At 44.9% G+C, this 57,671-nt stretch carries 50 protein-coding genes and 1 pseudogene (1 of these 51 running past the window's edge); 24 read left to right on the top strand and 27 right to left on the bottom strand.

Going from position 1 to position 57,671, the window contains the following annotated elements:
* The 7 genes from hpsN to NDI42_RS12640 all read right to left on the bottom strand — a co-directional run.
* Nucleotides 1-175 carry the 5' end (the start) of a hormogonium polysaccharide biosynthesis glycosyltransferase HpsN gene (gene hpsN / locus NDI42_RS12670; protein ID WP_190456431.1) on the bottom strand. The gene continues 860 nt to the left of window position 1, outside the view, so 175 of the gene's 1,035 nt are visible here — the first part of the coding sequence; the start codon lies at nt 173-175; the stop codon falls past the left edge of the window.
* 105 nt (nt 176-280) lie between these two features.
* Nucleotides 281-1,975: a hormogonium polysaccharide biosynthesis protein HpsL gene (gene hpsL, locus NDI42_RS12665; protein WP_190456429.1), complete on the bottom strand. Its 1,695-nt coding sequence runs from the start codon at nt 1,973-1,975 to the stop codon at nt 281-283.
* Between the two features lie 33 nt (nt 1,976-2,008).
* Complete coding sequence (locus NDI42_RS12660) at nt 2,009-2,311, bottom strand: hypothetical protein (RefSeq protein ID WP_190456427.1); 303 nt, start codon at nt 2,309-2,311, stop codon at nt 2,009-2,011.
* Nucleotides 2,312-2,483: 172 nt separating this feature from the next.
* Nucleotides 2,484-3,971 carry a phosphoglucosamine mutase gene (gene glmM, locus NDI42_RS12655; protein ID WP_190456425.1) on the bottom strand — a complete coding sequence of 496 codons (1,488 nt, stop codon included), beginning with the start codon at nt 3,969-3,971 and terminating at the stop codon, nt 2,484-2,486.
* Nucleotides 3,972-4,275: 304 nt separating this feature from the next.
* A complete protein-coding gene (locus NDI42_RS12650; RefSeq protein WP_190456423.1) occupies nt 4,276-6,201 on the bottom strand; it encodes a HAMP domain-containing sensor histidine kinase in 1,926 nt (641 codons plus the stop codon).
* Between the two features lie 95 nt (nt 6,202-6,296).
* Nucleotides 6,297-6,596, bottom strand: coding sequence for a DUF7734 family protein (locus NDI42_RS12645; protein ID WP_190418175.1), 300 nt, complete (start codon nt 6,594-6,596; stop codon nt 6,297-6,299).
* A gap of 379 nt (nt 6,597-6,975) precedes the next feature.
* Nucleotides 6,976-8,415, bottom strand: coding sequence for an NCS2 family permease (locus NDI42_RS12640; RefSeq protein WP_190456421.1), 1,440 nt, complete (start codon nt 8,413-8,415; stop codon nt 6,976-6,978).
* A gap of 243 nt (nt 8,416-8,658) precedes the next feature.
* Here NDI42_RS12640 and NDI42_RS12635 point away from each other — a divergent pair, with 243 nt between their 5' ends.
* Nucleotides 8,659-10,179 carry a dolichyl-phosphate-mannose--protein mannosyltransferase gene (locus NDI42_RS12635; protein ID WP_190456419.1) on the top strand — a complete coding sequence of 507 codons (1,521 nt, stop codon included), beginning with the start codon at nt 8,659-8,661 and terminating at the stop codon, nt 10,177-10,179.
* A gap of 53 nt (nt 10,180-10,232) precedes the next feature.
* On the opposite strand, the gene trmB is transcribed toward NDI42_RS12635, so the two are convergent.
* Complete coding sequence (trmB, locus tag NDI42_RS12630) at nt 10,233-10,865, bottom strand: tRNA (guanosine(46)-N7)-methyltransferase TrmB (protein ID WP_190456417.1); 633 nt, start codon at nt 10,863-10,865, stop codon at nt 10,233-10,235.
* A gap of 325 nt (nt 10,866-11,190) precedes the next feature.
* Here trmB and NDI42_RS12625 point away from each other — a divergent pair, with 325 nt between their 5' ends.
* From NDI42_RS12625 to NDI42_RS12610, 4 genes are all read left to right on the top strand, one after another.
* Complete coding sequence (locus NDI42_RS12625; RefSeq protein ID WP_190456414.1) at nt 11,191-12,294, top strand: metallophosphoesterase family protein; 1,104 nt, start codon at nt 11,191-11,193, stop codon at nt 12,292-12,294.
* A 135-nt stretch (nt 12,295-12,429) separates the two neighbouring features.
* The gene (locus tag NDI42_RS12620) at nt 12,430-12,561 is read left to right on the top strand and encodes a hypothetical protein (RefSeq protein WP_277876851.1); all 132 of its coding nucleotides are present in this window, start codon (nt 12,430-12,432) and stop codon (nt 12,559-12,561) included.
* Between the two features lie 337 nt (nt 12,562-12,898).
* Nucleotides 12,899-13,627 carry an acyltransferase gene (locus tag NDI42_RS12615; protein WP_277876850.1) on the top strand — a complete coding sequence of 243 codons (729 nt, stop codon included), beginning with the start codon at nt 12,899-12,901 and terminating at the stop codon, nt 13,625-13,627.
* A 174-nt stretch (nt 13,628-13,801) separates the two neighbouring features.
* Nucleotides 13,802-14,515 (top strand): acyltransferase, encoded by a 714-nt coding sequence (locus NDI42_RS12610; RefSeq protein WP_190456412.1) that lies wholly within the window; start codon nt 13,802-13,804, stop codon nt 14,513-14,515.
* Nucleotides 14,516-14,553: 38 nt separating this feature from the next.
* Here NDI42_RS12610 and NDI42_RS12605 read toward each other — a convergent pair whose 3' ends face one another.
* Nucleotides 14,554-15,825: an FIST signal transduction protein gene (locus NDI42_RS12605; RefSeq protein ID WP_190456410.1), complete on the bottom strand. Its 1,272-nt coding sequence runs from the start codon at nt 15,823-15,825 to the stop codon at nt 14,554-14,556.
* A 405-nt stretch (nt 15,826-16,230) separates the two neighbouring features.
* Between NDI42_RS12605 and NDI42_RS12600 the strand changes: the two genes are divergently transcribed.
* Both NDI42_RS12600 and NDI42_RS12595 read left to right on the top strand, forming a co-directional pair.
* Nucleotides 16,231-16,452 carry a Calvin cycle protein CP12 gene (locus tag NDI42_RS12600; protein ID WP_190418163.1) on the top strand — a complete coding sequence of 74 codons (222 nt, stop codon included), beginning with the start codon at nt 16,231-16,233 and terminating at the stop codon, nt 16,450-16,452.
* A 207-nt stretch (nt 16,453-16,659) separates the two neighbouring features.
* Entirely contained in the window at nt 16,660-17,262 is a 603-nt protein-coding gene (locus NDI42_RS12595) for a DUF3177 family protein (RefSeq protein WP_190456408.1), read from the top strand.
* A 600-nt stretch (nt 17,263-17,862) separates the two neighbouring features.
* Here the strand turns inward: NDI42_RS12595 and rppA are convergent.
* Complete coding sequence (rppA, locus tag NDI42_RS12590) at nt 17,863-18,555, bottom strand: two-component system response regulator RppA (protein WP_190456406.1); 693 nt, start codon at nt 18,553-18,555, stop codon at nt 17,863-17,865.
* Nucleotides 18,556-18,986: 431 nt separating this feature from the next.
* On the opposite strand from rppA, the gene NDI42_RS12585 reads away from it, so the two are divergent.
* The 4 genes from NDI42_RS12585 (at nt 18,987) to NDI42_RS12570 (ending at nt 24,093) form a co-directional block, all read left to right on the top strand.
* The gene (locus NDI42_RS12585; protein ID WP_190456405.1) at nt 18,987-21,044 is read left to right on the top strand and encodes a 5'-nucleotidase C-terminal domain-containing protein; all 2,058 of its coding nucleotides are present in this window, start codon (nt 18,987-18,989) and stop codon (nt 21,042-21,044) included.
* Nucleotides 21,045-21,303: 259 nt separating this feature from the next.
* Nucleotides 21,304-21,945 (top strand): ATP phosphoribosyltransferase, encoded by a 642-nt coding sequence (gene hisG / locus NDI42_RS12580; protein WP_190456402.1) that lies wholly within the window; start codon nt 21,304-21,306, stop codon nt 21,943-21,945.
* A gap of 14 nt (nt 21,946-21,959) precedes the next feature.
* Nucleotides 21,960-22,193, top strand: a complete 234-nt coding sequence (locus tag NDI42_RS12575) for a hypothetical protein (RefSeq protein ID WP_190456400.1) — start codon at nt 21,960-21,962, stop codon at nt 22,191-22,193.
* Between the two features lie 64 nt (nt 22,194-22,257).
* Nucleotides 22,258-24,093: an ABC transporter ATP-binding protein gene (locus NDI42_RS12570; RefSeq protein WP_190456398.1), complete on the top strand. Its 1,836-nt coding sequence runs from the start codon at nt 22,258-22,260 to the stop codon at nt 24,091-24,093.
* 322 nt (nt 24,094-24,415) lie between these two features.
* Here NDI42_RS12570 and NDI42_RS12565 read toward each other — a convergent pair whose 3' ends face one another.
* Nucleotides 24,416-24,883 carry a hypothetical protein gene (locus tag NDI42_RS12565; RefSeq protein WP_190456396.1) on the bottom strand — a complete coding sequence of 156 codons (468 nt, stop codon included), beginning with the start codon at nt 24,881-24,883 and terminating at the stop codon, nt 24,416-24,418.
* A gap of 222 nt (nt 24,884-25,105) precedes the next feature.
* Between NDI42_RS12565 and NDI42_RS12560 the strand changes: the two genes are divergently transcribed.
* Nucleotides 25,106-25,267 (top strand): hypothetical protein, encoded by a 162-nt coding sequence (locus tag NDI42_RS12560; RefSeq protein ID WP_190456394.1) that lies wholly within the window; start codon nt 25,106-25,108, stop codon nt 25,265-25,267.
* Between the two features lie 65 nt (nt 25,268-25,332).
* On the opposite strand, the gene NDI42_RS12555 is transcribed toward NDI42_RS12560, so the two are convergent.
* The 5 genes from NDI42_RS12555 to NDI42_RS12535 form a co-directional block, all read right to left on the bottom strand.
* Nucleotides 25,333-26,055, bottom strand: a complete 723-nt coding sequence (locus NDI42_RS12555; protein ID WP_190456393.1) for an alternative oxidase — start codon at nt 26,053-26,055, stop codon at nt 25,333-25,335.
* Between the two features lie 205 nt (nt 26,056-26,260).
* Nucleotides 26,261-29,290, bottom strand: a complete 3,030-nt coding sequence (gene sbcC, locus NDI42_RS12550; RefSeq protein WP_190456390.1) for an exonuclease subunit SbcC — start codon at nt 29,288-29,290, stop codon at nt 26,261-26,263.
* A gap of 185 nt (nt 29,291-29,475) precedes the next feature.
* Nucleotides 29,476-29,817, bottom strand: coding sequence for a type II toxin-antitoxin system PemK/MazF family toxin (locus tag NDI42_RS12545; protein ID WP_190456389.1), 342 nt, complete (start codon nt 29,815-29,817; stop codon nt 29,476-29,478).
* A complete protein-coding gene (locus NDI42_RS12540) occupies nt 29,810-30,289 on the bottom strand; it encodes a hypothetical protein (protein ID WP_199311220.1) in 480 nt (159 codons plus the stop codon). The genes NDI42_RS12545 and NDI42_RS12540 overlap by 8 nt, the downstream gene beginning before the upstream one ends.
* Nucleotides 30,279-30,482: a hypothetical protein gene (locus NDI42_RS12535; protein WP_199311219.1), complete on the bottom strand. Its 204-nt coding sequence runs from the start codon at nt 30,480-30,482 to the stop codon at nt 30,279-30,281. Before NDI42_RS12535 ends, NDI42_RS12540 begins: the two co-directional genes overlap by 11 nt.
* A gap of 152 nt (nt 30,483-30,634) precedes the next feature.
* Between NDI42_RS12535 and NDI42_RS12530 the strand changes: the two genes are divergently transcribed.
* Together NDI42_RS12530 and NDI42_RS12525 are read left to right on the top strand one after the other, a co-directional pair.
* Nucleotides 30,635-33,001 carry an NACHT domain-containing protein gene (locus tag NDI42_RS12530; protein WP_190456387.1) on the top strand — a complete coding sequence of 789 codons (2,367 nt, stop codon included), beginning with the start codon at nt 30,635-30,637 and terminating at the stop codon, nt 32,999-33,001.
* A gap of 347 nt (nt 33,002-33,348) precedes the next feature.
* Complete coding sequence (locus tag NDI42_RS12525) at nt 33,349-33,996, top strand: hypothetical protein (RefSeq protein WP_190456385.1); 648 nt, start codon at nt 33,349-33,351, stop codon at nt 33,994-33,996.
* 176 nt (nt 33,997-34,172) lie between these two features.
* On the opposite strand, the gene psb35 is transcribed toward NDI42_RS12525, so the two are convergent.
* Both psb35 and NDI42_RS12515 read right to left on the bottom strand, forming a co-directional pair.
* Nucleotides 34,173-34,385 carry a photosystem II assembly protein Psb35 gene (gene psb35, locus NDI42_RS12520; protein WP_190456382.1) on the bottom strand — a complete coding sequence of 71 codons (213 nt, stop codon included), beginning with the start codon at nt 34,383-34,385 and terminating at the stop codon, nt 34,173-34,175.
* Nucleotides 34,386-34,642: 257 nt separating this feature from the next.
* Entirely contained in the window at nt 34,643-37,294 is a 2,652-nt protein-coding gene (locus NDI42_RS12515; protein WP_313931201.1) for a transglycosylase domain-containing protein, read from the bottom strand.
* A 912-nt stretch (nt 37,295-38,206) separates the two neighbouring features.
* On the opposite strand from NDI42_RS12515, the gene NDI42_RS12510 reads away from it, so the two are divergent.
* Complete coding sequence (locus NDI42_RS12510; protein WP_190456380.1) at nt 38,207-38,461, top strand: SemiSWEET transporter; 255 nt, start codon at nt 38,207-38,209, stop codon at nt 38,459-38,461.
* A 30-nt stretch (nt 38,462-38,491) separates the two neighbouring features.
* Nucleotides 38,492-40,105 carry a B12-binding domain-containing radical SAM protein gene (locus NDI42_RS12505; RefSeq protein ID WP_199311218.1) on the top strand — a complete coding sequence of 538 codons (1,614 nt, stop codon included), beginning with the start codon at nt 38,492-38,494 and terminating at the stop codon, nt 40,103-40,105.
* 142 nt (nt 40,106-40,247) lie between these two features.
* On the opposite strand, the gene NDI42_RS12500 is transcribed toward NDI42_RS12505, so the two are convergent.
* A complete protein-coding gene (locus NDI42_RS12500) occupies nt 40,248-41,546 on the bottom strand; it encodes an RNA-guided endonuclease InsQ/TnpB family protein (protein ID WP_348231406.1) in 1,299 nt (432 codons plus the stop codon).
* Nucleotides 41,547-41,828: 282 nt separating this feature from the next.
* On the opposite strand from NDI42_RS12500, the gene NDI42_RS12495 reads away from it, so the two are divergent.
* Nucleotides 41,829-42,359: a hypothetical protein gene (locus NDI42_RS12495; RefSeq protein WP_190456377.1), complete on the top strand. Its 531-nt coding sequence runs from the start codon at nt 41,829-41,831 to the stop codon at nt 42,357-42,359.
* A 57-nt stretch (nt 42,360-42,416) separates the two neighbouring features.
* Nucleotides 42,417-42,605, top strand: coding sequence for a CPXCG motif-containing cysteine-rich protein (locus tag NDI42_RS12490; RefSeq protein ID WP_190456375.1), 189 nt, complete (start codon nt 42,417-42,419; stop codon nt 42,603-42,605).
* A gap of 231 nt (nt 42,606-42,836) precedes the next feature.
* On the opposite strand, the gene NDI42_RS12485 is transcribed toward NDI42_RS12490, so the two are convergent.
* The 5 genes from NDI42_RS12485 to NDI42_RS12465 form a co-directional block, all read right to left on the bottom strand.
* Nucleotides 42,837-43,547, bottom strand: a complete 711-nt coding sequence (locus NDI42_RS12485) for a DUF2834 domain-containing protein (RefSeq protein ID WP_190456373.1) — start codon at nt 43,545-43,547, stop codon at nt 42,837-42,839.
* A gap of 156 nt (nt 43,548-43,703) precedes the next feature.
* Nucleotides 43,704-44,357, bottom strand: a complete 654-nt coding sequence (locus NDI42_RS12480; protein WP_190456474.1) for a hypothetical protein — start codon at nt 44,355-44,357, stop codon at nt 43,704-43,706.
* A 139-nt stretch (nt 44,358-44,496) separates the two neighbouring features.
* A complete protein-coding gene (locus NDI42_RS12475) occupies nt 44,497-45,183 on the bottom strand; it encodes a DUF2834 domain-containing protein (protein ID WP_190456371.1) in 687 nt (228 codons plus the stop codon).
* Between the two features lie 97 nt (nt 45,184-45,280).
* Nucleotides 45,281-46,393, bottom strand: coding sequence for a heat-inducible transcriptional repressor HrcA (gene hrcA / locus NDI42_RS12470; RefSeq protein WP_190456369.1), 1,113 nt, complete (start codon nt 46,391-46,393; stop codon nt 45,281-45,283).
* Between the two features lie 366 nt (nt 46,394-46,759).
* Nucleotides 46,760-47,119 (bottom strand): rhodanese-like domain-containing protein, encoded by a 360-nt coding sequence (locus NDI42_RS12465; protein WP_190456367.1) that lies wholly within the window; start codon nt 47,117-47,119, stop codon nt 46,760-46,762.
* Between the two features lie 127 nt (nt 47,120-47,246).
* Here NDI42_RS12465 and NDI42_RS12460 point away from each other — a divergent pair, with 127 nt between their 5' ends.
* The 5 genes from NDI42_RS12460 to bioF all read left to right on the top strand — a co-directional run bounded on the left by NDI42_RS12460 (nt 47,247) and on the right by bioF (nt 53,319).
* Nucleotides 47,247-48,929, top strand: coding sequence for a DUF3352 domain-containing protein (locus NDI42_RS12460; protein WP_190456365.1), 1,683 nt, complete (start codon nt 47,247-47,249; stop codon nt 48,927-48,929).
* Between the two features lie 448 nt (nt 48,930-49,377).
* Nucleotides 49,378-50,898, top strand: a complete 1,521-nt coding sequence (locus NDI42_RS12455) for an ATP-binding protein (RefSeq protein WP_190456363.1) — start codon at nt 49,378-49,380, stop codon at nt 50,896-50,898.
* Nucleotides 50,899-50,974: 76 nt separating this feature from the next.
* Nucleotides 50,975-51,337 (top strand): DUF1823 family protein, encoded by a 363-nt coding sequence (locus NDI42_RS12450; protein ID WP_190428296.1) that lies wholly within the window; start codon nt 50,975-50,977, stop codon nt 51,335-51,337.
* Between the two features lie 117 nt (nt 51,338-51,454).
* Nucleotides 51,455-52,135 carry a Uma2 family endonuclease gene (locus tag NDI42_RS12445; RefSeq protein ID WP_190456361.1) on the top strand — a complete coding sequence of 227 codons (681 nt, stop codon included), beginning with the start codon at nt 51,455-51,457 and terminating at the stop codon, nt 52,133-52,135.
* A 26-nt stretch (nt 52,136-52,161) separates the two neighbouring features.
* Complete coding sequence (gene bioF / locus NDI42_RS12440; protein WP_190456359.1) at nt 52,162-53,319, top strand: 8-amino-7-oxononanoate synthase; 1,158 nt, start codon at nt 52,162-52,164, stop codon at nt 53,317-53,319.
* 154 nt (nt 53,320-53,473) lie between these two features.
* Here the strand turns inward: bioF and NDI42_RS12435 are convergent, their stop codons facing one another.
* Nucleotides 53,474-53,941 carry a BON domain-containing protein gene (locus NDI42_RS12435; RefSeq protein ID WP_190456357.1) on the bottom strand — a complete coding sequence of 156 codons (468 nt, stop codon included), beginning with the start codon at nt 53,939-53,941 and terminating at the stop codon, nt 53,474-53,476.
* Nucleotides 53,942-54,060: 119 nt separating this feature from the next.
* Nucleotides 54,061-55,410: a general stress protein gene (locus NDI42_RS12430; RefSeq protein ID WP_190456355.1), complete on the bottom strand. Its 1,350-nt coding sequence runs from the start codon at nt 55,408-55,410 to the stop codon at nt 54,061-54,063.
* 286 nt (nt 55,411-55,696) lie between these two features.
* Here NDI42_RS12430 and NDI42_RS12425 point away from each other — a divergent pair, with 286 nt between their 5' ends.
* Nucleotides 55,697-57,244, top strand: coding sequence for a sensor histidine kinase (locus NDI42_RS12425; RefSeq protein ID WP_190456353.1), 1,548 nt, complete (start codon nt 55,697-55,699; stop codon nt 57,242-57,244).
* 269 nt (nt 57,245-57,513) lie between these two features.
* Here the strand turns inward: NDI42_RS12425 and NDI42_RS12420 are convergent.
* Nucleotides 57,514-57,671: pseudogene (locus NDI42_RS12420) on the bottom strand (IS5/IS1182 family transposase); the annotation flags it as partial.

Here is a 57,671-nt window from a genome sequence, read left to right as displayed (position 1 = left end):
ACTCTGCTAGCTCTTCTAGATAAGCTTGAATTTCCGGCTTATGCGTAGCGGTTTGGTCAACTACCAGCACTTCAAAAGCTGGGTAATCTTGCTTTAAAACATCCTTTAGCGTATCTTGCAAAGGCTCCTCACGTCCGTAGGTGGGAATAATCACCGAAATCAAAGGCCAGTTCATATTTTACGGCTCCTTGCAAAAGTTATGAGTTGTAGAGGCGGGGTTGATGATAGTGCTGGCATCTCACAGATAATATACATAAACCTGCTCGCTGCGAGTTTTGAATTATGAGGGTTGAATCTTAACTTCTGGTTCATGACTCATAACTCTTGATTTATTGAGGTTTCTTTTCTTTTTAGGTTCAGGCTCATTTTCCAGAGCAGCTTTTAGCTTCTCCTGTTCTTGCTGCTCTATTTCTGGCAATTTTAAAATAACTCCAGCCAAAAACCAGTAATAAATGGCTACCGGGTCTGTATCAAGTGGATACCAATAGGTGTTGTAGCTGATAATTAAAATGAAAACCCAGAAACTGGCTCCAAAACTTCGTAAATTCTGCTCTTTAACAGAACGGTAAATTTTGAAGGTAATCACCGTGAGTGTGGTAACAAGCGCTAAAAAACCGATTGTTCCCACAGGCCCAATTTCATAGAGCAATTTTGGATAGTATGTCTCTATCAGCTTAACTTTGCCAAAGGAACGGGTAGAGTTTGTAGCTCGACCCAAGCCATTACCAAAAATTCCTTCTTGACCTTTAGATGTAAATTCAGCTTGAGAGGCAATAAATTCTGTGGGTGGCGAAGCATTCCAACGTGCAACAGCGCTATCTAACCGCTCTTGTACTATGCCAGGAAACATGGCCATGCCGATTGCTATAACTACAGCTAATCCTACTGCAATTGGTATAAATCTTTTCAGGTTAGCTATTTGACCTGTGAGTATTAGCAGGATTATTATGACAATGGGAACTAAGATCAAGGCTATTCTTTGTCCGCATATCACGGCATTGACAAACACGATTGCCATACCAGCTAAACCTCCCAGCCGCCAGAAAATGTTAGGGTCGCTGAAGGCAGTGGCATAAGTTAAACAGGCATTAGATATTAGGAACCATGCCCAGTGCCAGGGAGAAACGAACGTACCAGGCAAGCGGATTACTCCCTGCGACGTACTATACAGTAGAGAGCCACCGACTAAACACTTTGCCTCTAGACTGGCTTTAAATAAATCTGCTCCTTCGACAGCAAAAGCTTCTGTACTCTTACAGATGCCAGTGAGTAGCATATTGTACTGCGCCAATCCCAGCACACAACAGATAATAGCGAGAACTACGTGTAATCGAGTTAGGAAAAGTAACTCTCGCTTGCTACGAATTAGATAGTAAGCGCAAGCGATCAGGGGAAGGTATCCCAGCAGAACTTTCAAACCTAAAAGCCCCATTGCAATCGGCTGTTCGCCTGGTCTTTTGCTTATAAACTGCTGAGAACCATTTACTAACAGCAAGGTGACTATACAGAACCCCAACAAAATGTTTAAGGGTGTCTTCAGCCCTTTAGGAAGCAAGAAGGGCAAGCGTTTCTTTTTACATTCTTGATACAGGGCGATCGCTGCTGGAATATAAAAAGCATCTTTAGCTACCTGAAGTAGGGCATTTCCGCCAGCCAACATATATACTACCGTTCCTCCGAATGGCATATATATCAGGAATAACCAAAGAGCTTTACGGGGATATTTGTAGGAAAGAGCTATAGAAACTATTGCTCCAACTGCTCCCCCGGCTATTTTCGGGCCGCCAAATGGAAATAGGAATAAACCCAGAAAAAGAGAGCCAAATAAGGTGGCGCTGGTAAACCCTATGAATTCTTCGCGCTCCTGAGTAGCCTTACGCTTTAGTGCTGATTGTTCCTTCTTACTAAGAGCTGGAGCTTCAGGAGTTGGCTGCTTTTTAGATTTACTTTTCGATTTTGATTTTGTACGTGGCATGGTGGAGTAAAAATTATAAAATACTCCGTCTGATTACTTGGTTACTTCTATACAGATAGCATCCCCATGTCTATCTTTACTTTCGACAGTTCCAATGGGATTTGACCAATTGCCATACTCGCAGCGTCGTATATTTTTAAAACCATGCTTTATCGAAGCCTCTGTAAGTGATGGTTCATCCCACATCCATTGATGTCTTGAATTAGAGAATAATTCTTTAAGCCGCTCTTTAATAGTAATTCTACTTCCTGTGTTTCCCAATCCTTCAGCTACATCTATCCAAGACCCAATATTTAAACGAATGCCATTTTTATTCATCTCCATCGCCTGATTCATCGTTGTTTTTTCTCAATTAAAGTTGATGTTAGCCTAAAAGAGCAGATATGGGCTGGGCAAGATGCCCATTCCAAGATAGCTGCCTCAGGTTTATATTGGCAAATAAAATAATTAGGAGGACAGGCTTTTCCTATCCTCCCAGTAAGATTTAATTGAGTGGATTGCTGATGTCTCAGGAGACGGCTAGGTGTTGCTCAACCGCTAGTACCAGCTGTTCTGTCCAGTGGTACGTGAGTTCGGCGCTTTGGGCTTCTACCATAACGCGGATGAGGGGTTCGGTGCCAGAGGCGCGAACTAAAATTCGTCCAGAGTCTCCCATTGCGGCTTCGGCTTTAGCGATCGCATTCATCAATGGATCGCACTCTTGCCATCGCCGACGGCGATCGCGATCTTCCACTCTCACGTTCCGCAACACCTGCGGATATGTCTGGAAGCTTTTATCTACCAATTGTGATAGGGATTCTCCGGTGCTACGCACACGAGCCGCCAAATGTAAAGCGGTCAGCAGTCCATCTCCGGTGAGGCTGTAATGGTGACAAAGGATATGCCCTGATTGTTCGCCGCCCAGTTTTCCCCCTGTCCGCAGCATTTCTGCCTGGACGTATTGATCGCCTACAGAAGTCCTAACAAATTTGCCGCCTAGCTGTTTCCAAGCCAGCTCAAAACCTAAATTTGCCATCACCGTCGCGACAATCAAATCCCCAGGCAACTGCCCCGATGTTTTGAGGGTTGTTCCCCAGAAATAAAGGATATAATCGCCGTCAACGACGCGACCTTGGGAATCAACTGCCATCACTCGATCAGCATCCCCATCAAAGGCAAAACCTATATCTGCACCGTGCTGCTTTACGGCTGACTGGAGGAAGGCCAGGTGAGTGGAACCGCAATTAACGTTAATCCGATCGCCATCAGGAAGATCGTGCAAGCAAATAACCTCTGCTCCCATAGCTTTAAATACCGCAGGTGCCAGATGCACAGCAGCACCCCAAGCGAGATCCAGCACAACCCGCAAACCTTGTAATTTTATCGATGGTTGCAAACTTTGCTGAAGCGAGTCAACATAATTTCTCACCAATTCCGGTCGATGATAGTGCTGTCCCCAACTTTTATTTAAAATTGCAAAATTCCCATTTCCTCTCAACCCCGCTTCAATCTCCTGCTGCATCGCCGGGAGCAGTTTCGTACCATCTGAGCCAAAAAACTTAATCCCATTATCTTCTGGCGGATTGTGGCTGGCAGAGATCATCACTCCTCCCACCGCATCCGTTGCGCTCACCAGATGAGCAACGCAGGGAGTTGGGCATAGCCCCAAATTCCAAACTTCAAGCCCTGCCGAGGTCAGACCATCAGCAAGCGCCATCGCCAACATATCGCTAGAGTTTCTCGAATCCTGCCCAATAATCACTGGCCCGGCTGTTTTTGCCGATGCTCGCAGCACTTGTCCTGCCCAGAAGCCCACTTGCAAGGCGAGCGTTTCACTCAGCAGTTCTCCGAATTTTCCACGAATCCCATCTGTGCCAAACAGTGGTGTGGCTGGTAATGCTAGGGGACTCGAACCAGCTCTAAGATTAAGGTTTTTTACAGCTGGTGCCGCATCAGCCAAAGACAAGGTAGATTCAGACAGGCCAGAGGGCTGAGTCCGAATAGGGGATGAAACCATATTTTATAATCACTCCACACAACACACTTACAGTGGAGAATAGCACTTTCAGGATTGACACTCTACTGCTATAGGCACAGATATTTAGCCGCTTGGCAGTTACACTAGGTATGGTGGGACGATTTTGAAGGCAGGTTGCTTTCTTGTCCTGCCTCTGGGTTCACCCCATATAGCTTTTTATATATTTTCTTTCAATTGCCGAATATTAAGTATTTAAACCCAGATTCAGAATCTGAGCCAGCTTTGTGCGTTTGGTTCCACATTCGCCCACAGCATGGGAAAAGAGAATGAATGGATTTCTATTTTAAGAATGTTGAATAGGTAATGCGATCGCAAACTCGGTTCCTTGTCCAACCTGCGAAATTACCTCAATTCTACCGCCATGCTTTTCAACAATCTGGTAACAAATGGCCAACCCTAGCCCGGTGCCTTTTCCTACTGGCTTCGTCGTGAAAAACGCTTCAAATAGTTTACCTCGGATTTCTGGAGGAACGCCGGGGCCGTTGTCACAAATCCGCACCAGTACAGATGGGATATTATTTTCTGGAGTTACAGTTTCTGTATGAATCTCTATCTGTTTGACTGGTTGCTCTACTTGTTCTAGCAGAGCATCAATCGCATTGCTCAATATATTCATAAATACCTGATTTAGTTGAGCTGGATAACACTCAACCAAAGGCAAATCTCCATATTTCTTAGTAATTTCAATTACCTGCTTGAGACGACTATTGAGAATCAATAGCGTACTATCAATTCCTTCGTGAATATCGACAGATTTCATAGCAGCTTCGTCGAGACGAGAAAAGTTCCGCAAGCTAAGAACAATCTGGCGGATGCGGTCAGTTCCCATCTTCATCGAAGAAAGCATTTTCGGTAAATCTTCACCCAAAAAGTCTAGTTCAATGGCTTCTATGTAGTCTTGGAGTTCTTGGTCAGGATTAGGATAGCGTTGTTGGTAAAAGTCGATTAAAGTTAATAAATTTTGAGTATATTCATTGACGTATGACAGGTTGCCATAGATGAAGTTGACTGGGTTATTAATTTCATGTGCTACACCTGCTACCATCTGCCCCAGGCTGGACATCTTTTCTGTTTGAATCAGCTGTGCCTGGGTCTCTCGGAGATTTTGCAGAGCTTGATTGAGATCGTCAGCCTGAGATATTAATTCCATATTTAGCTGTTGCAAATCTTCGTGAGCTTCCTCTAGCTGCTCATGTTTGCGCCAAAGTTCGACGGTGCGTTCTTTTACTCGTCTTTCTAATGTCATGCGAGATAGCTCTAATTTTTCGGTATAGTCTTTTACTCGGTGAATTAGATTGTTGAAAGCGATCGCTAATACGCCTACTTCATCTTTGGTGGTGACAGGAGCTTGCAAATCAAAATTAGCTTCCTCCGTCGCTTTTTGCGCTACTCTGGTGACAGCTTCAATAGGACGAGCGATCGCGCGACTGGTAGAAATGGCGATAACTGTAGCGATCGCGATCGACAGTAGCATTACGATAATTGCCACCTTTGTTCCTAAAGTCTCTGCCTCCTGTAGGGCAAGATAGGCTTCATCTTCTGCCTTGCGAGCGATCGCAATCAAGTTTTCTATATTTTCAGAAAATTCATCGAAATCGGTAGCCACGCTGTCGTTTGTAAAAGCGATCAGTGCCTGTTGTGCGGCTGGAATTTCTTCGGGTTTTAAATTAGACCAGTTAATTTGCTTTAAAAGGGCTTCTACTTGCTGAAAGTAGCCTTCTACTTGCTTGTGCTGATTTTGGAGAAATTGCTGCAAATCCTGGCGATTTGTGCTATCTGCTAAAGTTTTTATTTCAGACAGCAGATGCACAACTTCATCTGAATGCTCAATATAGTGGGAATAGTGTTTTTTAAATTCCTCTGGTTGAGATATAAAAGATATAAATTGTTGCTGGTGGTTTCGTGCCTCTAATACGTTAAATCTCAATTCATGGAAAATAAGTGTTTCTTTACGGGCAACCTCTAGCTTTTCCTTAGCATGAATTTCATATAAATAACTTCCTACTATACGCCCAATGTTAGTTCCTGCAATGGCTACAGAAAGGGCAAGGACATAGCCGAAGCCAATTTTTTTTCTAATACTGGAATGATGGATAAGTTTGCTTACCCACTGGGATGAAGGTTGTGAGAGCCTAGGTTGACTCTCTAGCTCAGGATTATCAGCTACAACTTTGCTTCTTGGGGAAAAACCAGGGTCTTGAGGTGGCATAGTCAAGGGTTAAGTGAAATACTTAAATACTATTCTTAACCTGTCACTACTTAAATTTACACTCTTCTTTTACTATCAGCCTAACTTAGTTTTGCTCAAACTCCCACCTCAGACAAGAGCGGTTGCAGTGTCTCCCACGTTAACCCTTGCTGTATATAATGGGGAGAAGAGGGATTATAGGGTGCAAATAGCCTATCAATAGAGATAATTTTTGCATTGTCTGGCAGCACCGGAATATCGGGATCAAAAGCTGTGGGGCGCATCAAAGAACTAGAGTATCCTTTAAAAATGGCAATTTGATCTTCTTCCTCAGCAACTAAAACGGTGACAAGTAAAACCTCTTGCGATCGCTTGACGGTGTACTGTTCCAGACGCTGTGCTACAGAATTGCTCATATAAATTGTTAGTGGTAAATATATAGTAATAAATTATTGCACAACTAGCGAGCTAGTTTAATGATAGATAAAATACCAGATAGTTCCCATGCAGTTTTCTAAATTTGTAGAAAAAGGCATGGTTTTTTATTACCTTATCAATAAATTATTTGAGGCATCGTATTACTAAACTTCTTAATATGATGGGCTTGTCCAAGTTTTTACCTCTGCAATGTGTTGTTTATGGGAAAGAACTTATGTGTAATATAAAGCCTTTTAAGCAGAAAGCAATTTTAGCGGATTACAGAGGACGATATACATTAAAAATTTAGTGAAAGAAGAAGACAAATTGTAGGAAGTAGGAAGCGATCGCGTTTATGAAAAAATGCGATCGCATTCTTCAACTACCCGCTCTTACAGCCATCAACACAAATCTCAGCACGAAAATCCCAGCCAAAATCCACACTGCTAAACTGATTTCATGGGCTTTCCCTTGAAACGATTTAATCAGCGGATAAGTGATAAAGCCAATCGCTAGACCTTCGGCAATTGAGTAAGTTAAAGGCATTAGTAAAATTGTCAAAAACGAGGGAATAGATTCGGCTGGGTCGTCCCAATGAATCATCCGCACATTTCCCGCCATTAATACACCAACAATTAATAATGCTGGTGCTGTGGCGAAAGCAGGGACTGCTGAAAGGAGGGGAATAAAAAATATCGATAGGGTGAATAAAATGGCAGTGACAACAGCAGTAAAACCAGTGCGTCCTCCTTCTGAAACTCCAGCGGCAGATTCAATGTAAGTGGTGACGGTGGAAGTTCCCAAAACTGCACCTACTGTAGTTCCTATCGCATCTGCCATCAGCGCTTCGCTGGCGCGGGGAAGTTCGCCATTTTCATCAATGTAGCCTGCTTGCGTTCCGACACCTGCGAGGGTACCAATGGTGTCGAATAAGTCTATGAATAGAAAGACAAAGATAACGGCGACTAAATCCCAGATATTAGTTCTACCAATTTGACTCAAACCCACGACAGCTTGCCCAAATAAATCTCCAGGCCACTGGGGTAATGCGACAATACCAGAAGGCGCAGGTGCGATGCGAAGAATCCATCCGAGTAAGGCAGTTGCGAGAATTCCCCACAGTAGCGCCCCTTTGATCCGGCGGGCGACAAAAGCGGCGGTGATGAGAATACCTGCGATCGCTACCAAAGTCGTTGGTTGAGCAAAATTACCCAAAGCGGTTTTCGTGGCGGGGTTTGCCACAATTATTCCCGCGCCGCCAGTCTTGGGATCGCCCGCCAAACCGATGTAAGCAATAAATAACCCAATTCCCGCTGCTGTGGCTTGTTTGAGACATTCGGGGATTGCTTTAATAATTTGGCTGCGAATATTTGATAGGGTAAGGGCAATGAAAATTAGCCCTTCGATTAAGACAGCGCTTAAAGCCACCCGCCAATCGATTTTTAGCGCCAAAACTACGGAGAAAGCAAAAAAGGCATTTAGCCCCATCCCCGGCGCAAGGGCAAAGGGATAATTTGCCGTTAAGCCCATTACCAAGGTAGCGATCGCGCTGGAAAGTGCCGTCGCTATTACCAACTCGCCAAACAAATCCTGCGGCTGGGAGAGAAAAATGGCATTTGACAAAATCCCCGGATTGACTGCCAAAATATATGCCATTGTCATAAAGGTGGTGACACCAGCCAACACCTCAGTGCGAAAGTTAGTGTTGAATTCGTCAAACTTAAAGAATCGCGCGATCGCGCCTTCCCAGCCAGACGGCGGCGGAGAAGATCCGCGACTAGCAACGACTTCGCGATCGGTCAAATCATCGTGTTTCATGGTTGTACCCAGCAGCTACTGCACTCAGGATAAACTCTTATTGAATAACTTTTGGGATGATGCTACACAGTTTTGAGGAGGTGAATCCTGAGAGTAGGCGACACCCTCAACGGTGTGGCTACTTGAACAAAAACTGTGTTGGCAGCCTTTAAGCATTAGCTTTTTGTTAGCCTGCTCTTGTCAAGCTTCGTTTGTCTAGCCGCACTGTAATAGGAATATCAGGAATATTTTTAACGTAATTTTATGTCCTCATCGAACAACTTTTCTATCAGGCACCACTGGTTCTGGCTTGGCATGACTGGCGTATTTCTAGTTTCGCTTGCCCTGAGATTTTGGGGTTTGGAACGATTTAACACTCTGGTATTTGATGAAGTTTACTATGCTAAATTTGCCAACAACTATCTAACTCAAACTCGTTTTTTTGATGGACATCCGCCTCTGAGTAAATACATCATCGCCGTGGGGATGTGGATAGGCGATCGCTTCCCTGTGGGCGATGGGATGAATGGATTATCGGGTTCTTTGCGATCGCCTTGGAGTTACCGCTGGCTGAACGGACTCACCGGCTCTTTTATTCCCTTAGTTGTGGGAGCGATCGCTTATCAACTGAGTTACCGCCGCAGCTATGCCTTAATCGCCGCCATATTTGCCGCCGCTGATGGTTTATTCCTGGTAGAGTCCCGCTATGCCCTCAATAACGTTTACCTAGTTATTTTTGGGCTGCTAGGACAATATTTTTTCCTGTTGGCATTAGCTAGCCAATCAACACGACGTTGGTTAACTCTTGCTCTTTCTGGGATGTTTTTCGGCGCATCAGTTGCTATAAAATGGAATGGCTTATGGTTTCTATTAGGAGTATATTTTATCTGGAGCTTTGCCTGGATACTACAATTAGTTAATAATAAAATATTTAAAAATAAAGCTAAAGAGAATCTTTCGGCTGTTACCGATAATTTATCCCCTCTTATTCCCAGAATACCGCTACAAAATTTAACGCAAATAAAGTTAATTCACATTTTAATAAATCTAGCAATAATCCCTTTCCTGTTTTACTCCGTCATCTGGATTCCTCACTTAAAACTAAACCCAGAATTTGGATTTTGGGAGGTGCAAAAGAAAATTTTGACTTACCACCAAGGGGTAGGTGATGGGCCTAAAGTTCATCCTTACTGCTCCCGATGGTACACTTGGCTGTTGATGCTGCGCCCAGTTGCTTACTTTTACCAAACCGCTCAAAATACTGCTGAAACTGTACCAAATTTACCACCTTTGCCTGTAGGTACAGCAAAAGTAATTTATGATGTTCATGCAATGGGGAATCCTATTTTGTGGTGGCTGTCAACAGCGGCAATTATTCTACTGCTGTTGCTAGTAACTCAACGGTTTTTAACTAAAAAAAGTTGGAAATATACACCAAGTGCGTCAACCTGGATAGCCCTGTATTTAGTTTTTAACTGGTTAGCAAACTTGTTGCCTTGGGTGAGAGTGACACGCTGCACTTTTTTGTATCATTACATGGGAGCATGTGTGTTTGCTGCATTGGCCCTAGCTTGGATTGTCGATCGATGGCTATTTAGTCCGACACCTGAGTTTCGCGCGATCGCTATCACAATAATTGTGGCAATTTTGTTAGCTTTTATATTTTGGATGCCGATTTATCTAGGTTTACCTTTATCACCGGAAGCTTATAATTGGAGAATGCCGCGCTTTAATGGTAAATATGTGCCGTTTTGGTTGCGCCAATGGTTGCCAAATTGGGTTTAGAAAAATTATTGCTCGTTCTCCAAGCTTATGCCTAGAGAACGAGAGAAACCTGTTTATTGCTTTTTAAATATGGCGCGATAAACAGGTTCACCAGAAGAAATAGTAGATACTTCGCGCTCAGTCGGGACTGGTAATGGGTTAGGATCTAACCAGGTGTCACCTTGCCTTTGAAAAGCTGGGTGAGATGAGAAGCGATCGCGCATTTCTACTGCTACAACCTTAATATCTGACTGGAAAAATACAACTCCTCCACTAACAAGATATTTTGCTAAAACTTCCACCATCTCTGGCTGCACGACCCGACGTTTAGCATGGCGATTTTTAAACCACGGATCGGGAAATTGAATTGTCACGCGCTGCAAGGTGCCATCTGGCAAAGAACCTAAAAGAGGATTTAACGAATTATTCACATTGCAAAATATGTAGTGGAGATTTTGCAATACAGCGCTTACTTTCCGTTCATTTGCATCTTCTACCAACGGTTCTCGAATCTCTAAACCTAGAAAATTCCAATCAGGTTCCACAGTTGCCATATTCAACAAAAATCGCCCTTTGGCGCATCCAATATCCAAATGCAGCGGTTGTGTCGGATCGGCATAAATTTTCTCCCAGTCGGGAGGATTCACTGGTTCAAGATACTTCTGTGAAAGTGGGTTAACGTGTTGGCGAACTCGGACAGATCCCAAAATTTAAACTCCTTTTTCAAATATTCAACGACTAAAGTCAAGGGGGAACATGCTAAGCCTGAAGGCAGCAAGCTATATAACAATCCTAAATCAGTTGTAACCCTCTCTCTTTTATTTATCTGCGCCCTCTGCGCTTGGAGTGGTTCGTTTTTTACGAATCAAATAGGACTGCTATAGATAATAAGCCTACTCTCCTCCGGCTTAATTTGTGTAGCGCCAGACTGAAGCTCTGCGCCAGCTTTTGTCGTAAGGTAATGTAGCAAAGGTTATGATCTACAGGGATCAGTTATTATTACATCCCCCGATCTTTCTTGGCATTATCTCTATGAGTCTGAATTTTCGCTTTGCTGTAGTCAGCGACTTACACATCGCGCTTCCTCACACTATTTCCGATCATCCCAGCCGATTTCATCTGGTGGAAGTAAGTATCCCAGCACTAGAGATTGTACTAGAAAATCTAGAAAAGCTCGACCTAGATTTTCTGTTGTTACCCGGAGATTTAACCCAAGATGGGGAACCAGATAATCACGCTTGGCTTGCTAAGCGTCTGTTCAAGCTACCTTTCCCAGTCTACGTCGTTCCGGGGAATCATGATGTACTGAGTTTAGTATCAACTGGGCAAAATATTGGGCTAAAAGATTTTCCCTACTACTATCAGCAGTTCGGTTATAAAAATCCAGAGCAGCTGTATTATACTTGTGAAATTTTGCCTGGAGTACGGCTAATTGGGCTGAATTCTAATCAGTTTGATGATCAGGGAAAACAGATAGGATGTTTAGATGAGCAACAGTTAGCTTGGCTGCGACAGGTGTTAGCAGATATTGATGATAATGAGTTGGTGCTGGTGATGGTGCATCACAATGTTGTCGAGCATTTGCCTGGACAATCGCAACATCAGCTAGGACGTAGGTATATGCTGAAAAATGCGCCTTTACTGTTGCAAATACTCCGCGATTCTGGAGTAAATCTGGTATTTACAGGGCATTTACACGTTCAGGATATCGCTTGCGATCGCAATGTATTTGATATTACCACGGGTTCTCTAGTTAGCTATCCTCATCCCTACCGGATATTGGATTTTCGCACCGACAATGAAGGCAGAAAATCCTTACAGATTGATTCACCACGGGTAGAATCTGTGCCAAATTACCCAATGCTATCGCAGAAATCGAGAGAGTGGATGGGCGATCGATCTGTTCCCTTTATGCTCAAACTGCTAACCGATGCGCCTTTAAATCTGCCAATAGCAGAAGCAGAAAAATTAGTCCCAAATTTGCGCTATTTTTGGGCAGATATTGCTAATGGCGACGCTTTATTTGACTTTTCGGAATTTCCTCCCGCAGTAAAGCGATATTTCGAGTCATTTGGCGCGATCGCTACCGATGGCACTCCTAAGCTTATCGACAACTCCACAATTTTATTCATTTAATTTACGATCCCTACTCCTAATATCTACCATTAGGGGGATGGTGTTGAATATCTGCCTTGACTAGATTAAGTCTTAAAACATATAACTTTAGTTGTAGTCTGTCTGTACTCAATTTATAAATTCACTCTCTACATCGTGAAGTCACTAACAGTAGAAGAAAAAAATTGGTTGCAGGAAAGTCGCTATAGCCGTCGTGGAAGTCCTTTATTATTTGCACCGATGGTAAATTTCAACGTGATGGCTGAAGTTGGAGATAATCCACCCTAATTTGGGTCACAGCTATTAAGACACATCTGTGGGAAGTAACTGCGTAGGTTTAAATTACTTCTCCATAAATACCTTACAGATACTACTAAAAACTATACCAGTTTCTAGTAAGTACGTTTTTTGGCTGGAAAGAAATTAATAGCAACCTCAAAGAAGTCTGCCTGATGTATTAACTTCTTTGAGAGATTTTCCCTAAATAATTGCAAGCGATCGCTACTTTAGACTGACTTCATTCAGTCGAAAAAGCTATCCAACAAACTGCAAAATTTGCTACCACAAAAGTTGGTTTTTAAAAACCAACTTTGATTTTACGTAACAACCAGGGAGTGTATTTGCCATGAGTCTTGTTATCAATAATGAAAAATCTCAATTTCCTTCACCAGAACATCATTCTCTTACACGTTTGTCGCGTGTGAAAGAAGCTGTATTGACTATATTATTAGGACAAATTCGGCGGCCCGTAGGCACTATAATGCGGAAACTACTATACCCTAAAATGTTTGGTTGGGTAGGTAAGTCTGTATATATTCAGACTGGGTGTGAATTTATTGGTGCTAGTTGTATTGAGGTTGGGAATAACGTCAAAATTCTCCGTGACGTTCGCTTAAATGCTTGCGAAGAAAATAGTAAGATCCGTATTGGATCTAATGTCTGCCTCGATCGAGGTGTTGATATCAACGTTGTTCCTCACGAAGGTAACTGCCATATTGAAATTGGTGAAGGTACGCACATTTCCCCCTACACCTGTTTAGCTGGCCCCGGTAATATCAAAATTGGTAAAAAGTGTTTAATTGCATCATACGTTGGGATTTATGCAAACAATCATAACTTTGCAGATCCCTCTCGTTATATATGGAACCAAGGAGTCACCCGCAAAGGAATTGTGATCGAGGATGACTGTTGGTTAGGGGCTGGAGTAAAGGTACTTGATGGAGTCACAATTGGTCAAGGTAGCGTCATTGGCGCAGGTGCCGTTGTCACCAAAGATATTCCACCTTACTCAGTTGCAGTTGGCGTGCCTGCAAAGGTAATTCAAAAGCGAAATATTCCTGAACAAGCAGCATAATAGAGAGATTTTAATTAACAAGCTTCCTATTATTCTGCTCCTGTTTATAGCGGTTCTCGGTTGCGTGAGGTACAGTCTCAAAACTGGGAAGCTTGATAATACTAGATTTTGGTGTACCTCACTCGTATAAGAACCGCTATAGTCTAAACAATTCAACCTTGTTGAGGAATAGCAATGACCATTGAAAATACATTACCTTTTCTTTCACAGTGGGCGCGTCGGAAAGAATCTGTAGCAATTGCATCCCTGGGATGGATTCCCTTGTCGCCTGGCTTAAAGTTGCGAAAGCTGCTGTACCCTAATATTTTTTCTCGGATGGGCAACGCTGTTTACATTGAACCTGGAGTTAAATTTAACCATACAAATTGTATTGAAATTGGGGATAAAGTAAATATTCACAGCGGCGTTTACTTAAATGGTCGTGGTAACAACAGTAAGATTTGTATTAAAGAGCAAGTCAAAATTAACCGTGGCGCTGATATCAAAGTTGAAATCAACGGCTATATCGAGATTGGCGAACGTACAAGCATTGGTAGTTACACCTGTCTGGCTGGCAAGTACCTTAAAATTGGCAAATCCTGTTTAATTGCATCGCATACAACCATCTATGCCAGCAATCACATTTTTGCAGATCCTACACGCAAAATTATGGATCAGGGCGTTACCTTTGAGGGAATTACAATTGAGGATGACTGTTGGCTAGGCACTGGAGTAAAGGTACTTGATGGAGTCACAATTGGCCAGGGGAGCGTCATTGGCGCAGGCGCAGTTGTCACAAAAGATATTCTACCTTACTCAGTTGCAGTTGGAGTTCCTGCAAAGGTAATTCAAAAGCGAAATAGTAATTCAGACAACTCAGAAAAAATTACTGCTTTTGTAAGCTCTTAATTTTCTGATTGCCAGCCTCGGCTGGCAATCAGAAAAAATCAGCACTCAGCACTTTTATATTGGCGACATATGCCAAAAACCGAGGTGTAGCCGTGTAGAAAGGTACTACCTGCCACTGGGCCGATTTCGCCATTACAGAAGAAACCTGCCACAGGAATATTTTTCAGATAGCGACGGAACAACTGGGAGTCAAAGTTAGGCTGTTGATAAAGTCGTTCTCCGCGCCCCAGACAGGAGAACATCAAGGCACCTGCTTCTTGGGCGGTGGGTGTCTCGCCTGTGGCTGCTTTTTGATAATGCTGGAGTAGCAGTTCCAGGTCTTCGGCGGAGGTGTGAGCATCTCGGAGGTGGAATTGGATGCGCTGACCGGGGCGGACGCGATCGCCAATAGCGATCGCCCCCACTCTTGGATCTACCCCCAGTAAGTTGCGGATGAGAAAGTCTCCCGGTTCTAGCTGCTGCTTAAACTCATCCCGTACAATGCCCACAAACAGCGAATCCTGCGCCAACTGCCTATCTATCTCGCTTAGGTTCTCAATTAGCTCCTGTAGCGCTTCCAGGGGTGTCTGAGATTGCCCATCGCTGCTGCTGACATCAGCATTATCCTGCTGGGAAACAGACAGCACAATATTCCGCTCCCCTTGAATTACCCGATAAGGCGCACCAATAGGACGACAACCCTGCGCCACAATCGTTTCTAGAACAATATTCCCGCTCAAGGCAACCCCGACAACGCCCTCATCGTATAACTGGTAGTTACAAAACAAACCAGCATTGCCTCCAATGTTGCGACCGCTAGCCAACCCTCCCACCTTTACCGATCCCGGATAAGCAAAATCTAGCCCCTGGAGCAGGTCGTTAATCTTGGAAGAAAAAGGATCACCTAACAAGATGAACTGCGGTTCATCAGCAGGCGATACGCCAACCAGTTCCACCCATTCATCAGGAGGGCTATCCAAATCAGGTAGAGCATTGCCAGCAATATCAAAAGCGTGAACCTTAACCCCAGGCAGATGAGCCAAGGTGAGGCTTAAAGCTGGTTTTCCCTCAACTTCCTCAACTTCGCCAGACGAGTTCATCCCAATAATGCCGCCGCCACCACAGCCGATCAAGGCTTTCGTTTTTAGCCGCTCCTCCAGCAATGGCATCAACCGCGTATACTCACTTGCATAAGCAGAGGAGATAAACACCAAACCCAAGTCAGCAGTTGCTTCTAACGATTTAGTGGCGCGTTCGACCACTTCCTCGACTGCCGCTTCCAAAGAGGGACGGGTTGATAAGGCGTTTGCCCACTTGATCTGGTTAGTCATAGGGATTACACAAAACTCTCACCTAGAAATCCGATGCCTTTGGGTAGATTGGCAGGATGTCAAAGCTTTATCATAAGCCTAACACCAGCACGGGTTAGCTTGGTTATACTACCAGGGCAATATCTCTATGGGGGAACCAAGTTAGTGTAATGGTGTATTAACATTAGTTAATATGAACCTAGATGCGCCAGATGTTGTGTATACTGGCACATCGGTGAGGGAGAAATGACCAAATCTTAAAAGATAAAGATCAATCCAGTGCTGGTACTGCATATTCAGATATGACAAATAAGGAATCATTGAAATAACTGAGTAAGTTAAGTAGTACACCTGACTGGATGGCGCCAAAGGTCGGTATTCACCAGGTTTCCTGAACTGAAAGAAGAAACGGGGACTAATAAAGTCATGAGCAATATCCAAGAACAAATCGAACAAGAACGCGATCAAGCCCGGGCTGTTTGTGATGCCAAGGGTGACACTTCCGGTGAGTGCGCTGCTGCGTGGGATGCTGTTGAAGAACTGCAAGCCGAAGCGTCTCATAAGCGTCAACAAAAACCGAAAAACTCTCTTGAGCTATACTGCGACGATAATCCGGACGCTGCTGAGTGCCGCATTTACGAAGAATAGATTTAACGTGGTGCTAAACGCCGCTATTCCGGCATAGTTCTGAGAACATGAGCAAGGAGAATGTCTAACAAGGGCGTTCTCCTTGCTTGTTTTTTGGGTGCGTTATGCTGTAGCGCGATCGCATAGAGACGCTATGGGCATGGTGCAAGGTGTTAATGGCAGGTAGAATAAATTGGTAAAAATCGCCATTTCTGCCATACACCGCCCATGCAAAATGACATCTGGTTTCGACCGCTAGTTTGGATGGACTACCGACTGGGAGTGTTGTTTACTGTTATCATTCCCCTGATTCTGCTCATTTGGGCTTTTGTCCAGAGAGCTGATGCCATTGTCCGCTTGTTAATTATCTACTGGCGCGTCTCTAGTTTGATGGCAATCGCACTTTACCTGATGATTCCTGCATGGCCTATTGCTTTTGTAGCTTCTTTCGGATCTCGCCTTCTGGTTCCCATCTCTCTCTGGTTTTGGGAAGATATCAACGATGACATTGACGACCGGCCCCTGCGTCCTTTGAAACTAGCGCTAACAGCATGGCGTTGGGCTGTGACTGTTTACCTAACCTTGGGCGCTTTAGCTTTTCTGCCTTTCCTGTCTTGTGCGTTTTCCCCTGGATCGATTAAATCTCCATTTTGCGATGTCTGGTTGGAAGCCCCCAGACTTTACAAACAGTTTTTCCACGCCGGTTCCACAACTTCACCCCAATTTTTAGGTTTTCTGGGAATGGTAGGATTGATAATTTATGTATTGTACTTAAGCTATTTTGTCCTGATTCGACTAGGCAAGCAAGGACGCTCGGCTATGGAGCAGTAATCAAAGAAGTAAAAATTAAAAATTAAAAATTTAATATATTTTTTAATTTTTAATTTTGTCAATGTTGGGTGAGGTTCCTCAAACGCCAAGCCCTTCAACGCTGGGAACACAGCGGAGAGGGTGGCTCCCCAACCTATATCAACTGTTTAGTTTGAATAGTTTTACACTAAGCTAACTATTCAAGTTTCAAGCTGAAAAAACCAAAACCATGATCGTTCTGCGTAACTAATAATAATAGAATTATTAAGCCAGCAGTAACTAGCGTAGTCCACATAGCATAGGGATTTTTTCGAGTGAGCCGGCCCAGAAGCAATGCTAAACCGATAAACAGAATACTCGTAAAAATGATATCTAAATTTCTCAAGTTCCAAGCTATCAATGGATCTTTAAAATCTTCAGGCATATCAACTCTGTTTTTTGTAATTTAATTTTGAGCTATTTTCATTGTAGTCAAGATAAATAGACAACTCAACAGTTAACTCCATTTCCTAGTAGAGCATTATTTATATTATATTTTTATAAAAATTTATACTAAATTACAACTTCAATACAGCGAGCGCAATCCCGTAGGAAGAATTGAACAAGCGCGATCGCTATTGTTCAACTACCATCGCCAAAACGATAACCTTTGCCATAAACAGTATGAATTAGTGGTGTTTCCCCAGATGCTTCAATTTTGCGCCGCAACAGGCGAATTAAAGCTGCTAAAACGTTGCTGCTCGGCTGTTCTCCGGAATCCCACAAATGGTGATAAATTTGGTTATGAGTTAGCAACTGCCCAGCATGACGCATAAAATAGGCAAGCAGTTGGCTTTCCTTTTCCGATAGCTCAATGGTGCGTCCTCGACGATATGCCAGCTGGTTGTCGCAGTCAAGCTCTAAATCTGTTACGTGAAGTATATTTGATGCTGATGGTGCTATAGACGCATCAGCAGCCGAACGCCGCAACAAGGCGCGAACTCTTGCTAATAACTCCCGCAGTTCAAACGGCTTCACCAGATAATCATCAGCACCCGCGTCCAACCCCAGAACTCGGTCGTCTAGAGTATCTTTGGCAGTGAGAAACAGAACTGGTGTGGTAAGTTTGAGCGATCGCATCTGCTGACAAATCTCCAACCCAGTCATTTGCGGTAGCATCCAATCCAAAATCAGCAAATCGTAACCGCCTTGCATTGCCATCTGGCTGCCATCTGCGCCATTATTAGCCACATCAACACTGTACCCCTCACGCTTAAGTAAGCGAGAAAGCGGTTCAGCAAGCTCAATTTCATCATCTACCAAAAGAATCCGCATAACTAGCTATGGCAATTTCTTTATGAATCATAAAATTTTCTTCTTCCGAGACGTATATAACGCCTCGAAAAAAGGACAGACTCGCCACAACCTATAAAGGAACTGCTTATCAGCTTTTAGCTACTTTTTTCGACCCATTGAGTATAAAAACTGACAATCCGTTTAATGTATAAAGCTTTTGTGAAGCCATCGGCTGTTTATATGAAGATTAAGTAAATATTAAGTTTATTAATCTCTTCTTTACTAGAAGTTTATCAGATATTCAGAACTAACTCGTACAAATACGTATAGGGTAGTTACTTAATCTTTATTAATCTAACCCCGAAAAAGTGGGGAGAAATTGGAGCAACCCATAGGGCGCGATCGCTACCTATTAGCGACCCAACCTTCCCACTTGCAGAAACCTAAGTAATTGAAGGGAAATAAATAAAATGTTTCAGCAACTTTCTGGTGGCAAGCGCTGGTTGCTAGTATCCAGCTTGAGTTTAACCAGTGCCTTAGTATCCACCACAACACACGCCCTAACACTCAACCTGCTGCACTTCAGCGATGCCGAATCCTCCCTGCTAACCCGGACTGGCACTGTTTCCCCAACGACCACGCCACCGACCACATTTGAGTATAGTGGCGTTGGCTTGTTTGCGGATTTAATCGATAGGCAACGCAACGCCAGCAGCACAGATTTTGACCTACTGGTGACAGCTGGAGATAACTACTTATCAGGGCCGCAATTCCAGGCAAGCCTGAGCCTCCCAGAAGGGCAGCAATTCTACGATGCAAAAGCACTAGAACTATTTAACATTGATGTCGGTGGCATCGGCAACCACGAATTTGACTTTGGCCCAGATGTGCTGGCTAGATTCATCGACCCGGAAAGCGATGGTACTGGTTTCCGTCCCTTCGTCTCCTCCAACCTGATTATTCCAGACAACAATCCCCTCAAAGGATTGATTCAGCCCAGTACCATTGTCACCAAGACCGTTAATGGAGTGCAAGAGCGACTTGGTGTTGTAGGCGTGACAACCCCATTACTGCGCTCAATTTCCAGCCCCGAAGATGTGGGGACAATCGGTGACGTGGTAGGTACTCCTGGTTTTGCCGCCTTAGCCAACCAGGTGCAGACCGAAGTTGACAAACTAACTCAGCAAGGCATCAATAAAGTTGTACTGGTTTCTCACCTCCAGAACATCAACGAAGAAAAAGCTCTAGCAGGTCTACTCAAAGACGTAGACATCATCGTTGCAGCTGGCAGCGATACTCGTCTAGCAAATCCAGATGACTCTTTGCTGCCCCTTACGGGAGAAACGCCAGTTCCCTCTTACCCCCTGATCTATGACTCCAGCACTGGCACACAGGTCAACAGTCTGGCTGCGGTGACGGGCGAACCCGTGCTGATTGTTTCCACAGATGGCGAATACAAATATCTGGGCAACTTGCAGGTAGAGTTCGCTGATGGTAGGGTTACAAGCATTCTAGAACCAGAAAGTGGCCCCAAGCGCAACACAAGTCTAGATGGGCTGACTCCTCGTCAAGATTTGGTAGAGCAAGTTCAGAACCCAGTTGCCGCATTTGTTGATAGGCTGAAACAAACACCAGTTGGAGTAACGAATGTAGCTCTGGACAGCATTCGTACCAATGTTCGTGCCAAAAGTACGCTTGCTGGTAGTTTGATTGCTGATGCTGTGCGTGATGCTGCCCGCGATGGTGCAGAAAGTGTAGGTTTAGATCCAGAAAATATTTTAGTAGGCATTCAGAACGGAGGTGGCATTCGCAACGATCGCCGTTTCTTGCCCGGTGATACGATCTCAGAGTTTGACACTTTCGATGTTCTGCCCTTCTCGAATTTTGTCTCAGTAGTTACAGACATCACAGCGTCAGAACTGCTGGAAATCTTAGAAAGAGCCGTTTCTGGGCAAAGTGCACCCGATGTGGGTGGTGGCGGTCAATTCCTCCAGCTATCCGGGTTAGAGGTTGTTTATGATGTTACCAGCCCTGCTCAGGTGGTGACTGCGGATGGCATCATTACTACTCCTGGCTCGCGCATTCAGAGTATCTTCCTCGATCCTGACAATGACCGGACGGGACAATTCCTCTATGATGTGGCTCAGGGTGGCTTCCTGCTAAACTCTGACCAAGGACTCTTCGATCTGGCAACAATTAACTTTACCGCCAACGGTGGGGACAACTTCGCAACTCTGGCGAATATTCCTCAAAATCGCAAGTTCACGCTCTCAGGTGTTAGCTACCAGCAAGCTCTGGAACAGTATATCCGCGAAAATCTGGGAGGCACAATTGATGAGAGCGATATTAAGAGCGGTGAAGGCATTCGTGTCCGCGATGTCTCATCCTTGGTTGCTCCTGCAACTGGGGGTCAGGTAATTGTACCTGGTGATGGCAATGGTGTTTCCGTGCCAGAACCGACTACGCTACTAGGTTTAGTGGCAGTTGGTCTAGGGCTTACTCGCCTGAAGCGTCGTAGGGGTAACTGAGTAACAATGCCCTTCACCCCCTTCTCCCATCATCAGAGAAGGGGAGCCAGAATAACATTTTAGAGTTTTCTTTTTACCTTCTTCCGGCAAGAGCCGAAGGCTTAGGGGCGAGAAATCCAACTAAAATAAGGGAGAGGATAGGTAGCGCGATCGCGCTACCTATCCTCTAAGTCTTAAATCAGTGCCATTCTTCTTCAGAGTGACGGTGCAAAGTGTCAGCTTTCAGCTACCATTTTGCAGGACGTTTACTGCACTATTCATGATTACTGTTGCATTGCCCAAAGGCGCACTCTTATCTGATAGCATTCGGCTGTTGCAAGCTGTCGGACTAGATTTTAGCGCCTTTCAAGATTCTGCCAACCGCCAACTCCAGATTGAAGATCCCACAGGTACAGCTAAAGCGCTACTGGTACGGGCGCAAGATGTCCCTGTTTACGTTGAATATGGGCAAGCGCATTTGGGAATAGTCGGCTATGACGTGCTGCGGGAAAAAAATCCCCTGGTAGCTAATTTAGCCGATCTTCAGTTTGGAGGCTGTCGGATGTCCGTGGCAGTACGTGCCGAAAGTCCATACCGTTCTGTGCTGGAATTGCCGCCTCATGGTCGAGTCGCATCTAAGTATGTTCACTGCGCCCACGAATACTTTGATAGCTTAGATTTACCTGTAGAAATCGTGCCTTTGTATGGTTCAGTGGAACTAGGGCCGATTACGGGAATGTCCGAGGCGATTGTCGATTTGGTTTCCACAGGTCGCACTCTACGAGAAAACGGCTTAGTAGAAATTGATACACTATTTGAGAGTACGGCGCGGCTGATTGCCCATCCTCTCTCATATCGTCTGAACGGTGGCGATATTCATAAATGGGTGGAACAGTTGCGAAGCGCAACGTTGAATTGTTAGGAGTAGGCAACTAGATGGAAGAAACTATTAAAATTCGTGCAGTTGACAAAAGTGATTGGAGTTCAGTTGTCGAAGGTTTTGACATCGAGACGATTCAGGACGTACTAGAGGTAGTTGGTGCTGATGGGCAAAAAATAGGACTCCTCTGCGAAGGCGAAGACGGCAATTCGTACATCAACGGACAACCAGAAACTGCCTACATATCTCTCCAGGCAGCTGCCACTGCACTCCTGAAGGGGAAAGAATAAGGTTAGTCATTAGTCGTTAGCGATTAGTTAAGGGCTAATGACTGAAGACTAAAGACTAAGGATCATGACTCAATCCCCGCTTGTTTCGGATAATTTGGCAAAACCGCGTCGGCGCGAAAGCGACTGGCGGCTTTTCCTACGACTAGCACCCTATGCGCGTCGCAGTCGTGGTCTACTAATAATTTCTCTCATATTGTTGCTGCCGCTATCCGTAGCAGGAGCTATTCAACCAATCATAATCGGGCAAGCAATCTCGTTGATTCGCTCCGAACAAGTTTGGCCTTTTCTCCGGGGTAAACCTTTATTAGATGGGATCAATATTCTCTCGCTTTTACTGCTGGTAACAATGGTAGTAAGGCTGGTGTTTACAGCAATCCAAGGTTACACGGTGCAGAAGGTTGGGCAGCAAATTACCGCAGAAATTCGTACCGATTTATTTAACCATGTAACCTCTCTGGCAGTGCGGTTTTTTGACCGGACACCAGTGGGGAGATTGATTACGCGCCTCACCAGCGATGTAGAAGCCTTGGGGGATGTCTTTTCTACGGGTGCTGTTGGGATTGTCAGCGATTTAGTCTCGATTTTGGTAATTGCTATCACCATGTTTGCCTTGCAATGGCAACTGGGATTGATGCTGGTGCTGTTGTTGGTACCAGTAACAGGTTTGATTATTTACTTCCAGCAGGAGTACCGCAAAGCTAATTACAAAGCTAGGGACGAACTTTCTGCGCTTAACTCGACGCTGCAAGAAAATATCGTTGGTGTGAACGTGGTGCAGTTGTTCCGGCGGGAGAAATTCAACGCCGAACTGTTTCGCACTACCAACCAGCGATACGTCCGTGAAGTTGATAAAACCATTTTTCACGACTCAGCGGTATCGGCGACCCTGGAGTGGGTTGCCTTGGTAGCGATCGCTGGCGTACTCTGGTTAGGCGGCATCCTGATTATGGGGAATTCCATAAATTTTGGCACCCTATCAGCTTTTATCCTGTATGCCCAGCGTCTATTCGATCCCTTGCGTCAATTTGCCGAAAAGTTCACCGCGCTGCAATCTGGTTTCACCGCTGTCGAGCGCATCACTGATATTCTAAGTGAGCCGATTGAAATCCGCGATTCAGAGTCGTCATTGGCAACGCTCAACGGACAACGGACAACGGACGACGGACGAAAAGGTGAAATTCGCTTTGAAAATGTCTCTTTCGCCTACAAAAATGATGAATACGTCCTCAAAAACCTAAACTTCACCATCAAGCCTGGTGAAAAAGTTGCTCTAGTTGGCCCCACAGGTGCCGGAAAAAGTTCTATTATCCGTCTGCTGTGCCGCCTTTACGACACCACCCAAGGTCGTATCTTCCTTGATGGGATAAACATCCGGGACTTACCGCAACAAGAACTGCGGGAACACATGGGCGTTATTCTTCAGGATGGTTTTCTCTTCGCTGGCGATGTCAAGAGCAATATCACGCTGGGAGACACCTATTCATTCGAGGAAGTTAAGGCAGCAGCTCAAAAAACCAATGTTGATAGTTTCATTGAACAGCTGCCTCAAAGCTACGACACCCAGCTCAGAGAACGAGGCACTAATATTTCTAGCGGACAAAAGCAGTTGTTAGCTTTCGCCCGTGCTGCTATCCGCAATCCCCGTGTCTTAGTGTTAGATGAGGCAACGGCAAGTCTGGATGTTGCTACAGAAGCTTTAATTCAGGATGCTTTAGATAAGTTGCTAGAAGGACGCACAGCTATTATCATCGCTCACCGACTTTCTACTATCCGCAATGTGGATCGGATTTTGGTGTTGAAGCGTGGGCAATTGGTGGAGTCGGGCAGCCACGAAGAATTATTGCAGCAAGGCGGCCTTTATGCGAGTTTGTACAAGTTGCAAATGCTGGGAAATGATTAAGGTATAAGGAGATTTCTCGAACCCCCTCTTAAAAAGCTACGGCGTACACACAAGTGGCAGACCTAACCCCCAGCCCCTTCCCTGCCAGGGAAGGGGAGCCGGAGGGAGCCATTTTGAAAGTTCCTTTGGGTGTTGGAGAGGGGTTTGGGGAGAGGTCTGCTGACTTGTGTGTACGCGGCTTAAAAAAGGGGCTTTTCTTGTTCTCAGTCCCCCGTCTGGAAATGGCGCTACTGTGAGGCTCACGTATTCTCAGCTTTCGCGAGGCTTGTGGGAGGCACCTTTAAGAGTTGCGTTTCAGTCGGAAACTGGGAAGGAGGAAGACTTATTCTTGTACGGAAATGGTGTAATTTCGCCGTTTCCCAGCGTCTATAGAACCCACCCAAATGCGATATCTACCAGCTTTCCAACCTGTATCTTCGACGCTGGCATCCTTACGGGAGCCAGTATCGTCGCCACAGCGAATAACGTTGGATTGTCCTCTGATTAGTAGAGTTGTGTCTTGTCCTCCGCTGTCTACTTGTATTTTTAGGCGGGGATAATCTTTCTGCAAGACTAAAATATGATCGGGATTTGGCGAACCATAACCGATACAAGGGTTTCCAGAGCGATCGCGATTTGCAATTGATGTCAGGGAAAAAGAGCCGCCAGTGTAACCTGTGGCAACCCTTCTGGCATTTCTCCGCTCGGCTGACATAATTAAATTATCAAAATTTGCTTCTTTCGCTAAAACGGCTGTAGCGCTTAAGGCTGAGATTAAAGCTAAACTACCAATAACTCTGAATCGCTGCATTGCAGGTACCCTCCTTTTCAACCACGGATTTAATTTTCTACCCGCAGGTGAGTACGAGTACAGATAAGACTACTTACCGTTTTAATCAAGTTTATGCAATTTGTGCTTAGCACAAGTGACACCTATTTGTCTGCCACATTTACAAAGTGTTTCGTCGAAAAAATGCTCAGTGAACCAGAAAGAGAAAGTAATTTTTATATCGCTTTAGTTTAGGAGAGTTTTATGCCACTGGTTATCTTGACTGTGCTAATGTTAACCGCCAGCTGGATATTTTCGCAAATTCTAGTTTTGTGGCCTTTGAGTATCGTGCATTTGGTATCTATACCTAACTGGTTGATTCTTACAACTTTGGTGGTGTTATTCGTCTGGTGCTTTGGGGAATAATATTTTTTAGCCTCTCATCCCCTTCTCAGTGCAAACGGAGAAGGAGATGAATGCTGGAGAATCAGTTAACTTTTAGCAGTGGCTAACTGATACTCAACCTCGGCACCTGATAGTTGAGGCAGGAGAACCTTCTGTTCGGTGTAAGGTAGGGAATGGGGACTCTGGAAAGTATTTTGAGCGTCGGTTTTTTGACACGCGATCATGGTTTTGACGTGTTGGTCTTCGTCATCCCGAATGTTGACAAAAACATCATAAAGGTTGTCAACTACAGGCCGTCGAGATTCAGGTACTACACCAGTTTGAAACTCATCAAATAGGTAGAGATCGCCGTCGCGGTAGTAGTGAATTGCTACTTGCGGTGCAGGTTGCGCCTTTAGTTCAGCTTCATGCTCTTGCAAGAACGTCGCGTAGGTATGGTAGGCGTGTTCTTCCACCATTTCCATGAAGTTGTAGGCGGTGCGGGGCGAAACGATGTAAAGTGCTACAACTACCCAGTAGTAAATTAGGGCTGTAGTTCGGGCGAGAGCGCGATCGCTCCAATGTTGGTTCCCGCCTAAGGATTCCATAATCAGCAGGTGGTGCAGTTCGTTCCAAGATTCGGCAAAGTGAACTTTCAGCCAGTCAGCTTTTCTCCACCATCCCATACTTTCGTAAAGGTGCAAGACTGACAAAAAGGAAAAGTAGGGGACGCGAGCCACTGTTTCTAATACGTAGAAGCGTTGATAAGGGCGATCGCGATAAAGCGTGTCGATAACAAACACTAGCACGCTAACGAGAAATCGAATCATAAAACCTCTCGCAGGAGTGATAAGAATGGCTGACAATTCAGCCTGGAGGAAGATGTTGTGTTGTTCACTTTCTTTCTGTTACTTTGATCGTAGCGATTCCCATGCTGAAGGGCATCGTCTGAGTGAGGGAATTAGGGTGAGAATACCGAATAGTATAGTTCGGGTGGGGCAAGGTTGATTCCTGTCGGAAACCTGGGGTTAGGTTTTACATCATCAGGCTCAACTGAGAGCCATTCTGGGTTTTATAGACTTCGATGCGGGTTTGGAAGGCTTCTTTGAATTGTGGCATATGGGTGACGGTGAGAATGCAGGCGAAGTCAGGAGAGATTGCGTTTATCGCCGCAATTAAGCGATCGCATCCTTCGGCGTCTTGGGTACCAAATCCCTCATCGACAATCAGCATTTGCAAAGCCGTTCCCGCACGTTGCGCTAACATCTTTGCTAACGCCAGACGAATTGCAAAGTTAATCCGAAATGCCTCACCCCCAGAGTAAGTTTCATAAGGACGGGTGCCACGAGCATCAGCAATTAAAATATCTAAGGTGTCAATTAATTTTGCAGCTTTTTTAGCGGATGAGCGTCCACTACGTCCGGCTTTTTGAGTTACAAATTGGACGTGCAATTGATTACCGCTAAGCCGAGAAAGTAAAGAATTTGTCTCAGCTTCTAACTGTGGCAACACGTTTTCAATCATCAAAGTTTGGATGCCGTTTTTACCAAAAGCTTGTGCTAATTCTTGATAAACTCGATATTGCCGTTGGGTGGTTACGTGCTGATTTTTGAGTTCTGCGTGTTGAGTGCTGAGTTGTTCGAGATGTTGTTGCTGTTGTTGTAAGCTTCCTAACTGTCGTTGATGGTCATTTTGTAACAGTTGCCGCTGGTGTATCTGCTGTTCTAAATCTCGAAGTTCGCCTTTAGTATCTGGGGTTTGTTGCAATTGTTGAACAATAGCATCCATTTGAGAGGTCATTTGTTGCAAGTCTTGCGATCGCATTTCCAAAGACTGCGCTAAATCTTGCGATCGCTGTCTCACCAGAGGATATTGCTGCTGTGATTGTTGGAGTTCTTGATAGCGGAATTGCCACGCCTGCGCCTGACGCAACGCTTTTCTCAGGGTGTCATGCTGCGATCGCTCATAACCAATTTCCGCCATCTGCTGATTCAGAGCTTCTATCTGTCGAGATAAATCGGAATTAACTTGTAGCTGCTGAATTTGCGATCGCAGATGAGCAATCTTCGCTAATGATTCTGGTTGTTGTGCGTCTATTTGGGCTTGTCGCCGCTGTGCTTGTTTGATTTCTGCTTGTTTAATTTCTGCCCAACGCCAACGATCTACCTCACCTCTAGCTAAGGCATGATCTTGCTCATTATATTTAAGTTGTTGCAATTGTTGGTCAAGGCGGTGCAGTTCTTCTTGTTTATCGGGAGCATAGTCGTTAGAAGAAAGCGATCGCTCAATTTGCTCTTTTTCTACTAAAATCTGTTGCAGACGAGTCTGGATTTCAGCCATAGCTGAGTGTTCTGCTGCCAGTTGTCCGCGTTGTTCCCGCAAAGCATCGTAGTTGGCAAGTTCTTGGGATATTTCCTTTAACTCACGAGTAAGGGTTTGTAACTGATACTCGCATAAAGCTATTTGCCCGTCTACATCCCAAATTTGATCTTGAACCGCTTGTTCCTGACTTTGGGTTTTTTGCACTACCAATTGCCAGTGATGTTCATCCAGTGCGCGATCGCACAGCGGACAACTAGAATTAGGATTCTGGATCAATTGCAGCTTTTGGGCTAATTCTGTGAGTTTATTTTCCCATTCCCGCTGATTTGCTTGCAAGCGATCGCGGAAACTACGCTGATGCAATTCTTTTTCTTGGACTCGTTCCTGATAAACTCGCTTTTTGTCGAGTTGCTGAATTTGTCCTTCAACCTGCTGTAATGTTTCTTGCAGTTTGGGTTGACGTTGTTGCTGTTTTTGCAGATCGCGAACTGACTTGCGGAGTTCTTCTAATCTGGCAGATAATCGAGCGTGGACGCGATCTAGTTCAGTTTGCACCTGTGTGCGACGTTGCACCAGGGGAGCCACTTGCACCTGTAGCTGATCGAGATGAGTTAAATAAGCTCGCGCTTGCTGTAATTTTTGCAACCCCGCTTCTACTTCTTCGGTGCGGCTCAAGATTTGTTGTATATCTGCTCTAGATTGCCGCAAAGCGTCAAGTTGTCCTTGCTCTTGTCTGAGTTGTAAATTAAGCTCGTTAATTTGTTCGCTTAGCTTTTGCTGTAGTTTACCGAGTTGTTGTTGGGCATCTTGGTAAGCTTGAGATTTAGAAGTGAGAGTTTCTTCCTGAAGTTGCAAGCCTTGAAAATTGGCGTAACCAGCTAAGATTTCGTCTTCTTTTTGGAGTAAATTTTCTAATTGCCGTTGTTGCTGTTGAGTTGCGGCGATTTCTTGCCGATAGCGATCGCAATCTTGGTTAAGATTTTGATACTGCTGCTTGATAAAACTCAGTTGTTGTTCAAAAGTTTGCCGCTGATGCTGCTGGGCAAGCAAACCTTGGACTTTACCATTATCAATAGTTTGGGCTTGTTGCAACTCGCTCAACTGAGTTTCCACGGAGGAGAGTTGGAGAGCGATCGCATCCCGTTGTTGCAGTTTTTGCTCTATCGATAGCAAACTCTGCTCTAACTGTTCCGCCTGCGCTTTATACTGTTTAGACGCATCCTTCGCCTGTTCTGCTAATTCTTCATACTGAGACAGCTTCAGCAAATCAGCGAGAATTTGTTTCCGCTCATTCGGACGCTTGAGCATAAACTCGTCCGCTTTACCTTGACGCAGATAAGCGGAATTCACGAAAGTCTCGTAATCCAACTTTAGGTGATGTATTATCATCTGTTGCGTCGCCCGCATTCCTCGCCCAGTCAAAGAGCGAAAATCGTTGGAACTCTGTACCTGAAATTCTAGAGATCCACCCTGTCCCCGCTGACGAGTCCGAATCACCCGATAAGTTTGCTGATTGCATTGGAAAGTGAAATCAACGCGAACTTCTTTAGCACCAGCATTGATAGCATCATCTTCTGTAGCTGCACGACATTCTCCCCAAATTGCCCAGGTGATAGCCTCTAAAAGGGAAGATTTACCCGCACCATTAGAACCACAGATGCAGGCTGTATGCAAGCCGCTAAAATCTAAATTTGCCTCGCGGTAGCTGAGGAAGTTTTTGAGAACCAGTTGCAGTGGGATCATTCAGGGTAAAGCGCCGTACCTCTTATTTAGAAATAGCAGTACATCTGCACTATTGCCTAGTTTAACGGTTGAAAATAGGATTTTTGCGATAAATTTGCCAATTTGCTCTAAAAATATTTGCCAAATAGAATTCAAGGGCTATAAAAACGAAGTTCGCGCAGGCGAACTTTAGGAAGGCAAAATTATCATAATATGCTGAGGACAATGGCTAAGGCTGCGGTAATTTCTTGGATGGCTTCGTCAGAAAGATTGCCCAATTGTCGAATTAGCCTAAGTTGTGACAATGATCGCACTTGAAAAGTATCTGCTACTGAAAGTTTACTCAAACCATTTTCTGCATTAGGTTCCAGCCGCACCATCCAGTCTCGATCTGCATATCGCTCCTGCCATTTGCTAATTGGAACAATAACTTTGAGTAGCAAAAATCCAACAGAATCTTTACTCACTATCACTGCTGGACGAATTTTCCCGATTTCATCGCCAATTATAGGATTGAAACTGACTAGCCAGACTTCGCCTCTACGCATTAGTTTTTACCTCAGCGTTAAGAGCTTCAAGTAATTCTTCCTCAGAGTCATAATAAGGTTCACTGTCAGGCGACCATAGATCGTGTAGCGCACCTCCAGGCAGATAATCTGGGATTGCAGCCTCAGCAGCTGCTCTGAGTCGCTTTTTCTTCTCAGCTATTATCCGCCCCTTGTCTTCTATTTCTTCCCGCATCATCCGCGAAGCAGCTTCGATGATTTCTAAGCGCTCTTCGGTTGTCATCTGCTTGAGTGCTGCCAATATTTCTGTTTTTGTCATCGGATTTACTTGTGGGTTAGGGGAATGCGATCGCTCTTTTAAGGCTACGTTGCGCGATCGCACCACATCGTTATTTTGCAAACTGAAATCTAGCACTGAGGACTGTTCAAAGGTTTGAGTCCATTTTAATGGACTTAAGCTATTAGCCCGGAACTTGACTTCCGGGTGGTTTAGCGGTCTTCGTCTATTTGCCATCCCGATCGGGTGGCTCCTGAAATGAAGTCTTTTGCAGTAGCCAGTCCAGATACAACACTAAAATCTGGAGTTTAAAGCCAGTGGTTAGACGCTTGAAGTTGCGATCGCTTAATATCTTCTCTAATAACTTCTCCAAAGCTTTTTCCGCGAATTTTTCGGCTACCCACAGCAGAAGCATCAGAACGATGTTCATAAAAGAACCTGGAATCACTATTCTTTCAAGATGGCTGTAATCCTGTCTGAGCAAGGAACGCCCCATGCCTGACTTCGTGACTGAGATGTATGTTTTGGAAGACAGACAAGCAATCGAGGCGAGTAAAATAGGCGAAAGTTTGTAGTTTATTTATGACAGCGCGATCGCTCCAGGCGTCTCCAAAAGGTATCCAGTTGGCAAAACAAGCTCTAATCGCCAACAGATGGAAACAGACTGATTTAATCGGTGTAGTTTGTATCAGTCGTCAACCGATCACAAAATTCTTTACAGGTAAAGCAGTTAAAAGCGAGATATTTGTTGGTCTTTGTGAAAAGTTACGTTTGGATTGGCAGGAGATTGCTGATTTACCTAAAGACGCTGTACCTGTTCCATCTGACCAGAATCAGAAAAACAGCATTGATATTGATGCTCTAGTGCAAGAGGTACGGGGCAAGATAAAACCCAGCATTCAAGAAGACTGCGGCACAATGCGGGTGCTAGATATGACTCACCCCATTGGGTTGAATGATATCTACACCAACGTCAACATTCTAGAGAAAATTACTGGACGCACGCGCAAAGATATTTCTGAATTACTGCAAGAGTGCAACTTTGAGAAGTTTGATCGCTTTGGACTGGGCAGAATTACTGAAAAACGAATCCCCGGACTGGATGCGGTCAATAAATATCCCAAGTTGATGATTTTGGGGAAGCCTGGGGCTGGTAAAACCACATTTTTGAAGTATTTAGCAGTTCAGTGCAATCAGGATAAGTTTCAGACTGATCGCGTGCCGATTTTTGTCACCCTCAAAGACTTTGCTGAAACCGCTAATAAACCAAGTTTATTGGAATACATCAATCAGCAATTCGCGGGCTGCGGGGTTGGAGAGGCAAGGGTTATCGTGTCTCTACAAGATGTAATCGAATGCGGCAGAGGATTGATTTTACTCGATGGTTTGGATGAAGTTAGAGAGGACGATAATAAGCGTGTCTTAAAAGAGATTCGTGAGTTTTCTGACCAGTTTCGTGACAATCATTTTGTGATGACCTGCCGAATTGCAGCGAGAGAATATACCTTCGAGAAATTTACAGAGGTAGAAGTTGCTGATTTTGATAGTGAACAAATTGCCACCTTTGCAACCAACTGGTTTAAGGGTAAAGCTGTTAAACCAGAAACTTTTATCGAATGCCTCACAGACAATGAACGGATCAACGAACTCGCCACAAGTCCGCTACTGCTGACGCTCCTATGTTTGGCGTTTGAAGAGTCAGGGGATTTCCCGGCGAATCGTTCTGAACTATACAAAGAAGGACTGGATGCGCTACTGAAAAAATGGGATGCCAAGCGCGGGATTCAACGCGCTCAAGTTTACAAAAAGCTATCAATTCAGGGTAAGGAAAATTTACTCAGTAAAATCGCCCTGACTACGTTTGAGCAAGGTGACTATTTCTTTAAGCAAAAAACAGCCGAGCAATACATCACAGATTACATCCGTAATTTACCTAGTGCTAATACTGATGAGGAAGCATTACAACTGGACAGTGAGGAAGTTTTGCGCTCAATTGAGCATCATCATGGTCTAGTAGTGGAACGCGCTAAAGGGATTTACTCGTTTTCCCATCTAACATTTCACGAGTATTTCACTGCTAGAGAAATTGTTGTTGTAAAACAGTCATCAGAGGAGGCGTTGCAACGTTTGGTTAATCACATTACCGAAGAACACTGGCGAGAAGTTTTCTTTTTAGCAGTTGGGATGTCGCCAAAAGCAGATCGTTTACTACAGTTAATGAAACATCAAGTTGATGAAATTGTAGCTGGTGATGAGAAGTTGCAGCAGTTCCTAATGTGGGTAAGTAAGAAATCTCTGTCAGTCCAAATTTCATATAACTATAAGTCAGCAGCAGTCCGCGCTTTTTACTCTGCCCTCGACCCCGCCCTCACCTGCGACCACGACCTCGACCTCACCCGCGCCCTCGACCTCGCCCTCGCCCACGCCCTCGACCACGACCACGACCTCGACCTCACCCGCGCCCTCGACCTCGCCCTCGCCCACGCCCTCGCCCGCGACCTCGCCCACGCCCGCGACCGCGTCCTTGCCCTCGACCCCGCCTTCGAGCGCGACCTCGACCACGTCCTCGACCGCGCCCTCGACCGCGTCCTTGACCGCGCCCGCAGCCGCGAACCAGAATTAAAGAACTCGTTGCAACAACTTAGAGATCAATTACCTAAATTACTTAAATCGAAAGACTGGGCACAAAATAAGCAATGGTGGAAAGCTAACGGTATAGCTTGGGCTGAGCAATTCAGAGCCGTGATGATTAAGTATAATATGGGTCACAATTGGCAGTTCAGCAAACACCAACAGGAATTATTTAAGCAGTATTACGATGCCAATAAGTTGCTGGTGGAGTGCCTGAATAGCGATTGTTATGTAAGTCGCGAGGTGCGACGAAAGATAGAAGATACCTTGTTGTTACCCATAGCAGAGATTGAGCAACGAAAAAGAGAATCAATGTAGCGCGATCGCATTTATTTCCCCCTTCACCACAAAGCGCGATCGCCCTCATGGGAGGTGTAGGGTATCCAGTACGTTAAGGATCGGGTATTGCGGTTAGCTTGGTTTTAGGCGTTAGCTACCCTGTAAATAGATGTTGGTAAGTGTTGCCTTTGAAAGCGCGAACGACTTTCGTCGCGCTTGCGCTTCACGTCTTGAAAACACCTGTTGAGGGCGAGTAAGATGTCCACCTCATAAGACTTATAGGCGATCGTCTTCTTCTTAATCCTATAGCGGTTAAATTGTCAAGAAACAATCTCACCAACAAGCCGTCCCTACATATAACCGCGTAAATAGAGAGAGTGTTTTCTATGACTAGCTGGAAATCTGCAACTGCTGCACTCATGGCACTAACCATCACTACTGGTGTAGCTGCCCCAACACTGATCGCAACTGCGCCTGCGGCTGCACAATCTTATGAATTTCCCACAACTTCAGTCACCCTCGCATCTGGAACCAGGATTGCTGTCAGGTATGACAAAGCCAATAAAATCGTCGTTACTCCTACCGAAACTGCCCCTGTAACTCTGAGCGTGGCAAGCAACGTTAAAGCCTCTAGCGGTGCTATTGTAATTCCTGCTGGAACTCAGGTTGTTGGTCAACTACGCCCTGCTCCTAATGGGAAAGGTTCCCGATTTGTTGCCCAGGAATTAGTGTTTTCCAACGGTAAACGGGCGCGTATCAATGGTGCTTCTAAAGTAATTACCAGAACCCAACAGGTAAGTCAGGGAAGCAACACCAGTTCTATTTTCAAAGGTGCTGCCCTTGGTGGAGCAGCTGCGGCCGCGATCGCTGCTTTGACTGGTGACAAAGCGCTTGCTACTGAAGAAATCCTTGGCGGTGCTGGTTTAGGTGCCTTGGGTGGGCTGTTTTTCGGACAAAGAAAAGTTGATGTTGTAGTTATTGACCCCAACACCGATTTGAATGTGACCTTGCGTTCTCCTGTAGCACTGCGCTAACCAGGAAAAATGCAAAAATGCCAGAGTAAAAATCCCATAGATAAATCTAAAGAATTGAAAAAGACACCTAACAAATTAGCGAAAAGTGTCTCTTTTCAATTCTTTTTTTATCGGCCTATATTTATTAGGTGCGACTAGACCAATATGGATTTTATAACTTTTGCCTTTTTCCTTTTTTATGGCTTGCCCAGACCAGGGGTTTCCTCTTTTTTAACATCAGGCACAATATCTGGACGCTCTTTATCTTCCCAACCCACAGGACGCTTAGAGTTGTACCAAGCAACCGAGCCAATAGTTACAGCAGCAATAAAACCAACTGCGTACACAGCAGTAGCAGAAACTGGAAAATGAGGCCCACTAGCAGCAGCAACGTCCATAAGTAAACTCATTTTTTGTAATCTCCTTATCGATTTTTGGTTATCGTACCAAACTTAAGAGAATCCTCTATCACCCTTGAGTTTGATCCCCAGAGTAGGGGATAAGGGAGAGCCTGAATTCAATTTCTCCCTCAGCCCCTGAGTTGTTCAGCTTTTCTTGCCAAGATGCCTACTCAGGACTTACGCAGTTAATTAGTGAATGCCTCATTCTGTCGTAGGGGCATGGCATTGCTATGCCCTCACAGCGTGTTGACGTGCGTAAGCCCTAACTACTGTGAAGAACTATCCTTCCTAGCAGCTGGAGGCGCTGGTGGCGCAGCGGAGTTGTACTCCCTTCTGGGTGCGCGTGGTGCTGGTGGCTCAGAGCTTTGTACTGTTTGTCTGCTCCTCCGTCGGCGGCGAGAAGTCGAGGAAGTCGAGGAAGTTGAGGAAGTCGATTCTGATGACCTGCGGCGATAACTACTACGCCCCACTGGTGCCGACTCCTGCGATTGTGTGTTTTGTGAACTACGACGACGGCGGCGATTGCTGCGCGTAGGCGTTTCTTGAGTTTGCTGGCTCTGAGAATCTGTGTTTTGTGAACTACGACGGCGACGGCGATAGGTGGGTGTGGGGACTTCTTGAGTCTGGACTTCTTGGCTGCGTCGCCGCCTGCGGCGAGGGCGCTCCTCGCCACTTTGTACACTGTTGGTTTGGTAGGTGTTACTGCGGCTCCGGCTACGCCGGGGAGTTTCGTTGCTGGAGTTGTCTTCGCTGTATGTACGGCGGGATCTTCTCCGTCGGGGGGTTTGAGTTTGCTCGTCGTTGTCGCTTTTATCTGTGTTTATAGGCCCAGAATAGCTGCTTCGAGGCTTGATTGGCTTGACGTCGATTTGGGGTTTGCGCCCTTCTAATTGGGTAGGTCGAGGGGGAAACTTCTCGATGGGCATCCCTTCTACCACTTTCTCCATGAACTCGTGCCAGGTGTAGGCGGCTGTGCTGCTGGCACCCCAAGTAGGTTTGTTGTTGTCATTGCCCAGCCAAACACCAGCAACCATTTGGGGAATGTAACCAATAAACCACAGGTCGCGGGCTTCGTCAGAGGTTCCGGTTTTGCCAGCGACGGGGCGATCGCCTAAAGAGGCAGCTTGACCTGTACCCTCGTTCACAACACCCCGCAGCAGCCAAGTCATAATGGCAGATGTGTCTTCTTGTAAGACGCGCTCTGATTTAGATTTGGCGTTGTAAATTACGTTGCCGCGTCGGTCGAGAACACGGCGGATGCCAAAGGCTTTTGTATGTGTTCCGTTGGTGGCAAAAGTGCCATAAGCGCTAGTTAGTTCCAACAGGTTAACTTCGGAGGCACCTAAAGCTGTGGAGTAGGTGGGTTTGAGTTCTGATTCAATTCCCATTTTGCGTGCCAGTTGGATCGTTGGTTCCCACCCGACATCTACCAAAACTTTCACAGCGACTACATTTATTGAGCCGATCAGGGCATCTCTCATGGAGATCCAGCCCCGGTGGGTTTCGCTGTAATTTTTGGGGGTATAGCCGTCTACTTTGTAAGGTGAGTCCAGGTAGCCGCGATAGGGAGTAAATCCAGCTGCCATTGCTGTTGCATAAACAAATGCTTTAAATGTAGAACCAGGTTGGCGCTGTGCCTGGGTGACGCGATTAAATTGTTGTTTGAAAAAGTCTTTTCCCCCGACCATCGCCTTAATTTCTCCGGTACGCGGATCGATGGCAACTAGAGCAGCTTGTTCAAAGTTTTGACCTCTTCCCGTGTTTTCTATGGTTTTTGTGACAGCTTCTTCCGCTGCTTCCTGCCACTCTGGGTGCAGGGAGGTTTCCACAGTTAAACCGCCGACTTCCCGCGCTTGTTTGGAAACGTATTTGGGCAGTTCCTGTTGGATGTATTCGGTGAAGTAGGGGGCGAATCTTTCGAGGCGTTTGGGAGGGCTTGCTTTTGTAATTAATGGGGAAGCGATCGCTTTGTCGGCTTCTTCTGCTGTAATGAAGTCAGCCTCCTGCATCCGTTTTAATACCAAATTTCGCCGCTGTTTGATAACTTGCGGGTTCTTCAGGGGCGAGTATTCATTGGGTGCTGGTGGTATTGCGGCTAGCGTTGCCATTTCCGCCAACGTTAGCTCATACACTGGCTTGGTGAAGTAAACCCAAGCCGCATCTGCTACTCCATAAGCACCTTCTCCCAAATAAACCAAATTCAGATAACGTTCCAGAATTTGATCTTTGGTGTTTCCGTTCTCAATTTTTTGTGCAGTACGAACTTCTTTGAGCTTGCGCCAGACGCTACGCTCTTGATCGAGGAAAACCATCCTCGCTAGTTGTTGGGTAATAGTGCTAGCGCCTTCAACGACATCTCTGGCTACCAGGTTAGAAACTATTGCTCTCCCTACGCCCTGATAATCTACCCCTTGGTGTTGGTAAAAGCGTCTGTCTTCTATGGCAATGAAGGCTTGTATCAGCTTTTTAGGAATTTTGTCAATTTTCAGGGCTTCGCGGGTAGTGGGGCCAATTTGCTGAAGTATTTTGCCATTAGAGGCTTTAATGGTCAAAGTCTCTGGGCGCATTAAAGTTAATACATCGCCAGTATCCGGTAAGCTGCTTTCAAAAGATGACCAAGCAACACCCAGCGCGATCGCTCCTCCTCCCACACCCAAGCCGATCCAAAATCGCTTTTTGTGATGAAGGGGATTTTCTCCCGTGAAAGGCTTTTTGATAACTTCCAACTGCTGGCCAGAGAAGCGCTTCATCCGCAAGAGACTTCGCTTGATTTCCCGCCGCCGCCGCAATGTCTGTTTATCTACCTTATCTGGGTTATCTGGTTGTTTATCAATCTTAGGCGTATCGACTGGTTCAGTTGAGACTCCTGCATTGAACTTGCCTGATATATCCTTCAGCCTTGAGATGAACTTTGCCACGTCAACTCCTTAATCACACCACAAGCCCTGCTACTACTCGCCCTTGTTCTTGCTTATTGTAAGGCTTGGGATCTGAATTTGCCTCTTATATCCAAGACTATAGTTTACAATTATGCACCCTGCGAACAGCACTTATTAAGGATAACCAGAATGCGATCGCATTTTGTGATGTAGGTAATTTTCCGGTTTCTTATATAGCTGCTGTGTAGTTATAGTTTCCTTTACATCCGGTTTGATCCCGCAACTTCATATATATCAACAGTTCCCCAGCCAAACAGAACATTTTACTATCCTGAAGTCCAAGTATCAGGCAACTAATTATACAGAGTCATCTTCTTCTAATCTGCTCTTCATACTACGAAAAGTTAACTTAGGAATAAAAATTACTGATATTGAGTTGAATTGAGTTAAAAAGCATCAACTTTTACCAACCGTTGAAATTATCTTGCGAGAGCAACTTAGGAAAGAAAAAACTATAAAATCACAAGGTAAACTTCTTAGACTCTAAATATCAATTTATTTCACTGAATTCAGAGATTAAGTTAATTATAAAGAATGCCACATGTAGGGGCATGGCATTGCCATGCCCCTACGCAGGTAATTGAAAGTAAATAAATCCATATCTGAAGTAGTTTTAAAATAATAGCGGCTATATATCTCTTTTGTAGTCCACATCCTAAAGAGTGTGGCTACACAAATAAAAACAGCATTTGCAGCCTTAAAAGCCTGCGGAGTAAGGCTTAGCTTTTGTAGCTGTGCCCTTTAGCTGTAAGATGTTTTTACTCGCGCAGCTTGCCGCCACAAACCAGACACTTCCCAAACGGTATCATAATTATAATCTCCTTTCGCGCCAATCAATTTAGCGAGCGGTACCTAGACGCTAAAAATATAATTGTCAATTACAGAATCTAAATGGACTTTATTACAATTTTGGGCTTGTTCGCAGCTACATTGACTACCATTGCATTCTTGCCACAACTTTTTAAAATATGGCGCTCGAAATCAGCCAAAGATGTTTCTTTGGAAATGCTGATTATTTTCTGTAGTGGCGTTTTCCTGTGGCTGGTGTACGGAATTTTTATTCAAGCTTTACCAATAATTATTGCCAACTCATTAACCTTAATTTTTAATCTTATAATTCTATGGTTTAAAATTAGATATAGATGAAATGTTATTCTGACGCTTAATTTGCCTGTGATGACCGGAGTATTTGCTGCTGAACGTCTTTTATTTACACCTGCAACGCCTGACAACGATGCCATACCTACAATATTTGGCTTCCCAAATGAGTATAGCGTTGGCATCACTAGCCTGGGCTATCAGGTGGTGTGGGCGACTTTGGCAATGCGCTGCGATGTGCAGGTGAGTCGCCTGTTTACGGATACCCAGGAACAACTACCGAGAAATCCAGAATTAGTAGGTTTTTCTGTTTCTTGGGAACTGGATTATGTAAATATCCTCAATTTACTGGAATCGTTAGAAATTCCCAGTCGCGCTGCTGCCCGTTCTGATAATCATCCCCTAGTATTTGGTGGAGGCCCAGTATTAACTGCTAATCCTGAACCTTTTGCTGACTTTTTTGATGTGATATTGCTAGGAGATGGGGAAAATCTCCTGCCAAATTTCATTGAAGCTTACAAGGAAGTCCGACAAGCTGATAGACAAACTCAGTTGAAGCGTTTGGCGCAAGTTCCGGGAATTTATGTTCCCAGTTTGTATGTGGTGGAATATCACAATGCAGATGGTTTAATAAAGTCGATTCAGCCAGTAGATGAGGCAATTCCCAGTCGGGTAGAAAAGCAGACTTATCGAGGTAATACTTTGTCTGCTTCAACCGTAGTAACAGAAAAGGCGGCGTGGGAAAATATCTACATGGTGGAAGTGGTACGCAGTTGTCCGGAGATGTGCCGTTTCTGTCTGGCAAGTTACCTCACTTTACCTTTTCGCACGGCTAGTTTAGAAGATTCGCTGATTCCGGCAATTGAGCGCGGGTTGGCGGTGACAAATCGGTTAGGATTGTTAGGTGCTTCTGTTACACAACACCCAGAATTTCAAACTCTGCTGGAATATTTGAGTCAGCCAAAGTATGACGATGTACGTCTAAGTATTGCGTCGGTGCGGACAAATACAGTGACGGTTCAGTTGGCGGAAACTTTGGCGAAAAGAGATACGCGATCGCTTACTATTGCTATAGAAAGTGGTTCGGAACGTTTGCGCCAGATTATCAACAAAAAGCTGCATAACGATGAAATCGTGCAAGCGGCGATAAATGCCAAAGCTGGTGGATTAACTGGACTGAAACTTTACGGGATGGCGGGAATTCCTGGGGAAGAACCAGAGGATTTGGACGCAACAGTGGCGATGATGCGATCTCTAAAACGAGCTGCTCCCGGTTTACGCTTAACATTGGGATGCAGTACCTTTGTACCCAAAGCACACACGCCGTTTCAGTGGTTTGGCGTAAATCGAGAAGCCGAAAAACGCCTCAAAAAGTTAGACAAGGAATTGCGACGCGAGGGTATTAACTTTCGACCGGAAAGTTATAACTGGTCGGTAATGCAAGCGCTAATATCCAGAGGAGACAGACGTTTATCTTATCTATTGGAACTGACGCGGCATTACGGTGATTCTCTAGGCAGTTACCGCCGTGCTTTCAAAGAACTGCGAGGACAGGTGCCTGAACTAGATTACTACGTCCACGCCAACTGGTCGCTAGAGCAAGTTTTGCCCTGGAGTCACTTAGCTGGGCCACTACCAGTGGAAACCTTGCAGAAGCACCTAGCCACAGCACAGAGTTTGATGCCTGCTTAATCTAAGTTACAGCCCAATGGCCACCGCGATCGCACGGAGTAACGTGACACCTCCTACACCAACCTGAGTACAGATATGGTGTAGGCTTCGCAACCAATCCGGCTATTGCTTAGGAGGCGTTGCGCTTTAAGAACGGAATGCCCTACCGCTCTATCTGTTTTCGGTTGTTTATAGTTAATTCCCCAGAAGTGACATCTCCATGCGCCCTATCTTTATTAAAATGAGCGCTGGCTTCGCAACCAATCCGGCTATTGCTTAGGAGGCGTTGCGCTTTAAGGACTGGATGACCCTCAGCCCTATTTTTGATGTTGATAGCTGCATTGTGGTCACGGTCAAGACTGCACCCACAATCAGGGCAGTCATGCCAACGAACGTGCAGCTTTTTCGGAACTTTCTCGCCACAATTGGAGCAATTCTGTGATGTGTTATGGGCACTGACTGGCACAACTAGCAACCCAGCATTTTCGGCTTTAGTTGCTAGTATCGACAGAAAGCTTGACCACCCAGCATCTAACACAGATTTAGCCAGTCGGGTACGAGCCAAACCTTTTACATTTAAATCTTCGTGAGCAACTACATCATGTTTTGATAGCAGCCGATTGGCTGTCTTGAAGTGAAAGTCTTTGCGCTTGTCCGCAACCTTCTTGTGTTGACGCCCTAGCTGTTTAACTGCTTTTTGTCTATGGTTACTGCCTTTTTTACGGCGCGATACCCGCTTCTGGATGACTCGCAAACGTTTTTGAGTTTTCCGGTAATGCTGAGGAATGGCAACAGCTTCACCCTCGGAAGTTGTGAGGAATTCCTTTAAGCCAACATCAATCCCAATTATTTTATTTGGATTGAAATCTGGCTTGATTTCTGGAACTGTTGGATCTTCAAGGGATAGCGTTAAGTAATAACCATCAGCCTTTTTTGTGACAGATGCCGTTTTGATTTTGAATCCGTCAAGGATAGGGCGATGCAAGACGACCTTGATTGTTCCGAGCTTTGGCAGGAGAATTGAACTCTTTTTTCCTGTTACTTGTAAGCAATTTTGCTTTATCTCAGGATAAGTAAACGTGCGGTAACGATCACGAGGTTTAAACCTTGGCTTGCCGCTACGTTTACCGTTGCTGTCACCCTTAAGGAATCGGTCAAACGTTATTTTGACTCGCTTAACGACATCCTGGAGAACACTGGAATAAATTTCAGAGTACCAAGGATGCGTTTTTTTGAGCTGCGGTAATGCCCGCTTCTGTGAAAAATAATCAGGCTTGTCGCGAAGCTCCGGCAAGTGGCACACAAGGGGGCAAGCGTTCACAGGAGAGCAATTTTGCTCGTACCAATTAAACCTATCCGCCAACAAATAGTTGTACTGGCTACAGAGCATCGATAGCCATCTATCAATCTCTGCTGCCTGCTGTTTGGTTGGACGTAGTTTGTACTGGTAAGCAGTTCTCATGCCATAGTTATACCGTAATTGACGGCAATATGGCGGCATGGCGAAAATAACTCTTAGACCATCAGAGCGAGAACACGAGCATTTCATACAGTATTGCAAGTTGACGAAGCGCACACAAAATGATGTGTTGCGAGAACTCATCAGAAGACTGTCAATCTCCGGGGTGTTGAACCCCGGAGATTAACCACCTATCCATCTCACGCCAATTTGAGTACAAATATGGCGTGAGGCTTCCGGCGTTAAGCTAAGCTAATCGAGTAAGTAAAAACCGCAATACCACCGATGCGATTGCGGGAAAACTTTCGAGAAACTGAGAAAATATTTTACCCTCGAAAAGTAAGCGATCGCATGGCATCCATGAAACCCGAATTTAATGGTATTGTCTCAAAACTGGCTTTAGTAGGTGTAGGGGCATTTTTATGCTTGACACCCTCTGTAGAGGCTATAACCACAACCTTCGCCTCTACCCGTAGTGCATCAGTTGAACCTAGCTTTGCGATCGCGCAAGCACGGGGTCGCACACAACGCATCCGGTTTGCACCTGGTAAAAGTTCAGCGCTTGTAGAGTATGCGGTAGTGCGAGGTACTAGAGATACCTATCTACTTAGTGCTAAGGCACGCCAGACAATGACACTCAGCATCACCTCCTTGGAGAAAAACGCTGTTTTTGATGTTGTAGCTCCCAATGGGCGGATTATTAGGCAAGAGGCAACTAGCTGGCGTGGTGTATTGCCTGCGACGGGAGATTATAAGATTGTTGTTGGCGGAACTAGAGGTAACGCCAGCTACAAAATGCAAGTAGCGATCAAGTGATAGCTGGATTTTAGGAGATTTCCCTGCCGGACTTTGTGCTGGCGGGGATTAAAGTAAATGCAAAATACATCTGAGTTTTACTGCGCCTTTTGCGGCGAACCAAATGTTACTTTTATTGACCTTAGTGCGGGTGGACAACAGTCTTACATAGAAGATTGTCAAGTCTGCTGTCGCCCAAATATTTTGTATGTGCGAGTTGATGAAGACACGCTGGATATAGAAATTGATAGCGAATACGAAGGTTGAAAAGGTTTAATATATGGCGTTCTAAAACTGGTAACGGTTGATTATTTGCATTTAGATAAGTGTCTATGTAAAAGTCTCTTTTCGAGGCGTATAGGATACTGAGAAAGATAAATTATAGCAATCATATTTGAGTTGTAAGGTGCCAGCCCTTCAGATACCCGACTTCTTAGAGAAGTCGGGTATCTCGCCTTCACAAGTCATTTAGGACTACTATAAAGAATTTATCTTGTTTCAAGCTAGAGGCTTTAAATGGCTAATAGGCGATGCCTTCTTTGTGACCCCAGGCAATTCCACCCTACTGTTTTCTGGTAACAATGGACGCAGGCAAAGATAAGTTAAAGGTCCGAAAAGTGGCACCAACGCTACAGCCCAAAAAATTCGGGAATCTTTCAAACCTCGACGTGCCATATCATCATCAAATAAGGATGTCAAAGGAAAGGTTAGGCACATCAGGCAAAAATCTAAGCTGATCAGGTGAACAAAGGTACGGGTTTGGAACTGTTGAATATAATCTGCCCAATCTCCTGCTACTATGGCGTAGGAAAGTAAGCCAATCGTACTTAAAACTAGAAAAATTCCTGTTAAACGAGAATCTAAAATTTTCAGTAAATAATCTTTTCTACTATCAAAATCTTGATTTGATTTCCGCAAGATTAAATAGGGTATGAGGCAAATTACTCCTATTCCATTCGACCCAATAAAATAAGGCCAAACACGAAAATTTTGCATTTTGCCATCAGCAAACATCAGGCAGGCGTAAATCATGGGCCAAACACCCATTAGCCAAAATATGCTCGTTAGAATGGGGTTAACTTCTTCCAACTGAAATGTTAACAGGTTTTTAACCAGTGGCAGTGTGTCTGGTTGATCTAGAGGAGCCAACCAAATGGTATAGGCAACAAATGTCACCCAGATTAGGAACAATACAACTTTTCTGGCCATAATTTTGACAGATGATTTGACGCTGCGGTGTAGATTAACTTTAAAAGAGAGACGCGATCGCTTGCGTCTCTCTTAAGAAATGTCCGACGGCTAAAGTCGCGGCTAAACAAACAAAGCCTGTGGGCTTATATTTGCACTCAACGGGATGCTCCCTGTCTATGCCGCTTCAGCATTGCTTTCTGGCAAAGGTGGACGAAGGCACAGATAGGCAAGTGGGCCAAGCAACGGAACCAGCGACACTGCCCAAAAAATTTGGGGATTTTGGAAACTTCGACGCGCCATGTCATCGCCGAGAACGGTTGGAAACAGCAGGCAGAACAGGCAAAAAGCCAAACTCATACCATTGACAAAGCGATCGCTTAGAAACTGCTGAATAAAGTCTCCCCAATCACCTGCCAGCAAGCCGAATGCCAGTAAGATAAGCGTACTTAAATTGAGGATTATGCCCGTCCAGCGAGAATCAAAAACTTTCAGGAAGGCATCCTTTTGCCCGGAAAATTCTTGATTCGGTTCCCGCAAAGCTAAATAAGGGATTAGACTAATTACTCCTGTCCCCGCTGCGCCCAAAGCAAAGGGCCAAAAACTAATCTTTTGCATCCTGCCATCGATAAATAAAAGGCAACCGTAGATTAGTATCCAGATGCCGATGAGGGAAAATATGGAGAGGATAATTGGGTTAACTTCTGCCCACTGAAGAGTCAATATGTTTTTAATTAGCCTGAATGTGTCCGCCGTAATTGGAGGGGCCAGCAGCAAGACATAGGGGATAAAGCCACCCCATAACAACCATAATGCTATTTTTCTACCCACGAGCTTGACCGATAATTCCACGCTTGTTTGTTAACTAACTTTAAAGCAGAGACAAAATCGGTTACGTCTGTCTTTGGTCAAGTTAATCTACAATTTCCCAAACCGAAGAAACAGGATTTCTCAATAGGGCTTTTTATACCTACCTACTTACGTTTGAGACAGGCTGCTGTTTCGATACCACCTCGGCAGTAGATTCTGGTAAGGGCGGGCGCAGGCAAAGATATGCCAAAGGGCCAAAAAGCGGAATCAGCGCCACAGTCCAAAAAAGTGCAGGATTGTTGATTCCTCGCCGTGCCATATCATCTCCTAGTAGGGCAGGAAATATTAAGCACAATAGACAAAAATCCAGACTCATAACATGAATAAAACGACTCGTCTGGAACTGTTGAACATAATCTGCCCAATCTGCTCCTAGTAAGCCGTAACTAGCCAAAATAACGCTGCCAATTGTTAGCATAAGTCCGAGCCAGCGAGAATCAAGTATTTTCAAAAATAGATTTTTTTGCCATGAAAATTGTGTATTCGGTTCGCGCATTGCCAAATAAGGTAATAAAGCAAAGGCTCCTACTCCAAAGGAGAATGTTGCAAAAGGCCAAGCTGGTATGTTTTGCCCTCTGCCGTCTATAAATAACAGGCAACCGTAAATCATAGGCCAGACACCCATGATATTAAATAGGGCAATAATCAAAGGGTTGATGCCTGTCCATTGACCTGTTGACAGATTTTTAATCAGTTCAAACGTGTCTGGTTGATTAGGAGGCGCTAATACAAAGGCGTAGCTAACTAATCCTACCCATAGCAACCAAAAGCCTATTTTTCTAGTCATTTATTTTAAAGAAATGAACCGCAAAGATAGTTAGGAAAGAGGGGAAGAGAGTAAATTGGAAATCACCAATCTCTCTCAATCCAAAATTCAAAATCGATTAAGCGGTTTGAGTAAGGGCATCGGAAAGATAATCGGCGGCGGCTTCAACGAGCGCGATCGCATTTTCGTATACCATCCGAGTTGGCCCCAAAACTCCCACACTTCCTACCGGAACGGAACCTTGTCGGTAGGTTGCAGAAATTAGCGTACAAGTACGCATCGGTTCTAAGGGATTTTCGGAACCAATTCTTACTGTCACTCGCGAACCTTGTGGCAGATTTGTCACTCCTTGAATCTCTGGTGTAGGTAATTCAAAGATTAAAGGCCCAAGCTTGTCTTGTTCCTCTTCCAATAGGTGCATTAACATTTGGATTTGCTGCAACTCAGAAAATTCTGGCTGACGTAACACCTCCGCAACACCGCGAATCATAATTTGGGTTGAGGCGGGTTTTGTGGTGCGACGGATCAAGTCAGAGACTAAACTTCGCAAAGTATCCGCATACCTTTGGAATTCCCGACCTAACTCACTCCAGTCTAGGGCAACTAATTCAACAAGCGATCGCCCTCGCAACTGGCTATTCAAAAAGTTCGATAAAATCTGCAACTCCCGCTCTACAATTTCTGTATCGGGTTCGGTATCCTCTGAAGCCAGCGGCGGTAACTCCATCAAAACGCTAGTCGTCTCATAAGCATCTGTCACCACGATTAGCATCACCCGTCCTGGCTCAACTTGCACCAGCTGCAAATGTCGTAAGTGAGTAGTACGGTTTTGAGGCATCGTGATCAGGGTAATATAACCACTGAGCGTGGTGAGAATTTGCGCTGCTCCTCGTAGCAAAGCCTCGAAGCTCCCATCCTCTAAGTTCAGATTTTTTGTAAATAATTCCTCTACCTGTCTCCCCAATACCTCAGAAGGCTTTATTAGTTGGTCAACATAAATTCTATAGCCAGAGTCAGAGGGAACCCGTCCAGCGGAAGTATGGGGTTGATAGAGTAATCCAGCTTTTTCTAAAGCACCCATCGCATTGCGAATAGTTGCTGGGCTGACGCTGAGATTATATTCTTCTACCAATGCTTTTGAGCCTACAGGCTCTGCCGTCGCTATATAATGACGAACTGTTGCCCAAAGAATACGTTGTTGCCGATCAGTTAATTTTACTTGTTTAGACATTTAAACAAAAGCCGAATCTAATAGGTTTTAAACACAATGAAAATTCGGGGACTTACGATTATTGATTTATCGTAAGCCCGGCGTTCTTGACAAGCGAGCAGCCGTTTAATTACAGGTTAAATCACAATAGCAGATGCTGTCTTCTGCCTGCCGATCAGTAAAATTGTGGTAGTAGCAGCAAACAGTGGAAAAACTAAGATAAGACTTACTCTGGCACATTTCTCCAGAATATATACACAAGATTCTAGTTGTTCAGGTGTAGGGGCAATTTATTCTCGTTCTCCGGGCTATGCCTGGGAAGCGATCGCTTCCCCATTTTGGTGATTATTAGCTTTTGGGGGAGGCGACCGCCTCTAAAAGAAGGAATTAATACCGGGGAATTGTGGAATCTACCAGAAGTGAGTAAGCATCGATACCACCTGCAATATTTTTAACATTGGTAAAGCCTTGACTTTGTAACCACTGACACATCTGAGCCGAACGGATACCGTGATGGCACATTACTAGCGTCTCCGCGCCGGGATCGAAGCGGGTGGGGATTTCATCAGACCATTCGGTAAACTCCGACAGAGGGAGGATTTCAAACCCCTCAATGCTGGCGATCGCTACTTCAGAAGGCTCTCGCACATCCACCAGTTGTAAACCCTCATGGGCATCACACAGACGCTTTTTGAGTTCTTCTACACTAATCTGGGAAATCTGTCGGGGATAAGATTGAGCTGACATGATGTTGCGTTTCGAGATTAACTAAGATTTTAATAGTTTGGGTGGACGGCAGGCAGCCATAATATTCTCTGACATCTGGATTAGTGTTCTAAGCTCAATCGCTCTCGCGCAAGGTCTGAATTTCGCCATGAAGCAACGCTCATTTTTTTACGCTTTAGCAGCTGGCGTTTTAGTGCTGCTGTTGATTGGTGCTGGTGGCTTTTACTGGTTAAGATCGCCAAGTCCCCTCGCCATGATGTCGGGCGGACAGATGACGCCATCTGCCGCGATGTTTGTGCCGAAACAGGCACCAGTCATGGTGTCATTGCTGGTGAATCCAGATCGCTTGGAGGAGGGGGTTCGGCAGGCTGTGGATCGTTCGGGGAACCGTGGGCGATCGCGTGTCGAACTAGACCAAGTTAAACAAAGTTTACTGGCTAACACCGATCTCGATTACCAGAAAGATATCCAGCCTTGGCTGGGAGATGAAATTACTTTTTCCGTCACCAGCTTAGATTTTGACCGTACAAGCCAAAATGGGGAACAACGGGGACTGCTGCTGATTGCAACTAGCAAAAACCCGCAACGCAGCAACGAGTTTGTAGATTTGTTCTGGCAGAAGCAATCTAGCGAAGGCGCTTCTTTGGAGTTTGAACAATACAAAGGTGTAAAGCTGATTTACACGCAAGGAAAAGAAAAATCTGTTGCTAGTGCAGTAGTAGGCGATCGCTTTGTGCTTTTTGCTAATAATCCCAAAGTGCTGCGCGCAGCTATTAACAATGTTCAAGCCCCCGATCTGAGTTTGAGTGAAGATCCTGCCTATCAGAAGGCTTTGGAGAACATTACTGGCTCGAAGATTGGGCTAACTTATATCAATCTCCCCAGATTGGCTAAGTTGCTAGGTAACAAATCAGAGTCATCGATTACCCAGAAGTATGAAACTCTAGCGATCGCGCTCGAAATTAACCGCCAAGGATTGCTGGCGCAAACCGCTCTGCAAGGAACTGCCGGGTCAGACACAACTATGGCTCCTACAGTATCTCAAGCAGTCGGAGCATTGCAGTATCTTCCAGAACAAATAGCGATCGCTGCTGCTGGCACCCATCTTGATCAATTGCGAGAACTATCATCTACACAGAAGAGCGACGATACCCTCTCCCAACTGATCAATCAACCCTTAGCTGATCTACAAACTCGTTGGGGCATTGATGTGGAGCAAGATATCTTCAGCTGGGTACAAGGTGAGTATGCTTTGGGAATACTGCCTCGGAGCGATCGCAGTCCAGATTGGATTTTTGTCGCCGAATCAGCAGAAAACACAGCTCAGGCGGGAATTAACCATTTAGACGACGTTGCCAAGCAGCAGGGACTAAGCGTTAGCTCTTTTACCCTAGAAAATCATCCCATCTTTGCCTGGACAAAACTAACAACCGTTCCCCCAAGCAAAGAAAGTAAAGAGCAAAATTCTGTAAGATTAGAGGCAAAAGTTCAAGGTGTCCGCGCCAGCATAGGCAAATATGAGATTTTCACCACTTCCATTGAGGCGATGGATCAAGCCCTCAAAGCTCCGGAAAATTCTCTGCTAAAAAGTGATAATTTCCAGACAAATATCGCTTCTTTACCTCAACCTAATAATGGCTACTTGTATCTAAACTGGGTATCAAGTCAGCCGATTTTAGAGCGTCAGTTGCCAATTGTCAGGGTGGTGGAGCTGTTTGCTAAACCTTTGTTTAACCAGCTTAATTCCCTCACCTTTAGTAGCTACGGTACTGACGCTGGCGTTCAACGCAGCAAGGTATTCTTCCGCTTAGGCGCTGATACTAAAGGCTAGTTTGGTAGGGTGGGGCGAGACACCTAGTACCATTTTGGATGCAAGGATGCAAGGATTTTGAAAGCCTTGCCTATAGGCAATTTCAATAATTCAAGTGTTGCATCGATAAGCCCAAAGGGTATGGCTCATAAGACAGGATGATTTATTCCTGGGAAAACCTAATAGATGTTGAATTAGTAGGGATATGGCATTGTCATATCCCTACTAATTTACGGGCAAAGCTCTACTCTCGGTCAACCTAATTTTTTTAATCTGTATAAAAATGTACGAAACTTGACACCACTTTAGTTCATAGTTTTTCAGTACCAGCCAATCAACTATTAGCTAAAGATCCGAGCCGCATATTTAAAGGCGAGCCAGAACTTCTAGCAGAATTTAACGCGACTATACAAAAAGTATATTCGCGAAAGTTTTTCATTCCATCACTAGAAAAACAGCCTAAAGAAGTATGACAAAAAAACTTTATAATGGTAGAGATCGTCAGACCTTATTTATTTTAGGAAAATTGTCGGTACCTGTCTTGACTACTTATTTACACTTAGACGAAATCAATACAGTGCGGGAAATTAATGCGGCGGTTGTCAATGTTAGCGGTCGTCAACGTATGCTATCCCAACGGACTGCACTGTTCGCCTTAAGGCTGGTATGTACAAAAGATAAGCAAGCGCAGAAAGAATTGCGCTCAGGGTTGCTAGCCGATTTAGATTTGATGGAAAGGTCACACAAAGGTTTAATTGAAGGCGATCGCGATCTGAAATTACCCGGTCATCCTTCGCCAACAGTCCAATCTATGTACTTTGCGGCACCTTTAAATTTAGATCAGCAGGTACGGCAATATATCGACCAAGCTAGAGCGATCGCTCGAAGCAGCAGTGAGGAACTAACACCAGATAATCCCCATTTATGCTACATTCTCACCGAGTCTTCAAAAAACCTAGTTGAAGCCTTGGATGCCGTAGTGAACCAGTATCAAAAAGAAAGTGATACTGAACAACTGGCAATTCACATTTATCAAGCTCAATTATATGAAAAAAGTTGTGCCGTTACTACCCAAGCAGTTAGTCAGGCAAAGAAATTAGAGCAAGCTTTGAAAGAACTGCAACAAGCTCAATCCCAGCTAGTTGAAAAAGAAAAAATGTCTAATTTGGGATGTCTGGTAGCGGGTGTAGCTCACGAAATTAATAATCCTGTCAGTTTTATTTACGGTAACCTCAATTACGCAACTGACTATATCCAAAATTTGCTCGATCTGCTCAAGGTTTATGAGGAAGAATATCCTAAACCCAGTGTCGTGCTGCAAGAGAAAATTGACGAAATAGACCTGGAATTTTTGAAAGAAGACTTGCCAAAAGTCATGTACTCAATGGAAGTCGGAGCAAAGCGCATTCATCAGATTGTACGTAGCTTGCGAAATTTTTCTCGTACTGATGAAGAACTTATTCAGGTTGTGGATATTCACGAAGGGATTGATAATACTCTGTTAATTTTGCAAAACAGGCTGAAAGCGCATGGTGACAACGAAGGAATTGAAATTGTAAAAGAGTACGGGAATTTGCCTTTAATTGAATGTTATTCGGGGCAAATAAATCAGGTACTTATGAATTTAATTGGTAACGCTATTGATGAATTAGAAAGTATCAGCAGTGACGTTTGCAGCTATCCTAAAAAGATAACAATTTCTACAGGAGTTTGCCAGCGCGATACTATCCTTCTCAGGATTGCTGATAACGGACACGGGATGACGGAAGACGTAAAAGCAAGATTATTTGAACCATTTTTTACCACAAAACCAGTTGGTAAAGGCACCGGATTAGGTTTATCAATCAGTTATCAGATAGTGGTAGAAAAACACCAAGGGTCAATTGAGTGTATCTCGCAACCCGGAGAAGGAACTGAGTTTATTATTGAAATTCCAGTAGTTCAACGCCAACAAGAAGAAATTACTAACGAGTTGGAATCAGTGGCATAAAGTTAGTAACTTTGTAGATTAGGTTGAGCTTTAGCTTAACCCAATCTATACTGCTAATGGCTTTGTAGTTAATGCTATGTCTAACTTGCCGCCGCTTAACACCGAAACGATTTGGGCTATTCTGAACGAGGAAATAGATGATTCCACAGTGAATCATTTGGTTTGGCATTGTTTGGGTTATCGCTACGATGTTGCCCAAAATTGGGATAATAGCGGTGTTGCACCAGAATGGCGGGATGAATATCCGCAGCCGCCTAATTTTATTGAAAGTCGCCCGGCAACAGTAAAACTGACTCGTTCCATTCCTCCAGAAAACAAGCAGCTTTTAAAAGAAAAGCTGGGTTTTAAAGGTTATAAAGTAGGTGAATTTGGCCCAAGACAGACTCGTAGAGCGACGGCTGCGAACTGGTTGTTAAGCTATATGCAAAGCAAACTGTAAGAGAGGCATCGGGTCAGTGGCTCTCGTGATGACGCTACGGGTATATGAAAAAATCGCTCTGCTGAGCATTCTATTTGACAGAATAAAGATGTCCTTTCGCCACCAAGCAGGTTTGATATGGTACTTAGTGGTCAATCCGACATCCCGACAATCCCGCCATGCGACCTTTGGAGCGAGGAGCCGCCATTGGAGAGCGATCGCCATCTTAGACAGCTAATTTTACTCTTAATTTGCTTAGAGCGGTTGTGGCAAAACCGAAATGATTTTCATGTCGGTGCTAACCAGAGTATTTATTTCAGCCTGCGTCAAATTAGATCGCAAGACTTTAGAGGGCCAGACTTTTATGTGGTTCTCAACACAGAACGCAGAGAGCGTAAAAGTTGGGCGGTCTGGGAAGAAGACGGCAAGTATCCCAATTTTATTTTAGAAATTCTTTCGGACACGACAGCTAAGAACGACCGAGGCTTGAAAAAGCAATTGTATCAAGATGTTTTTCGCACACCTGAGTATTTTTGGTTTGACCCCTACAGTTTAGAGTTTGCCGGGTTCAAACTCAACTACGGTACTTATGAAGAGATTCCTCTTCAGGAACAGGGATGGCGCTGGAGTGAGGAGTTACAGTTGTTTTTGGGCATTGTGGGACAACAGTTAAGGTTCTTGACGCCTGAAGGGGAAGTGGTTCCTACTCCGCAAGAAGCTGAAACACAAGAAAGGCAACGGGCAGAACAGGCACAAGCACGCGCAGAACGTCTGGTTCGTCAGCTGCGAGAATTAGGTGTGGAGCCAGAAGATTTGTAATAAATGTGGAAAGCGCGATCGCTCTCATGCCTACTGACCCTTATGCTTGGATAGAACCATCTCTCGCCACGATTCATCAGGCTAACTGGTATCGTTCAGTTCAGACTATCCAAAGTCGTCCTGGTGCGACGGTGGTGTTGGAGGGACGAGAAGTTATCAATTTTGCTAGTAATGATTATCTGGGTTTGGCGGGAGATGAGCGTTTAATTGAAGCTGCTGTTGGCGCTACAAAGGAATTTGGTACGGGTGCGACAGGTTCTAGATTAATTAGTGGTCATCGCCAATTGCATCGAGAACTCGAAAGCGCGATCGCATCCCTCAAACAAACCGAAGACGCTATAGTATTTAGTTCTGGTTATCTGGCTTCTTTAGGCGCGATCGCTGCTTTAGTTGGCGGTCGCGATTTAATTCTATCTGACCAGTACAATCACTCTAGTCTCAAAAATGGGGCGATTCTTAGCGGTGCCACTGTCATCGACTACCCGCACTGCGATGTTGCGGATTTAAAAAACAAGCTACATCAACACCGACAACAATATCGCCGCTGCTTGATTATTACTGATAGCGTCTTCAGCATGGATGGGGATTTATGTCAAATCCCATATTTGTTGGATTTAGCGGAAGAATTTAGCTGTATGCTGCTGGTAGATGAAGCTCACGCCACGGGAGTTTTAGGAAAAACGGGCGCTGGGTGTGTGGAGCATTTTGGCTGTAGCGATCGCACTTTAATTCAAATCGGCACCCTGAGCAAAGCTTTAGGCAGTTTGGGCGGATATGTAGCTGGGAACGCTGCTTTGATTGACTTTTTGCGGAATCGCGCCCCTAGTTGGATTTATACTACTGGTCTTTCGCCCGCGGATACAGCTGCGGCTTTGGCAGCAGTTAAAATTGTTCAACAAGAGCCGCTCCGCCGCGCCCGATTGTGGCGTAATGTTGGTATTCTTAAGAATCTGCTGCAATTACCAAACCTGAAATTATTGCCTTCAGAGTCTTCTATCCTCTGCTTGCAATTAAAAAATGCCGCAGAAGCTTTGAAAATGGGACAAAAACTAAAAGATGCCGGAATTTTTGCTCCTGCTATTCGCCCTCCTACTGTTCCCACGAGTCGGATTCGGATGACGGTTATGGCTAATCACGAACCTGTCCACTTTCAGCGGTTGGTGAAAGCTTTGATGGAAGGATAAACCGCAAAGACGCAAAGAACGCCAAGGAAGAAGAGGAAGAAATTAAAACTTCTGCGTCCCTTGGCGATATCCTTTGCGTACCTTTGCGTTTAAAACAACTTCTTTTGGTAGTGGATGATACCGTAATGCTTAAAAAACACTACTGATTAACCCGTTATTGACCCTTTGGTTTAGCGGGAGCAACGGTTGCTTTGTTAGTTACGCTCTTGACACCTTTAATTTCTTTTGCCAAAGGTTCAATTTTAGCGAATTGTTCTTGGGTAGGAACGGTTCCGGAGATAGTGACAATGCCCTCTTCAGCAGCAACTGTCAGAAAACTAGCTGGTAGGTTAGCTTCCAATTTACTGCGAACCTCGCCTTGCAAATCCCCATCAGTTCTTTCTGCGTCGCCTCCGGTAACATTGTTTCGCTGCTCCGCCGCCCGAATATCAGAATTGAGTTGATCTTTGCGAACGTCGCTAGTTGCGTCTTGTTGGCCCTCTTTAGCTGCATCGGCTGCGGGGGTTTGACCCGTTGTTGCGGTAGTTTCAGGAGCATCAGCATTAGTGCTAGCTGTATCGTTACAAGCAGCAGCACTAAAAATCAAAACGCCGCTGAGTAGAAGTGTGGTAAGTTTTTTCATGGTTTTATCCCGCTCGAAAAGTGTAATGGTTTAAATTCGATTGCTATCGATTCAGCAGAAACTATCTGACATAGGGTCAGATTTACTAAGCTACCGAAAGAATGGTGAGCTTAGAAAACTTATGTCCGGTTGTCGATGATGGTGACGCGATCGCTTACCTGGCTAGACTGATCTTGAGGCTCCGCAACCATCTTCGGAGAAGAGATGCCCGAAGTTTTATTTTCTGGTAGGTTATAGACACCCCATTCCTGAATGCCTTTAGCTTTCAGAATAGATTCTGCACGCTGGATCTCCTCTTCGGTGCCGTTTACCAAAACCAGATAATCACCGCTAGATAATTGATCGTGATAAACTTTGGCTTCCTGTTCCGGAATTCCTAAGCCAATTAGTGCGCCAGTCAGCCCGCCTGCGGCTGCACCAATGCCACCACCAGCGATGGTTGTAGCTATAGCAGTGGCTTCTGCTCCGGCAAACAGGATAGGCCCGACACCAGGAATTGCTAAGGCACCTAGCCCAATCAGCAACCCGGTTAAACCGCCTAAAGCACCGCCTGCGATCGCTCCGGTTGTTGCACCTTCATCAGCATTGCTATCCTTAATGCGATCGCTTACCTCAACCCCAGCTATCTCATCGTGCCGTTCTGCATCTTTGGCAACGACAGAAACTTTATCCATCAAAAAACCAGAATTTTTCAACTCATGTAGCGCATCTTCCACATCGCGACGGCTGGAGAATATACCCACCGCACGCTTATGGGGAATAGCATCCATATCAATGACATTAGGATCGCCTGCGTAAGGTACAGTATATCCCGCACTCAGGGGATTCAGTGCTAAGGGATCTAGTCCTAACGTATAAGTTGGGTCAGTGACACCTAGTGGATCGAAGCTGGTTGAGTATGCCACCGGATAGCTTGGAACCATGCCGCTAACATCATAGATGCCCCAATGTTGAATTCCCTGGTTCCCTAGAATTGATTCAGCTTTGGTAATTTCCGCTTGTGTACCCTCTACTATTACTAAGTAATCGCCTTGGGATAAGCGGTGGTTATAAACTTGAGCTTGTTCTTCCGGAATACCTAAACCCATCAGTGCGCCGACAATGCCACCTGTTGCGGCACCAACTGCACCACCAATGAGAGCGTCACCCAGTATAGAGGCTAAAGCGCCTCCTGCTACCACTGGACCAATTCCTGGAATCGTTAATGCGCTTAAGGCTCCGAGTAAGCCAACAAAACCGCCTACTGCACCGCCTGCTAAAGCACCCGCCGTTGCCCCACTGCCAGTTTGATTGCCAGCATTGTCGCGTACATCAACTCCGGCTATTTCATCGCGCCCGTTTCTATCCCGTGCCACGATGGAAATCTGACTCATGGAAAAACCGGAAGTTTTCAGCTCGTTAAGCGCATACTCCGCACTTTGAGGACTGGAAAACACGCCTACAGCCCGCTTACGTTGGTCGCCGGTCATTTTTTCCTCCCCAAATGAACAAAGAAACAGTTAGAACCAATACCAAATCAGCTTTATTCATCTTTTCTTTCTTATTTATCGCCTTTTTTTCTAGGTTTTCCATCAGTCCCCAGATGTAAGCTTTTATCTATCAATCGAGAGGAAAGAGATATCTTTATGGCAGAGCGCGGCGATCGCCCTTTATTTAGTACGGTTATACGACCACCGAGAGATGCCAAGTATAGGTAGGCTCATATCAGAGAGTAGTTAAACGCACTGCCAGTGATAGCCGTTAAGGGGGTGCTTTGTGCAGAAGTGGTTATTGCCAACCATCGGTGAAGTATTAGCCCAACATGAACCATCAGGGGCAGATAGTCTGGTGCCTTTTACCCAAGAGACAGCAGCAAAATTGGATGGTCAACAGCGCTCCAGCAGCCGGAAAGCACTCAAGCAGATGCGTGCTAAAAGGGAATGGTGCGGAGCGATCGCAGCCTTGGAGGAGTTGTTGCATCTCTCAACTGCCAAATCCACAGGTTCCGATGAGCCGTTGGGATTGGTTTTAGCTGGCCCTGTGCCAGTATTGAGCCATCCAGATGTGATGAATCGTTTCCAGACAGGAATTTTTACAGTTGAATCACTTAATCCTATGGCTTTAATGCCATTTCAACTGCCTCCTGCAACTGCACAAGCCACAGAAAAAGACTCTTTATGCCTTCCTAAGCTGCCATTAATTTCAGCCGATCCGTTGGCATCTGAACAGTTTTGTGTAGTTTTAACTTCTCAATTTAGTTTGGTGATGGTAGTAGGAGAAGACGTAAACTACCAAAAAGCCTTTATGTATTCCTTTGACCCGGAAGTAGTAGAGAAAGCATGGTATAGTTTGCGATCGCGTTTATTATTAACCAACCTCGATCGCGTCGGTCAGTTAGAAGCCTTAGTCAAGCGCTTTCCACCCACAGCGCCCGATTATCGCACCGTCACGCAGTTTAGCCGCTTGCTGCTGAAAAATTTGCCAGACGAGGCAAAAGGTGATGCTGCTGAACCAGTAGAGGCAAAAGCTAAAAATCCAGATAATTCTGAATATTCAATCTTGAATAATCAATTAATTGAAAATTCTTGCGATATAGAATTACTACAAGCCTTTGCCCACGAGGTTCGGACACCTCTAACTACCATTCGCACTCTGACACGACTTTTATTGAAGCGCCGCGATTTACCACCAGAAATTATCAAGCGTCTAGAAAAAATTGATCGTGAGTGTACTGAGCAAATTGACCGCATGGAGCTATTTTTCCGGGCTGCGGAAGTAGAAACAGCACCAGTCAAGCGCCGCGAAGTTCACTTAAGTGCTATGTCTGTCGCCCAAGTGTTCCAAAACAGCATTCCCCGCTGGCAAGAACAAGCAAGTCGGCGCAACTTAACCTTAGATGTCGTTTTACCCCAAAAGCTACCAAGTGTAGTTAGCAATCCAGCCATGTTAGACCAGGTGCTAACGGGTTTGATTGAGAACTTTACCCGCCGCATTCCAGAGGGCGGTCACATTCAAGTAGAAGTGACACCCGCAGGCGATCAGTTAAAGTTACAGCTTCAATCGCAATCTCAAAGATATCCTGACGAAAACGGCGACTCGCCAGCGGTGAATATAAACCAGCCAACTTTAAAGTCTATTGGACAAATGTTAATGTTCCAGCCAGAAACTGGATGTCTCAGCCTAAATCTCAACGTAACGAAAAATCTTTTTCAAGCGTTGGGAGGGAAACTAATTGTTCGGCAAAGACCCCAACAAGGTGAAGTGCTAACAATTTTCCTACCTTTAGAAGTTGGCAACACTAAAAAGTTAGGAGTTAAAAATTAACATAACGAATGGCTGAATGCTTTCGAGCCATTGCCCGAAAGCTTTATAACTCTAGAGTTAGTGCGATAAAAGGATGGAGAATAGGGGCGATCGCTACACTCAAAATTAGAGTGTAATATTATTTTGATGGCATTGAACTACTTTTATCCAAGCATCTGCCAATGTCCGCTTCGCGCTCAGACCAAGATTCGCCCTGGAAAGACATTAGACCTCTTGCAAAAGTCATCGCTGGGGTACTATGGGGACTGAACAAAGGCGATTGCTACCCGTTATTCATAACCCTTGCTTATCTCATTGGCTGAACTGAGCCGGAGTTCATAATTGTGCAGTCCAGCTATCAAATTAAATCTCAATCCAAATCTTTTCCTGCGATTTCTATAACGGTCAGCTAGAATCTTAAAAATTTTTAGTCTCCGGTTAATATGTT

Source organism: Funiculus sociatus GB2-C1, from assembly GCF_039962115.1.
In the GTDB taxonomy this organism is placed as follows: Bacteria; Cyanobacteriota; Cyanobacteriia; order Cyanobacteriales; family FACHB-T130; genus Funiculus; species Funiculus sociatus.
The sequence above is the reverse complement of the archived record's forward strand: the minus strand, read 5'-3'. Positions and strand labels throughout refer to the sequence as shown.

What these genes read in the sequence shown, in the direction of transcription:
- sbcC (WP_190456390.1), bottom strand. Translation starts at nt 29,290, where the DNA reads ATGATCCCACTGCAACTGGTTCTCAAAAACTTCCTCAGCTACCGCGAG.
- NDI42_RS12495 (WP_190456377.1), top strand. Translation starts at nt 41,829, where the DNA reads ATGCGATTGCGGGAAAACTTTCGAGAAACTGAGAAAATATTTTACCCT.
- hrcA (WP_190456369.1), bottom strand. Translation starts at nt 46,393, where the DNA reads ATGTCTAAACAAGTAAAATTAACTGATCGGCAACAACGTATTCTTTGG.
- NDI42_RS12510 (WP_190456380.1), top strand. Translation starts at nt 38,207, where the DNA reads ATGGACTTTATTACAATTTTGGGCTTGTTCGCAGCTACATTGACTACC.
- psb35 (WP_190456382.1), bottom strand. Translation starts at nt 34,385, where the DNA reads ATGAGTTTACTTATGGACGTTGCTGCTGCTAGTGGGCCTCATTTTCCA.
- NDI42_RS12465 (WP_190456367.1), bottom strand. Translation starts at nt 47,119, where the DNA reads ATGTCAGCTCAATCTTATCCCCGACAGATTTCCCAGATTAGTGTAGAA.
- NDI42_RS12625 (WP_190456414.1), top strand. Translation starts at nt 11,191, where the DNA reads ATGAGTCTGAATTTTCGCTTTGCTGTAGTCAGCGACTTACACATCGCG.
- NDI42_RS12645 (WP_190418175.1), bottom strand. Translation starts at nt 6,596, where the DNA reads ATGAGCAATTCTGTAGCACAGCGTCTGGAACAGTACACCGTCAAGCGA.
- NDI42_RS12490 (WP_190456375.1), top strand. Translation starts at nt 42,417, where the DNA reads ATGCAAAATACATCTGAGTTTTACTGCGCCTTTTGCGGCGAACCAAAT.
- hpsL (WP_190456429.1), bottom strand. Translation starts at nt 1,975, where the DNA reads ATGCCACGTACAAAATCAAAATCGAAAAGTAAATCTAAAAAGCAGCCA.
- glmM (WP_190456425.1), bottom strand. Translation starts at nt 3,971, where the DNA reads ATGGTTTCATCCCCTATTCGGACTCAGCCCTCTGGCCTGTCTGAATCT.
- NDI42_RS12530 (WP_190456387.1), top strand. Translation starts at nt 30,635, where the DNA reads ATGACAGCGCGATCGCTCCAGGCGTCTCCAAAAGGTATCCAGTTGGCA.
- NDI42_RS12565 (WP_190456396.1), bottom strand. Translation starts at nt 24,883, where the DNA reads ATGCAGCGATTCAGAGTTATTGGTAGTTTAGCTTTAATCTCAGCCTTA.
- NDI42_RS12450 (WP_190428296.1), top strand. Translation starts at nt 50,975, where the DNA reads ATGTCTAACTTGCCGCCGCTTAACACCGAAACGATTTGGGCTATTCTG.
- NDI42_RS12605 (WP_190456410.1), bottom strand. Translation starts at nt 15,825, where the DNA reads ATGACTAACCAGATCAAGTGGGCAAACGCCTTATCAACCCGTCCCTCT.
- NDI42_RS12595 (WP_190456408.1), top strand. Translation starts at nt 16,660, where the DNA reads ATGCAAAATGACATCTGGTTTCGACCGCTAGTTTGGATGGACTACCGA.
- NDI42_RS12435 (WP_190456357.1), bottom strand. Translation starts at nt 53,941, where the DNA reads ATGAAAAAACTTACCACACTTCTACTCAGCGGCGTTTTGATTTTTAGT.
- NDI42_RS12545 (WP_190456389.1), bottom strand. Translation starts at nt 29,817, where the DNA reads ATGCGTAGAGGCGAAGTCTGGCTAGTCAGTTTCAATCCTATAATTGGC.
- NDI42_RS12445 (WP_190456361.1), top strand. Translation starts at nt 51,455, where the DNA reads ATGGTACTTAGTGGTCAATCCGACATCCCGACAATCCCGCCATGCGAC.
- NDI42_RS12455 (WP_190456363.1), top strand. Translation starts at nt 49,378, where the DNA reads ATGACAAAAAAACTTTATAATGGTAGAGATCGTCAGACCTTATTTATT.
- NDI42_RS12660 (WP_190456427.1), bottom strand. Translation starts at nt 2,311, where the DNA reads ATGAATCAGGCGATGGAGATGAATAAAAATGGCATTCGTTTAAATATT.
- NDI42_RS12540 (WP_199311220.1), bottom strand. Translation starts at nt 30,289, where the DNA reads ATGGCAAATAGACGAAGACCGCTAAACCACCCGGAAGTCAAGTTCCGG.
- hisG (WP_190456402.1), top strand. Translation starts at nt 21,304, where the DNA reads ATGATTACTGTTGCATTGCCCAAAGGCGCACTCTTATCTGATAGCATT.
- NDI42_RS12600 (WP_190418163.1), top strand. Translation starts at nt 16,231, where the DNA reads ATGAGCAATATCCAAGAACAAATCGAACAAGAACGCGATCAAGCCCGG.
- NDI42_RS12635 (WP_190456419.1), top strand. Translation starts at nt 8,659, where the DNA reads ATGTCCTCATCGAACAACTTTTCTATCAGGCACCACTGGTTCTGGCTT.
- NDI42_RS12585 (WP_190456405.1), top strand. Translation starts at nt 18,987, where the DNA reads ATGTTTCAGCAACTTTCTGGTGGCAAGCGCTGGTTGCTAGTATCCAGC.
- NDI42_RS12460 (WP_190456365.1), top strand. Translation starts at nt 47,247, where the DNA reads ATGAAGCAACGCTCATTTTTTTACGCTTTAGCAGCTGGCGTTTTAGTG.
- NDI42_RS12650 (WP_190456423.1), bottom strand. Translation starts at nt 6,201, where the DNA reads ATGCCACCTCAAGACCCTGGTTTTTCCCCAAGAAGCAAAGTTGTAGCT.
- NDI42_RS12555 (WP_190456393.1), bottom strand. Translation starts at nt 26,055, where the DNA reads ATGATTCGATTTCTCGTTAGCGTGCTAGTGTTTGTTATCGACACGCTT.
- NDI42_RS12525 (WP_190456385.1), top strand. Translation starts at nt 33,349, where the DNA reads ATGACTAGCTGGAAATCTGCAACTGCTGCACTCATGGCACTAACCATC.
- rppA (WP_190456406.1), bottom strand. Translation starts at nt 18,555, where the DNA reads ATGCGGATTCTTTTGGTAGATGATGAAATTGAGCTTGCTGAACCGCTT.
- NDI42_RS12485 (WP_190456373.1), bottom strand. Translation starts at nt 43,547, where the DNA reads ATGGCCAGAAAAGTTGTATTGTTCCTAATCTGGGTGACATTTGTTGCC.
- NDI42_RS12575 (WP_190456400.1), top strand. Translation starts at nt 21,960, where the DNA reads ATGGAAGAAACTATTAAAATTCGTGCAGTTGACAAAAGTGATTGGAGT.
- NDI42_RS12640 (WP_190456421.1), bottom strand. Translation starts at nt 8,415, where the DNA reads ATGAAACACGATGATTTGACCGATCGCGAAGTCGTTGCTAGTCGCGGA.
- NDI42_RS12430 (WP_190456355.1), bottom strand. Translation starts at nt 55,410, where the DNA reads ATGACCGGCGACCAACGTAAGCGGGCTGTAGGCGTGTTTTCCAGTCCT.
- NDI42_RS12570 (WP_190456398.1), top strand. Translation starts at nt 22,258, where the DNA reads ATGACTCAATCCCCGCTTGTTTCGGATAATTTGGCAAAACCGCGTCGG.
- NDI42_RS12505 (WP_199311218.1), top strand. Translation starts at nt 38,492, where the DNA reads ATGACCGGAGTATTTGCTGCTGAACGTCTTTTATTTACACCTGCAACG.
- bioF (WP_190456359.1), top strand. Translation starts at nt 52,162, where the DNA reads ATGCCTACTGACCCTTATGCTTGGATAGAACCATCTCTCGCCACGATT.
- NDI42_RS12615 (WP_277876850.1), top strand. Translation starts at nt 12,899, where the DNA reads ATGAGTCTTGTTATCAATAATGAAAAATCTCAATTTCCTTCACCAGAA.
- NDI42_RS12535 (WP_199311219.1), bottom strand. Translation starts at nt 30,482, where the DNA reads ATGAACATCGTTCTGATGCTTCTGCTGTGGGTAGCCGAAAAATTCGCG.
- NDI42_RS12610 (WP_190456412.1), top strand. Translation starts at nt 13,802, where the DNA reads ATGACCATTGAAAATACATTACCTTTTCTTTCACAGTGGGCGCGTCGG.
- NDI42_RS12475 (WP_190456371.1), bottom strand. Translation starts at nt 45,183, where the DNA reads ATGACTAGAAAAATAGGCTTTTGGTTGCTATGGGTAGGATTAGTTAGC.
- NDI42_RS12500 (WP_348231406.1), bottom strand. Translation starts at nt 41,546, where the DNA reads ATGAGAACTGCTTACCAGTACAAACTACGTCCAACCAAACAGCAGGCA.
- NDI42_RS12560 (WP_190456394.1), top strand. Translation starts at nt 25,106, where the DNA reads ATGCCACTGGTTATCTTGACTGTGCTAATGTTAACCGCCAGCTGGATA.